Genomic DNA, 55,337 nt, shown 5'->3' with positions numbered 1-55,337 from the left:
CGCGGGGGTCGGGCTGATGGCCGTCACGAGGATCAGCTTGCCGTCCGTCCGGCCTTCGAGGCCGCGGATGAAATCGAAGTCGACCTTGGCGATGTGCCGTCCATAGGGGTGCAGCGCGTCGGTGCCGATGCCGAGGCGCGAGGCCACGTCCTGGATCGGCTTCAACCGCGCCGCGCGGGCAATCTCGAGATCGCTGGCCATGCTCACATCCCCCCGGTCGCCGTGCATCGGTCCTGCCGGCTGCCTAGGGCTACTGTGGCCGCGGATCAAGGATTTCGGTCAAATCGAAACGCCGTGTTCTGGCCTGAAAGCGTCAGCGGCACCGCGATCACCCCCGCATGCGATCGCCTTTCGGATCGAACAAGGGCGCCCTGATCGGCCGGGCGGCCCGGCGTTCGCCGATGATCTCGATCTCGAAGCCCTTCTCCAGGCCGGCGAGGTCCTTCGGGACATAGCCCATGGCCACCGAGGTCGCCGAGCCGTGGGCATAGCCGCCCGACGTGATCCAGCCGACGACCTTGCCGGCGTGCCAGATGGGCTCGTCGCCGATGGCGTCGGTGTCGACGGCATCGACCGCGAACGTGACCAGCCGCAACGTTCCGCCGGTCTCCTTCTCGGCGGCGGCAGCGGCGCGCCCGACGAAGTCGTTCTTCGTCAGGTCGACGAAGCGGCCGAGCCCGGCCTCGAACGGCCCGTAGATGGGGCGATACTCGCGCGCCCAGGTCCCGAAGTTCTTTTCGAGCCGCATCGCGTTCAGCGCGCGCAGGCCGAAGTGGCCGATGCCGAGGTCGCGGCCCGCGTCGAGGATCAGGTTGAGCAAGGTCCGCTGGTACTCGGGCTTCACCCAGATCTCGTAGCCGAGGTCGCCGGTGAAGGTGACGCGACCCACGATCGCCGGGACCGTTCCGAGATCCATCTCGCGGATCGCCATGAAGGGAAAGGCCGACGCCGATACGTCCGTGGCCGCAAGCCGCGCCAGCAGCTCGCGCGAGCGTGGCCCGGCGATGGAGAGGCCGACGAGATCGGGCCCCATGGCCCGGATGTCGACACCCTGCGCGGGCTTGTGCGCCTCGAACCAGCGCATGTGGTACTGCTCGGCCGGGCCCGAACCGACGATCAAAAATCGCTCTGGACCGAGCTTGGCGAGCGTGAAGTCGCCGATGAGCTTGCCGGCCTCGTTGAGCATCGGCGAAAGCACCATGCGCCCCTGCGCCGGCACCTTGTTGGCCAAGAGGTGCGAGAGCCAGGCCTCGGCCCCCTCCCCCGTGACCATGTACTTGGCGTAGCCGGACGTCTCCATGACCCCAACGCCCTCGCGAACCCGACGGCACTCCGCCGCGACATGCGGGAAGTCGGTCGAGCGCCGGAAGCTGAAGACCTCCGCGGCCTCGGCCCGGGAGGGGGCGAACCACAACGGGTATTCCTGGCCGAAGCTCTCGCCCATCACCGCGTGATCGGCGACGAGGCGGTCGTAGATCGGCGTGGTGCGCAGGGGGCGGCCCGCCGGCAGTTCCTCGTTGGGGAAGCGGATGCGGAAGCGGCGGGAGTAGTTCTCGCGCACCTTGGCGTTGGTGTAGCCGAGCGTCGCCCAGTCGCCGTAGCGGGCGACGTCCATGCCCCAGACGTCGAAGCCGGGGTCGCCGTGCACCATCCAGTTGGACAGCGCGAGGCCGACACCGCCGCCCTGGCTGAAGCCCGCCATGACGCCGCACGCAACCCAGTAGTTGCGGAGCCCCCGGATGGGCCCGACCAGCGGGTTGCCGTCGGGCGCGAAGGTGAAGGGCCCGTTGATGATCTTGCGGATGCCGGCCCTCTCGAAGGCCGGGAAATGCTGGAAGCCGACCTCGAGCGAGGGCGCGATGCGGTCGAGGTCCGGCGGCAGAAGGTCCTGGCCGAAGTCCCATGGGGTGACCTTCTCGGACCACGGCTTGCAGGCGCGCTCATAGGTGCCCATGAGCATCCCGCCGCGCTCCTGGCGCATGTAGATCTCGCCTTCGAAGTCGAGGGCGGTGATGACCTCCTGGCCGGTCGACGCGTTGATCTCGGCGACTTCCGGCATGTCCTCGGTGAGGAGGTACATGTGCTCCATCGCGAGCACCGGGAGTTCGAGCCCCACCATGCGTCCGCATTCGCGGGCCCACAGGCCGCCGGCGTTGACGACGTGCTCGGCGTGGATGGTGCCCTGCTCGGTGACGACGTCCCAGGTGCCGTCCTGGCGCTGGCGCACGTCGAGGACACGGTTGCGCACGACGATCTCGGCCCCGTTCAGGCGGGCGGACTTCGCATAGGCATGCGTGGTGCCGTAGGGGTCGAGGTGGCCTTCCAGGGGATCGTACATGGCCCCGACGAAGCGGCTCTCGTCGATGAGCGGCATCCGGCGCTTGGCCTCGGCGGCCGAGATGATCTCGGTGTGCATGCCGAGATAGCGGCCCTTGGCATGGGCCATCTTGAGCCATTCCATGCGCTCGGGCGTGCCCGCCAGCATCACGCCGCCGGTGAGGTGGAGGCCGCAGGAGACGCCGGACTTCTCCTCGATCTCCCGGTAGAGCTCGACCGTGTACTGCTGCAGCTTGGCGACGTTGGGATCGCCGTTGAGCGTGTGGAAGCCGCCCGCGGCGTGCCAGGTGGAACCTGACGTCAGTTCGGCGCGCTCGACCAGCATCACGTCCGTCCAGCCGGCCTTGGTCAGGTGATAGAGCACCGAGCAGCCGACGACACCACCGCCGATCACCACGGCCTGGGCTTGGGTCTTCATGGGTCAACTCCGGGTTGGTGGGCGGCTGCGCGGCGATCGGCCATCATCGACGTGACCTGCTGGAGCTTGCCAGCCCCCTGTCGAATGCGCAAATATGTGGACATGACCAACGTCGGTGGAGCGTGACCTCAGGAAGATCAGGCAACGCCTCCAGCGGGAAGGCTGGATCGTTTTGCGGCAAGTTGGGCCACACACCGTCTATGCTCATCCGGCTGGTGGCCGCCACGTCATCGTGCCTCATGGTCGGGGTGACTTGCCCACCGGAACGGCCTTGGCCATCGCCATGCAGGCCGGATGGAACTGACAGCGCGAGCGGAGGCCCGGCATGAAGCACTACGTTGCGATCATCGAGAAAGAAGAAGGCACGCTGTTCGGCGTCCACTTCCCCGATTGTCCGGGCTGCGTGACCGCGGCCGAAACGGCAGATGCGGCGGTGACGCAGGCCGCCGAGGCGCTGCGTCTTTGGGCGGAGGTAGGACAGGAGGCCGGGGCCACGCCGTCGGGGCCGAGGCCTTTGCAGCAGGTTCTCGCCGACAAGGAGGTTGCGGTCTCCATCGCTCGGGGTGGAATTCCGTTCCTTGTGCCGCTCCTCGTCGATTCCGGGCGGCCCGCCCGTGCCAACATCTCCCTTGATCGCAACCTTCTCGACGCCATCGACAAAGCCGCCAAGGCGCGCGGCCTGACCCGCTCCGCCTTCCTGGCGTCGGCAGCCCGCGACAAGATCCTCGCCGAGGTCTGACACGGGTTCAGAAGTCCGTCGGCACGCCGCCCTCGGCCTTGCGGCGGGCGACGAAGGCTTCGAGCTCCTCGCGGATGGCAGGGTCGATCGGCGGGGGCTCGTAGGCGGCGAGGCGCTGCTTGTAGAGGCGGTTGGCGGTGTCGTAAGCGGTCGGCGAACCCGCTTCGCGCCAGGTCTCGTAGTTGCGCCAGTCCGAGATCATCGGGGCGAAGAAGGCGTTGCGGTAGCGGGACTGGGTGTGGGCGCAGCCGAAGAAGTGGCCGCCCGGACCGACTTCCCGCATGGCGTCGAGCGCCAGTTCTTCGGGATCGACCTTCACCGGGCGCAGGAAGTCGGTGACCATCGCCAGCAGGTCGGCGTCGAGAACCATCTTCTCGAAGGAGGCCTGCAGGCCGCCCTCCATCCAGCCGGCCCCGTGCATCAGCAGGTTCACGCCGCCCATGATCGCGCCCCAGAGCGAGAAGACGCTCTCGTAGGCCGCCTGGGCGTCCACCGTGTTCGCGGCATTGGTGTTGGACGAGCGGTAGGGCACGCCGTAGCGGCGGGCGAGCTGGCCGCCGAGCAGGCAGGCCTTCATGTATTCCGGCGTACCGAAGGCGGGCGCCCCCGACTTCATGTCCACGTTGGAGGTGAACCCGCCATAGATGAAGGGCGCCCCGGGCCGGACGATCTGGGTGAAGGCGAGCCCCGCCACCGCCTCGGCGTTCTGCTGGGTGACGGCGCCCGCCACCGTCACGGGCGCCATGGCACCGGCCAGCGTGAACGGCGTCACGCAGGTGACCTGGTTCGCGCGCGCCATCTGGATGATGCCTTCCAGCATCGGCGTGTCGAGGCGCAGCGGCGATGACGTGTTGATGATGGTGAAGACCGACGGTTCGCGCTCGAGCGTCTCGCGGTCGATGCCGCGCGCGATGCGCACGAGTTCGAGCCCGTCGAGATTGCGCTCGCGGCCCAACGAGTAGGCGTGGATGGGCTTGTCCGACAGCGTCAGCATGTCGAACAGCGCGTCGAGGTGGCGCACCGAGGCATGCACGTCGGCGGGCTCGACCGGATAGCCGGCCCAGAAGTGGATCGATTCGAACGTGTGCCCCAGCCGAATCAGGTTCTGGTAGTCGGCCCTGTTGCCGGGACGACGGCCCCCGTCGCGGTCGGCGACGTTGGGCGCGCTGGCCACGGAACCGAACGCCACCGCATTCCCGCCGATCTCCAGGGATCGGGCGGAGTTGCGCGCATGGAGGGTGAAGTTCTTGGGCGCCAGCCCGATCTGGGCCTCGACCAGTTGCCGGGGCAGGCGCACCCGCTCGGAGCCTGGATCGACGTCCGCACCCGCTTCCTTGAGGATCCGGCGCGCCTCGTCGTGCAGGAAATCCATCCCGATTTCCTCCAGCACGACGAGGGAAGCCTGGTGGATCGCCTCGAGCTGGTCTTCGGATACTGCGGGGACCGGCGCGAAGGGCAGGCGCGGCTGCTGCCACGGCTGCGCCGGCGCCGCGCCCTCGCTGCGCCCTCCCCGCCGTCCCCGCCGACCTCGTGCCTCGACCGTCGCGTCCGTCATGGTTTTCCGCCGTTCCGGGTCGTGCGCGAGGCCGAACCCACCGCTGTCTCGGCAGGCAGTGTCGATGATGGCCCGGGGCCCGATTGCCCTGAAGGCGACCTCGGCTGGCCCAGCTTCGACCCGTGCCTCGACGCCGCACAAAGCGTTTGCCAAACAGGGATTGGAAACCGGACCTGAACGCTTTTGCCCTATGTCGCAATCCTAGAAACCGGTGTCTTGAACGCGACACCCATTCGGGGCAAACCCAAGCAAGCTTTCTTTCAAGGCCGCCGCGGCGGCCCGACGCGGAGACGAATGCATGGCCGACGGTGATCTCGACCTCAGCACGCTCTCGGACGACGAACTCGTCGAGCAGATGCACGACGACCTCTACGATGGCCTCAAGGAGGAGATCGAGGAGGGCGTGCGGATCCTGCTGTCACGCGAATGGACGCCCTACGACGTCCTGACGCAGGCGCTCGTGGAGGGCATGCGCATCGTCGGCGAGGATTTCCGCGACGGCATCCTGTTCGTGCCCGAAGTCCTGATGTCGGCCAACGCCATGAAGGCGGGCATGGGCATCCTGCGGCCGCTGCTGGCCGAGACCGGCGCGCCGAAGATCGGCAAGATGATCATCGGCACTGTGAAGGGCGACATCCACGACATCGGCAAGAACCTCGTCTGCATGATGATGGAAGGCGCCGGCTTCGAGGTCGTCGACCTCGGCATCAACAACCCGGTCGAGAACTATCTCGAGGCGATCGAGAAGCACCAGCCCGACATCGTCGGCATGTCGGCGCTGCTCACCACGACCATGCCCTACATGAAGGTCGTCATCGACACCCTGAAGGAAAAGGGCATGCGCAACGACTATGTCGTGCTCGTCGGTGGCGCGCCGCTCAACGAGACCTTCGCCGACGCGATCGGAGCCGATGCCTATTGCCGCGACGCGGCGGTGGCGGTGGAAACGGCCAAGAAGTTCATGGCGCGCCGCCAGGGCGCAGTCCAGGCGCGCTGAGGACGTCGGGGGCAGCGATGGCGCGCGCATCCGCTCCGGTGGCGCCCCCTCGCACCCTGGTCATCGCCTGCGGCGCGCTGGCGCGGGAGATCCTCGCCGTCATCGAGGCGAACCGCCTCGATCATCTCTCGGTGACCTGCCTGCCCGCGAGCCTGCACAACCGGCCCGAGAGGATTCCCGGCGCCGTCCGCCGGAAGGTCCGGGCCGGGCGAAAGCACTTCGACGCGATCGTCTGCCTCTACGGCGACTGCGGGACCGGCGGCGAGCTGGACCGGATGCTTGCCGAGGAAGGCGTCGAGCGCATCGACGGGCCACACTGCTACGCCTTCTACGCGGGCCTCGACACGTTCGAGGCGCTCGCCGAGGAGGAGATCGGCACCTTCTACCTGACGGACTATCTGGTCCGGCACTTCGACAGGCTGGTGTGGAAGGGCCTCGGGCTCGACCGGCATCCGGACCTGCGCGACGCCTATTTCGGGCACTACGTCCGCGTCCTCTACCTGGCCCAGACCGACGATCCCGCCCTCGACCAGAAGGCCAGCCATGCCGCCGAGCGGCTCGGGCTCGCCTATGCGCGGCGCTCGACAGGACTCTTGGGCCTGTCGGACTGGGCGCGGACGATCGCCCCCTCATCCCCCGGAGCACTGCATGGCTAGCCTGACGACCCTCTACTGGCGGGACATTCCCGCCCAGGTCATCGCCAAGGCCGGGAGGACGACAGCCAAGCGCGAGCTGCCGCTGCGATTCACGGAAGCGATCGACATGGCCGCCATGCGCTCGGGCGCAGCCGGGACCGACGACTACCTTTCGGCCTGGCGCCGGGGCGAGCCGCAGCCCTGCGGCGACGACCTGGAGGGGGAGGTCGCCGCTGCGGCGGCCCGTCTCGAAGCCGAGTACGACCAGGACCGCCTCAAGATCCTCATCGCCAACAAGGGCTTCGCCGCCCCCTGACGGACCTCCGGGCCATGCTGACCCCTGCCGCCTTCGAGCCCCGTGGCAAGCTCCCGCCCCGTGACGGTTCCTCACGCCTGCGCTTCTGGTCGGTACGCCATGCGCGCGGGCTGGAAAGGCTCTACGCCGCGTTCGAGCGCGTCTTGCGGGCCGTGGCTCCCTTGGCCCGCAAGATCGGGCTCGAACGGCTGGAGCGACCGGTCGCCGCGGTCGAGGCCACGGTGAAGGGCGCCCTGTTCGACTGCCGCATGTGCGGCCAGTGCGCCCTCTCCTCCACGGGCCTCTCCTGCCCGATGAACTGTCCGAAGAACCTGCGCAACGGTCCCTGCGGGGGCGTGCGCCAGGACGGACACTGCGAGGTCTACCCGCAGATGCCCTGCGTGTGGGTGCAGGCCTGGGAAGGCAGCCAGCGCATGAAGGGCGGCGAGGCCATCCGTACCGTGCAGCCGCCGATCGACCACCGGCTGAAGGGACGCTCCTCCTGGCTTTCCGTCGTCGCGCAGGCGGCTCCGGCCCCGGAGGCGAAGCCATGAGCCGTCCGCATCCAGACGACATCGGAGCGGAACCGCATGCTCCCCTGCCTCCGCTGCCGGGGCACAGTTCGCGGGGACGGCTGGAGCGGGTCCTGCGGCGTGGCGAATTCGCCGTCACCGCCGAACTCAACCCGCCCGACTCGGCCGACCCGGAAGACGTGTACAAGCGCGCGTCGATCTTCGAGGGGTGGGTCGACGGCATCAACGCGACCGACGGCTCCGGCGCGCACTGCCACATGTCGAGCGTAGCGATCTGCGCCCTGCTCACGCGGGTCGGCCACTCGCCCGTCATGCAGATCAGCTGCCGCGACTACAACCGCATCGCCATCCAGGGCAACGTGCTCGGTGCCGCGGCGCTCGGCGTGTGCAACGTGCTGTGCCTGACGGGCGACGGCGTCCAGTGCGGCGACCATCCCGAGGCCAAGCCCGTCTTCGACCTCGATTCCACATCGCTCCTGCAGACGATCCGCACGATGCGGGACGAGCGCAGGTTCCTCTCGGGCCGCAAGATCACCACGTCCCCCGACGTGTTCCTGGGCGCGGCGGAAAACCCGTTCGCTCCGCCGTACGACTTCCGCCCGCTCCGGCTGGCCAAGAAGGTCGAGGCCGGCGCGCAGTTCTGCCAGACGCAGTACTGCTTCGACGTCCCCCTGCTCGAACGCTTCATGGGCGCGGTGCGCGACATGGGCCTCGACAAGCGCTGCTTCATCATGGTCGGCGTGGGCCCCCTCGCCTCGGCCCGCACGGCGAAGTGGATGCGGGCGAATGTCGCGGGCGTGCACATTCCCGACGCGATCATCTCCCGGCTGGAAGGCGCCAAGGACCAGAAGGCCGAGGGCAAGCGGATCTGCATCGAGCTGATCCAGCAGATCCGCGAGATCCGCGGCGTGGCCGGCGTCCACGTGATGGCCTACAGGCAGGAAGAGTACGTGTCCGAGATCGTTCACGAGTCGGGCGCCCTCGCGGGCCGCACGCCCTGGCGTCGCGAATTCCAGCCGAGCTTCGAATCCGTCGAGACCTTGAGCGCGGGCTGACGTGCCCTACCCTTCAGGTTGACAAAACGTACGATCCGTTTTTCAAACCGAACAACGCCGGATCCGCCGGCCCGGAGGACATCATGACCGAAACAGTGCTCACATCCGAGAAGCGGAAGGTCGTCATCGGTTTCGAGCACCGGTTCGTGATGATCGGCGAGCGGATCAATCCCACGGGCCGCAAGCTGCTTGCCGCCGAGATGGCCGCCGGCGACTACAGCCGCGTCATCGCCGACGCCGTGGCGCAGGTCGAGGCCGGCGCGCAGATGCTCGACGTCAACGCCGGCATCCCGCTCGTCGACGAGCCGAAGATCCTCGCCGAATGCGTCAAGCTGGTGCAGGACGTCGTCCCCGTCCCGCTGTCGATCGACAGCTCGATCGTCGCCGCGCTGGAAGCCGGGCTCGCCGTCTACAAGGGCAAGCCGCTGGTCAACTCGGTGACCGGCGAGGAAGAGCGGCTCGAGCAGGTGCTGCCGCTCGTGAAGAAGTACAACGCCGCCGTGGTGGCCATCTCGAACGACGAGACGGGCATCTCGGAAGATCCGGACGTGCGCTACGCCGTGGCCAAGAAGATCGTCGAGCGCGCCGCCGACTACGGCATCCCGCGCGAGGACATCGTCGTCGATCCCCTCGTCATGCCGGTCGGCGCCATCAACGACGCCGGGCGACAGCTCATCCGCCTGCTGCGGCGCCTGCGCGAGGAACTGAAGGTCAACACGACCTGCGGCGCCTCCAACTTCTCGTTCGGCCTGCCGAACCGGCGTGGCCTCAACGCGGCCTTCCTGCCCATGATGATCGGCGCCGGCATGACCTCGGCGATCATGAACCCGCTCCACAACGAAGACATCCAGGCGATCCTGGGCGCCGACGTGGTGATGGGCAACGATCCGAACTGCGGTGCCTGGATCCGCAAGTTCCGCGAGCCTGCGCCCGAGGGTGCCGGCGAGGGCGCTGGCCGCCGCGGCGGCCGCGAGAATCGCCGCCGTCGGGAACAGGCCTGAGAGCCCGGGGCACCGTCGCTTGAGCACTCCCGCCGATCATCTCGTCGTCTTCACGCCGTCGGGCAAGCGCGGTCGCTTCGCCGAGGGCACGAGCGTGCTCGAGGCCGCGCGCAAGCTCGGCGTCGATCTCGATTCGGTGTGCGGCGGACGCGGGATCTGCGGTCGCTGCAAGATCGACGTCGCCGAGGGCTCCTTCTCCAAGCACGGCATCGAGAGCCGGGCCGATCACGTGACCGCCTGGAACGCGGTCGAGACACGCTACACGGGCAAGCGGGGCGACTTCGCGCCGGGGCGCCGGCTGGGCTGCCAGGCCAAGCTCTGCGGCGACGTGGTCGTCGACGTTCCGGCCGAGTCGCAGGTCCACCGGCAGGTGGTGCGCAAGCGCGCCGAAGCCCATCCCATCGAGATCGATCCCGTCGTAAGGCTCTGCTACGTCGAGGTGGCCGAGCCCGACATGCACGACCCGTCGTCGGACTTCCGGCGGCTGCAGGATGCGCTGGCGGCGCAGTGGAACCTGCCCGGCGTCACGGCCGACCTTCCCGTCCTGGCCGGACTCCAGAAGGCCCTGAGGGCTGGAGGCTGGAAGGTGACCGCCGCCGTGCGGCAAGGCTCGCGCCTCGTGGCCGTGTGGCCGGACCTGCGCGAGGTCGCCTACGGCATCGCGGTCGACATCGGCTCGACGACCATCGCCGCCCATCTCACCAACCTCGTCACCGGGGAGGTCGTGGCCTCCTCCGGCGTCATGAACCCGCAGATCCGGTTCGGCGAGGACCTGATGAGCCGGGTCTCCTACATCATGATGAACCCCGGCGGTGACCGCGAGCTGACGAGCTCCGTGCGCGAGGCGCTGGACGGCCTCGTCGGTGCGGTCACGGGCGAGGCCGGGATCGCCCGCGAGGACGTGGTCGAGGTGACCATCGTCGGCAACCCGATCATGCACCATCTGGTGCTGGGGCTGGACCCGGTCGAGCTGGGCGGAGCGCCCTTCGCGCTCACCATCGACGCCTCCTACGAGGCACCGGCCCGGGACCTCGGCCTGCGCATCGCTCCCGGCGGCTTCGTCTACGCGCTGCCCTGCATCGCGGGCCATGTCGGAGCCGACACCGCGGGCGTGGTGCTCTCGGAAGGTCCCTACCTCAAGGACGAGCTGACCCTGCTCGTGGACGTCGGCACCAACGCCGAAATCGTGCTCGGCAATCGCGAACGCATGCTGGCCTGCTCCTCGCCGACGGGGCCGGCCTTCGAGGGAGCGCAGATTTCGTGCGGCCAGCGGGCCGCGCCCGGCGCGATCGAACGCATCCGCATCGACCGCGACACGCTGGAGCCGCGCTACAAGGTCGTCGGCTGCGACCTGTGGTCGGACGAGGCGGGCTTCGACGAGGCCACCGCCGCGACCGGCGTCACCGGCATCTGCGGCTCGGGCATCATCGAGATCATCGCGGAGATGTACCTGGCCGGCGTGATCACCCAGGACGGTGTCGTCGACGGCGGCCTGGCATCGCGGACGCCCCGCATCGAGGCGAACGGGCGGACCTTCTCCTACCTGATCCGGGACGGCGAGCCGCGGCTCGCGATCACCCAGAACGACGTGCGGGCGATCCAGCTCGCCAAGGCCGCCCTCTATGCCGGCGTGAAGCTGCTGATGGATCGCTACGGCGTCGAACGGGTGGAGCGCATCACACTTGCCGGCGCCTTCGGCAGCCACATCGACGTCACCTACGCCATGGTGCTGGGGCTCATCCCCGATTGCGACCTGGTCAAGGTCGCATCGGCCGGCAATGCGGCGGGAACCGGTGCGCGAATCGCCCTCCTCAACGCGCGGTCCCGCGCCGAGATCGAGGACGTGGTCCGCCGGATCGAGAAGATCGAGACGGCCCTCGAGCCGGCATTCCAGGCCCATTTCGTCAACGCCATGGCCATCCCCAACAAGGTGGACGTGTTCTCCGAGCTCGGGAAGGTCGTCGTCCTGCCGGCCCCGCGCGAGGCCGACGGGCCGGGCGAAGGCGGACGTCGCCGTCGGCGTCGCGAAGGCTGACGCGAAATTCACAGCCAAAATCCGTCGTGAGGTCGATTGCCGCATGACTGACGTGGGCCGGTCCCATTTCAGCCACGGACCGGACGATCGTTGGGGGCAGCACGGTCTTGGCGCTGGCATCGCGGAAGAGTTGCCACAAGCTGCAACCTCCCCGTTGGTGACGCGTTAAGCCCGGGTTCAACTCACAATGGCGCCGCCGTTGAGCCCATGCTTGATGGCTGGTGCAAATTCTCCAAGGGAGTGTCGAATGGTCTCCGATCTGATGCGGACGCTCGAATTGAGCCTCGACCAGGCCAGCAACCGCGTGGCCTTCGTGGTGACGGAAGTTCCGCAGACCGAAGACCACCTCATGAGCTTCCTCGATGGCGCCATCGCGGCTGCGTCCAGGCATCGCACCCCGCTGGTCGAGATCCAGCTGAGCATGGATCGGTTCACCAGCTTCGGGGACACCTACTGGCACGTTCCCGTCACCGACAGCGGCAAGCCGGACGTCGTGCGCCTGGTCTTCGAACCCGCGCCCGCGATGGCCGCGGCGTGACCTGCATCGATTGAGAAAGCGTAACTTGGAAGAACGATCGAACCGCCTACCATCGCCTTGTCACGACGAGTGGCGATTGCTTCAACTTCCCCAAACCCCGCTTCGGCGGGGTTTTCTTTTTTGAACGGGTTGGCGTGCGCTGGCTGGCCCGACCCGGCTCGACGGTCTAAGCATGAACGCGGCGGTTCTAGCCGCCCTGCAACGGACCGTCATCATGCGCCACGCCCTCGCCCGGTTGATTCTCGCGATCCTGCTCGGCTTCACGCTTCAGGTCGCCAGCGTGCCGAATGCCGGTGCGCAGTCACCGCCGGCGGGTCTGTCCCAGGCCGACTTCGACAAGCTGGTGGATGCGATCAGCAAGTCCGTCGTCGAACGCCTGAAGCAGGAGGGGGCTGTGGGAACCGCGCCGGCCAAGGCCCCGGCGCCTGCGCCCGCGAACGCGGCGGAAGGCGACACGACCCGCGAAGCGGCGCGCTTCATCCAGCACGGCCAGGAGGTGGTGCTCGCGCTGCCCGCCTTCTTCCGCGAGGTGGCGCGCATTCCCGGTGAGCTGATGCGCGACGGCCGTGGCCTCGCCGCGTTCGCCATCCTGCTGGCCATCGCCTCCGCCATCGCCGTCCTGGCCGAGGCGGCCGTGCGCCGCGCCACCTCGCGCTGGCGCGAGGCGCTGGCGGCGAAGGCCGGGCCAGAGGCGGGACCGCCGGCGCTGGCCCGCCTGCTCGGCCTCGCCCTCATCGATGCCGCGGCGCTCGGGGCGGTCTGGCTCGTGAGCTATGGTGCGGTGGGAGCGTGGTTCTCCGGCAGCGACCTGCAATCCCGCCTCGCCGCCGGCATCCTCACGAGCGTCGTGTCCTGGCGGCTCTATCTCTTCGCCTTCCGGGTCGTGCTGCGGCCCGAACTGCCCGGCGCGCGCCTGGCCGCCATGGACGATGCCGGGGCGAAGCTCGCCTTCTCGCGGCTGTCGGCGGCGGTCATCGCCGTGCTGGCCGTCCGGGTCGTTCTGCGGCTCCTCATCGCCATCAAGAGCCCGTCGGAGGCGATCTCGGCGGGCCAGCTGATCGCCAACGTGATCATCCTGGTGTTCTTCGTGGGCGGCGCACGGGCTGCGGCCGGCCCGGTCGCGGGCTGGCTCTCCTCGCTCGCGCGCCCCGGCAGCGTGGCGGCCGCCATCGGGCGCCGCTGGCTGCTGGTGGCAATTCCGTTCTTCTGCGTGCTCGTCGCCGCCCAGGTCTACGGCGCGATCTCGCTGCGGTTCAGCATCCCCGCCGCCATGCTCTTCACCCTCAACACGGTGATGGGGCTTCTGCTGTTCGAGACGCTGCTCGGTGCCGTGTCCAGCCGGCTGGGCGGCGTCAGGGCCGAGCAGCCGGGCCGCCCCGCCGAGCCCCGCTTCGCCGACATGCTGGCCCGATGCCTGCGGGTGGCGGTCATCATCGGGGCGGTGGCGAGCGTGGCGCAACGCTGGATCGTCGATGTCGTGGGCCTCGTCGACGAGAGCCGCTGGAACGCGATGGCGATCGGATCGCTGCGCGCGGGCGGGACGCTCTTCGTCGCCTATGTCGCCTGGGAGCTCGTCCGCTTCTTCACGGACCGCTTCGTCGCCCGCAACGGCGCTGGCGGCCACCACGACGAGGATGCGACGCCGACCACGGCCACGCGCATGGCGACCATGATGCCGCTGCTGCGCATCGCGCTCGTCATCGTCATCTCGGTGCTCGCGGTGCTGATCGTGCTCTCCGAGCTCGGGGTGAACGTCACGCCGCTCCTGGCCGGTGCGTCCGTCTTCGGCCTCGCCATATCCTTCGGCAGCCAGACGCTGGTGCGCGACATCGTGTCGGGCGTGTTCTACCTCGCCGACGACGCCTTCCGCGTCGGCGAGTACATCGACTGCGGCAAGGCCAAGGGCACGGTCGAGGGCTTCACGCTGCGGTCCATCAAGCTGCGCCACCAGAACGGCCAGGTGCACACGATCCCCTTCGGCCAGCTGGGACAGATCACGAATTTCAGCCGCGACTGGACGACGGTGAAGTTCAACCTGCGCTTCGCCAAGGACACCGACGTCGAGAAGCTGCGCAAGGCGGTCAAGAAGATCGGCCAGGAGATGCTCGAGGACGCGGAGTTGCAGCCCGAGATCATCGAGCCCCTGAAGATGCAGGGCGTCGCCGACATCGCCGACAACGCCCTCGTGGTGCGCTTCAAGTTCACGGTGCGCCCGGGCAAGCCCACCTTCGTCCAGCGCGACGCCATCAAGCGCCTCATCCGCCTGCTCCCCGGCCAGGGCTTCGCCTTTGCCAACGCGATGGTGGCCGTGCAGACCATGGGCGGTCCGGCCGATCCCGCGGCCGCCGCCGCCGCGGCCGCCCAGAGCACGATCGCTGCGCAGGCCCAGGCGGAAGCCGCGGCCGCGGCGGCGCGATAGCGCCCGCCGAGGTCCGCACCCCGGCCTCCTCATCCCTCGACCCGGCCGCCGCGCGGCCGGCTCGGGGTGAGGAGGTATGGAGGCGCTGGAGGCTCAGGACTCCGCCGCCACCCCGAAATAGCGCCGCCGGGCGCGGTCGTAGCCGCCCGCCGTCTGCGGCTTCACGAAGAGCAGAACGATGGCCGGCGCCCGGGCGCGAACGGCGTCTTCGATGGAGGTCACCGCGGCCTCGATCTCCGGCGCCCGCAAGCCGTCGTCGAACTCGAGGCTCACCGAGGCGATGATCTGGTCCGGCGCGACATGGGTCGTCAGCACGCCGTTGGCCGAGACGACACCGGGCTCCCGGCGGGCCGTCTCGAGGATCAGCTCCACCACGTGCGCATCGGCCGGCTCGCCGATGAGCAATCCCTTGGTCTCCCGCGCCAGCAGGAGCGCGGTGACCGCGAGGAGACCGCCGATGGCGAGCGAACCGATGCCGTCGAACTCGGGCCGCTGCCACCACTGGCCGGCCGCGGTGGCGGCGAGCGCGATCAGGAGGCCGATCACCGCGGCACTGTCCTCCATGAGCACGGTGAAGGTCGCCGGGTCCTTGCTGCGGCGAATGGCCGACAGTAGCGAGCGCTCGGGATTGATCGAGCGGAACTGCTTCCAGGCCACCCACCAGGACGCTCCCTCGAACAGCAGGGACAGAGCCAGGACCGCATAGGCCACGTTGGGGGCCTCGATGGGTTCGGGCTCGCGCAGGTGGACGATGCCCTCGTAGATCGACACCCCCGCCCCCAGCGCGAAGACGAGCAGGGCGACGACGAAGCTCCAGAAGTAGATCTCGCGCCCATAGCCGAGAGGGTGGCGGGTGTCCGGCCGCCGCGCCGCGCGGTGCAGCCCGTAGAGCAGCAGGATTTCGTTGAACGTGTCGACGAGCGAGTGCACGGCCTCGCTGAGCATCGACGAGCTGCCCGTCCAGAAGGCGGCCACGCCCTTGGTGGCGGCGACCGCGAGATTTCCGAACAGGGCGGCATAGACCGCCGACCCTGCCGCATGGGATTGCGCCATCGAGGGGACCTCCGTCCCTCGAACGGCGCCGGACGCTCCCGCGTTCCGTTCAGCCCTTCACGGCGCCGGCGGTGAGGCCGCGCACGAGCGCGCGCTGGACGAGGGCGAAGAGCACCATCACCGGGACGATCGAGATGATGCCGCCGGCCGCCAGCGAGCCCCAGGGCAGCTGGAACTCGCCCACCATCAACTGCAATCCCACCGGCCAGGTGCGCGACCCCGTGCTCGTCGTCAGCATCAGGGCGAACAGGAACTCGTTCCAGGCGCCGATGGCGATGAAGACCGCGGTGGCGACGAGGCCGCCCAGCACGAGCGGCAGCACGACGCGGACCATGGCGCCGAGGCGGCTGGCGCCATCGATGCGGGCTGCGTCCTCGAGGTCGTTCGGCACGCTCTCGAAGAAGCCTTTCATCATCCAGATGAACACGGGCAGCAGGAAGGTCGTGTAGGCGAGCGCCAGCCCGAAGCGGCTGTCGAGGAGCCCCAGCCCCCGCATCAGGATGAAGAGCGGGATGATGATCATCACCGCCGGGAACATGCGGATGACGAGGTAGAACATCATCAGCTCGCGCCGGCCGAGGAAGCGGTAGCGCGCCACCGCGTAGGAGGCGAGCGTGCCGATGACCGTGCAGATGGCGACGGTGATGAGCGTCACCACCGAACTGTTCAGGATGAGCGTCGGGAAGTTCGACCGGGTCCAGATGGCGACGTAATTCTCGAAGGTGACGCGTCGCGGGATGTAGGTCAGCGTCGCGGTGACGATGTCCTCCTCCGGCTTCAGCGAGATGAGGAAGGCCCACACGATCGGGAAGACCGCGAAGATCACGAGCACCGCGACGGCGACCATCGCCAGCGCGTCCCCGATTTTCCGGCTTCGTTGGGTTCCGGCCATCGGCATGGTCAGTCCCTCATCACGTTGGACAGGCGGACATAGAGGTAGGAGAAGGCCATCAGGAGCAGGAAGAGCACCACGGCGACGGCACTGCCGGAGCCGAAGTTGAACTCCTTGTTGACCTTCAGGAAGGCGTGCAGGGACAGGACCAGCGTCGAGCGCCCCGGGCCGCCGCCGGTCAGGATCAGGATGATGTCGGGCGAGTTGACCAGGCTGATGACGCGCAGCACCACCGACGCGACGATGATCGCCTTCAGCTGGGGCAGCGTGACGTACCAGAACTGCTTCACCGGACCGGCGCCGTCGATGGCGGCGGCTTCGTAATAGTCGCTGGGGATGGCTTTCAGGCCGGCCAGCAGCAGCAGGGCGAAGAACGGGAAGCCGTGCCAGATCTCCACCACCAGGGCGGCGGCCAGCGCCAGGTCGGGATCGGCGAACCACGCCTTGTACTGGGAGAGGATGCCGACCTTCACCAGCATGTCGTTGATGACGCCGAGGCGCGGGTCGAGCATCAGCGCCCACATGTGCCCGGCCACGACGTTGGGCAGGAACCACGGCAGCAGCAGCAGGACGGACGCGGCCCGGAAGCCTGGCAGGTCCTTGTTGAGGAGCAGGGCGGCGGCGAGGCCGAGGCCCAGTTCGCCGACGACGGCGCCGACGGTCCACACCACGGTGTTGCGCAGCGACAGCCAGAACACCGGGTCGTCGGCCATCGCGTAGTAGTGCTTCAGGCCGACGAAGCCGGTCCCGAGGTCGAGGCGGTTGAGCCGCATCTCGCGGAAGCTGAGCCCGATGCCCCACAGCGTCGGATAGAGCACGACGGCGAGGATCAGCACCAGGCTCGGCACCAGGAGCCAGTAGGCCCAGAAGCGCGTCTCCGAGAGATCGCCGAGGCCCGGCAGCCTCCGTCGCCGGGATGGACCGGTGACCGCCTTGCCTGCGAGTCCCCCTGTGGCGTCCATGCTCAGACCGACTCGATCGCGGTGCGCTCGACCCAGGCCCAGTCGATGTCGTGGCCGACACCCGGTTCGTCGCTGACCGTGAGGATGCCCTCCTTGATCGCCAGCTTGCCGAGTGTCTTCAGGTCGGCGATCTGCTCGGCATTGATGACGAGCTGCTCGTAGTAGTCGTTGATGCGGATGGCGGCGCAGAGCTGCGCGTTGGCGAGCCCCATGCCGTGCACCTGGCACCGCATGCCGTGGCTGTCGGAGAGATGCGCGATCTTCATCGAGCCGGTGAAGCCGCCCTTGTAGTTGGTGTTGACGCGCGTCATGTCGAGCGCGCCCATCTGGATCCAGGTCGCCATGTTCCAGTGGCAGCCGTCGGAGGTCTCGGCGGCCAGGACGGGGATGTCGAGCGCGTCGCAAAGCTTGCGGTAGGAGTTCAGCTCGAACTCGCGCATCGGCTCCTCGTACCAGAGGAAGCCGCACTCCTCGAGCACGCGCCCGAACCACATCGAGGTGACGTAGTCCCAGCCGGCCGATCCGTCGAACATCAGGTCGGCGTCGGGGCCGGTCCACTTGCGCAGGTTGCGCGAGAGCTTCGCGTCCTCCTTGGCGTCGCCCCAGGCGTGGAGCTTGAAGGCGGTGAAGCCCTCGTCCATGCTCTGTTTGATGTAGCGCTCGTACTCGTCCATCGTGTCCCAGGTGACGGTGGACGCGTAGGCCGGCACCTTGTTGGAGTTGCCACCGAGCAGCTGCCAGAGCGGCATTCCGGCCTTCTTCGATTTGATGTCCCAGGCGAGCTGATCGACGAGCCCGAGGTGGGTCATCATCATCTCGTCGATGCGGTCGAGTTCCCAGATCAGGTGCCAGAGCCGCTCGGTGGCCAGCGGGTCGGCGCCGATCAGGCTCTTCAGGCGGTTGTCCGTGAGCTGCATGAGGCCGCGGGCGTAGCGCGCAGAGCCCTCGATCTCAATGCCGCCGACGATGCCCTCGTCGGTCTCCATGCGCATGACGGCGGTGACCGGTGTGCGCCCCGGCCTGAACGCGTCGTGCGAGCCCATCAGGCCGTTGCGCCAGCGGTAGCGGTGCTTCGGGGGCGTGGTCTCGAGGACGAAGCAGCGAATGTCGGTGATGCGCATGGGTTTCTCCGTGGCGGGGAGATCCTGCGTCCTTCGACACGGCTGCTGCGCAGCCTGCTCAGGATGAGGACCGTTGTGTGTGTGCAGCGCTCAAAAAGGTCCTCATCCTGAGCAGGCGCCGGAGGCGCCGTGTCGAAGGATGCGGGACCTGTCGGCGGCTACGATGCCTTCTGCGGGGCCTTGGGCGCGAGCCTGGTCCCGCCCCACGAGGCCGCATGGCGGGCCATGTCGGCGGGGAGGAATTCGCCGGACGCGCCTCCCTCCAGGTCGAAGTTGTGCCAACGGTCCTCGCCGCGGGCGAGCATGGCCTTGTCACGCACGCCGCCGGCCTGCTTCACGTGGGCGCCGACGTAGCGGATCGCGAAGCCGATGCGGCGGTGGTTGGACCGGTTGGGTTCGGAGTTGTGGGCGATGTCGACGTGATGCAGCGACATCTCGCCGGGCTTCAGGACCACGTCCACGACCTTGTCGAGATCGACGTCGACGGCGATCTCCTGGCCGCGGGAGAGCAGGTTGTCCTGCGCCCAGGTTTCCTTGTGGGCCATGATGCCGCCCTTGTGGGTGCCGGGCACCACGCGCATGCACCCGCTCTCGACGGTCGAGGGCGAGAGCGCCACCCACGCGGTGACGATGTCGGAGGGTTCCAGGCCCCAGTAGGTCGCGTCCTGGTGCCAGCTCACATAGGCGTCGGACTTCGGCTCCTTCAGGAAGAAGTTCGCGCCCCACACGAGGATGTTGGGACCGATGACGCCCTCGACGGCATCGAGGATTCGCGGGTGCTTGCACAGGTCGGTGAGCAGCTTCGAGACGTAGTAGCTCTTGTGCAGCAGGAGCCCCTTGCGCAGGTCCGGGGACAAGGCGTCGATGCCCTCCACGGCCTTCAGGAAGGTCGCGATCTCGGCGTCGTCGAGCACCCTGAAGGGGAACAGCACGCCGTTGTCCTTGTAGGCCTGGATCTGGGCCGCGCTCAGGGAAGTCGCCATCGTTCGTCTCCTCGTGCCGGGGGCAAGGCGGGGCGGCCGGAGCCGCCCCGGCGTGTCGTCACCTCAGGGCGGCTTCGAGGCCCTTCATCATGGCATCCACCGCCTGTTCGGCGGTCTGGCGGCCCACCAGCACCTTCTGGAACTCCGGCAGAACCACCGTCTCGGACCAGCCGGCCACGCCCACGAAGGTCGGCGGCAGCTTGCCGAAGGTGGTCGTCTCGACCGCCGCGGCGTAGAGCGGATTCTTCTGGATGCGCTCGTCGGAGGCGACCTTGGGCGAAGACGGGAAGTAACCGGTCTCCTCGAGGAAGGCGATCGCCGGCTCGGGCTCGGCCCAGTAGGAGATCCAGTTCATCGCCGCGTCGACCTTGGCCGGGTTGGCGATGCCGTTGAACAGGTAGGTGAGGCGCGCCGAGCGGCCGCCGGGGCCGGCCGGCATGGGCAGCGTGCCGAACTGCTCGGGCTTCAGCGCCGCCTGGATCTCGGTGAGGGATCCCGTGTGGTGCCAGACCATGGCCGTCTGGCCGGTCTTGAAGGCCTCCATGATCTGCCGGTAGCTGTCGTTGGGCGCGCTCGCCGGCACCACCTTGTGCTTGGTCAGGAGTTCGGCGTACCAGGCGACCGCCTCGGTGGCCTTCTTCTTGTCGATGGCCATCTTGCCGTCGACGACGATCGGCGAGCCCCAGGCCTCGATCATGTCGATGACGTACTTGAAGCCGCCGGCGCCGCCGCGCAGCGAGAAGCCGAAGCGGTTCTTGGACGGATCGGTCACCTTCAGCGCCGCCTCCTGGAACTCCGCCATGGTCTTGGGCGGGGCGATCCCCTTCTCCGCGAACCAGTCCTTCCGGTAGTACATCCAGTCGACGAAGGTGAAGGCGGGGATGCCGTAGATCTTGCCGCCCACCGTGGAGCCGGCCCAGGCCTGGGCGGGATATTCCGCGTAGCGCGACCACTTCTTGATGCGGTCCGAGAGGTCGACGAGCGCCCCCATGGCGACCAGGTCGGAGGCGCGCTCGGCCACGACCATGCAGGTGTCGGGCTTGGAGTTGGCGACCACCGCGGCCGTCATCTTGGACATGTACTCGGGGTTCGGGATGTTCTCCTGGGTGACGGCGATGCCGGGGTTCTTCTGCTTGAAGGCGGCCATCACCCGCTCGAGACCCTTGAATTCGGTCGTCGAGGTGAAGTGGTGCCAGTAGTTGAGGCTGGCGTTCTGGGCGAAGGCGGACCGCGGCATTCCGGTCAGGAACGGCGTGGCAGCAAGGCCCCCGAGGACCTGTCGGCGATCAAGGCGCATGGCGTTTCTCCCCTCTCGTGCGGGCTCGCGCCTTCGTGGGCGCGGCCGGTCTGGTTCAGTCACGGGCTCAGGCGGATGGGCGATGAAGCAGGCGGCGGCGGCAGGTCGTCCGCGCCCTGGATTTCGGGGCAGGCATGGACCCTGCGGGCCTCCTCGCTGAGGACGAGGCCGTGGCCCGGCCGCTCGGGCGCAACGGCGTAGCCGTCCTTCATCAGGACTGGCTCCTCGACGAGGTGGTTGTAGTTCTGGAAGCTGTACTCGATCCAGTGCGCCTCCGGCAGCGCGGCGGCCATGTGGATGCCCAGTTCCAGCATGGTGTTGCCCAGGCTCACCTGGATGCCATGCTCGGCCGCGAGCCAGCCTGCCCGCATCACGTCCGAGGGCGTGCCGTGGACATTGAGGATGTCGACCCCGCGTGCCTCGATCAGGCGGCGCTTGCCGCGCAGGTCGAGATACTCGCCCGAGTTCACGTGGACCCAGGGCGCGCCCTCGCGCACCTCGCGCAGTCCGTCGTAGTCGTCGCGGATGACCGGGTCCTCGGCCCACAGGATGTCGAAGCCCGCCCGCCGATACGTGTCGAGGCGGCGGATCGCCTCGCGGGGCGACCAGGCCTCGTTGGAATCGATCATCACCGGCCCGACGTCCCCGACGGCGTCCTTCAGGAGCCTGAGCCGGTGCAGATCCCACTCGACGTCGGGATGGCCGACCTTGATCTTGAAGCCGCGATGGCCCTGGGCCGCCGCCTGCGTGAACAGCTCGACGTAGTGCTTGTCGCTCAGGTGGTAGTCCAACCCGCTGGCATAGGATCGGACCTTGGGATCGGTGCCGCCGAGCAGCCGGTAGAGCGGCAATCCCGCCTGCTGCGCGGCGAGGTCCCAGCAAGCCTGGTTGATGGCCTCCTCGAAGGGCAGCGCCATGCGCCGGGCATTGCCGCCGCGCGGGCGCGAGATCTTGTGGATCAGGCCCGCCGGCGGCTGGCCCTCGAGCCCCGGCCAGGCTTCCTCGCGGAACACGCGCTCGATCTCGGCCAGGTTCGGCAGCGGGTGGAAAAGGCTGAGGCCGAAGCCCAGCCCGGTCTTGCCGCCGGCGTGCAGCTCGAGCGTGAAATTGTGCGCGAAGGCGATATGGACCTGGCTGTCGCCGATGACCCGGTCGCGCCTGTACTGGAACCGCGTGAGGCGATAGCCCTCGATCCGCATCCCGTCGTCTCCCCTGGTGCGCTCTGCCGCGGCTTTGCGCTCTGCTTTTGCTTGGCGCCCTGTTTTTCAGTGGCGCAATCTGATAGATCAGTTGGGATGAAAGATAGATCACATATGCTGGCACTCGCAAGCGCCAATCCTGCCGAGCCGAACTCGGCCGATGTCGGCGGGGGCAGTCTCAGCGACCTAGCGCGCGACCGCTTCATGCAGGCGCTGTTCGACCGGCGCCTGGAGCCGGGCGCCTTCGTCTCGCAGCAGGATCTGGTGCGGCTCCTTGGAGTGCCGGTCGGTCCGCTACGCGACGCGCTGCGCGTCCTGCAGACCGAGGGCTGGCTGACGATCCACGCCCGCTCCGGCATCGAGCTGCGCAAGCCGGACTTCACGCTGGTGCGCAACTCCTACCAGCTGCGGCTCATCCTCGAGCGGGCGGCCATCCGCACCTTCGCCGAGATCGCCTCGGTCGAGCGGATGCAGGAGATCGAGGAGCAGCACCATGCCGCGATCGATCGCGTGCGCGGCAAGGAGCTCACGGTGGACGCGGCGCGCGATCTCGAGGAGATGGATTTCGGCTTCCACATCACCGTGGTCAGCATGCTCGACAATCCGCTCGCCGAGACGGCCTACAAGCAGGCGCAGCGCTTCGTGCAACTGGTGCGGCTCGATCGCGAGTTCCGGCTGTCGTCGCCGATCGTGATCCGCACCATGAACGAGCACCTCGACATCCTGAGGGCCTGCCGCCAGCGCGATCCGCAGGCGGCGGAGGCGGCGCTCGAAGTGCATTTCGCCCGGGCCATGCAGCGGGCCATCGGCTTCTTCTGAGCATTCCGTTTCGGCCGGAGCAGCCGTGCCGCCCGCGCGGTTGACGGACATGGTCACCGTCCCCGATGGTGCGCGGGCCGCTTCGCGCGGAGACATCCGGGACGTTCAGCATGACAGACACGACTGCCGATTTCCTGGGCCGCCTCACCGCCGCCCTGCCCTCCGGCACGGTCGTTCCCGGCGCCGAGGCCCCCGAGCGCTACTGGCACGACTGGAGCGGACTCGCCCCCGTGCGGCCTCTCGCCGTCGTGCTGCCCCGGGAGACCGAGCACGTCGCGGCCACGCTGCGCCTGTGCCACGAGGCGGGCATCGCGGCCGTGCCGCAGGGCGGCCTCACGGGTCTTGCCGGTGGTGCCCATCCGATTGCCGGCTGCGTCGTGCTCAACCTCGAACGCATGAATGGCGTCGAGGAGGTGGACCCCGTGATGGCGACGATCACGGTCAAGGCCGGCACGCCGCTCGCCACGGTGCAGGCCGCGGCGGAAGAGGCCGGCTTCGCCTTCATGCTCGACCTCGGCGCGCGTGGCTCCTGCGCCATCGGCGGCAACATCTCCACCAATGCCGGCGGCAATCGCGTCATCCGCTACGGCATGGCCCGCGAGCACGTGCTGGGGCTGGAGTTCGTGCTGGCCGACGGCACCGTCGTCCGCTCGCTCAACAAGATGCTCAAGAACAATGCCGGCTACGACCTCAAGCAGATGCTGATTGGCTCCGAGGGCACGCTCGGCGTGATCACGCGCGCCGTGCTGCGTCTCCAGGCCAAGCCGACCACCGTGTCCACGGCCCTGTGCCGCGTGGCCGACTACCCCGCCGTGCTCGCCCTGCTCACCGGCGCGCGCAAGCGGCTGGGGCCCTCGCTCACCGCCTTCGAGGTGATGTGGCCGAGCTTCTACGAGACGATGTATGGCGGGCTGCCGCAGTTGCGCCGGCCCTTCGGGACGGCGGGCGACATCCACGTCATCCTCGAGGCGAGCGGCTTCGATCCCGGGCGGGACGCGGAGCGCTTCGAGGAGTGTCTCGCCGCGCTCGTGGAGGACGGCGTGCTGATCGACGTGATCGTCGCCGGCTCGGAGCGCGAGACCAAGGAGATCTGGGCGGTGCGCGAGAGCGTGTCGGAGTATGGCCGCGTGCTGGGCCGGATCATCGCCTTCGACATCGGCCTGCCGACCACCACGATCGGAGACTTCGTCGAGCGCGCCATCGCCGCTCTCACCGCGCGCTGGCCCGACGTGCGGGCCCTCACCTACGGCCACATCGGCGACAGCAACCTGCACCTCGTCGTCAACGTCCCCTCGGCGGGCCAGCACCAGCCCGAGCACGAGGTGGACGACCTCGTCTACGACATGGCGGGGGCCGCGGGGGGCACCATTTCGGCGGAGCACGGCATCGGGACCGTGAAGAAGCCTTACCTCAACCGCAGCCGGACCCCCGCGGAGCTCGCCACGATGCGGCGGCTGAAGCAGGCGCTCGACCCGAAAGGCATCCTCAACCCCGGAAAGGTGGTGTGAGGGCGGAATAAATCCGTCTCCGCGGTGTTGGCCACCGCGAGCGAAAGCCCCTGGCGCCGCTCGCAAAAAGGTGAACGGAGGGACAGCTTGGCAGTTGTTGCCCAAGCCCTAGGTTTGCCGAGGTTGTAAAGCCCACACCCAGAGGGGGAAAAGCCATGTCCATCACTCGTCGCACCGTCCTGGCCGGCACCGCAGCCGCCGCCGGGGCAGCCCTCGCGGGCCCCGCCCTGGCCAAGGCGCCCATGTCGGGCCAGCAGAACGCGGGCTTCCATCGCTTCAAGATCGGATCGTTCGAGGTCATCGCCCTCCATGACGGCGTCGCCGTGCGCGACATGCCGAAGGGCTTCGTTCGCAACGCCTCGGACGCCGACGTCTCGGCCGCCTTCGCGGAGCTCGGCCTGCCGGCCGACAAGCTGACCATCACCTTCACCGCCCTCGCCGTGAACACGGGCGACAAGGTCGTGCTGTTCGACGCCGGCAACGGCGGAGCTGGCGGGCCGGTCGGCAACGTCGCCAAGAACCTCGCCGCCGCCGGCATCCAGCCGGGCGACGTCGACGTCCACGCCTTCAGCCACTTCCACGGCGACCATATCGGCGGCGTGAAGGCTGCGGACGGCAAGCTCGTGTTCCCCAACGCCGAGATCGTCGTTCCGGACGCCGAGTGGGCGTTCTGGATGGACGACGCCAAGATGAACAACGCGCCCGAGGCGATGAAGGGCGGCTTCCAGCTGGTGCGCAAGCAGTTCGCCGACATGGCCGGCAAGGTCCGCCGCCAGAGCTGGGAGAAGGAAGTCGTTCCGGGGATCACCGCGATCCAGGCCGACGGCCACACCCCGGGCCACACGGCCTACCTGATCTCGTCGGGCAACCAGCAGATGATGTTCGTGGCCGACATCACCAACCACCCGGGCATCTTCGCCCGCCGCCCCGAGTGGCAGGCGATCTTCGACATGGATCCGCAGCGCGCGATCGACACCCGCAAGCGCCTGCTCGACCGCGCCGCGGCCGACAAGATCCGGCTGTCGTTCTACCATGCCCCGTTCCCCGCCACGGGCTTCGTGGTGAAGGACGGCGCGGGCTACGACTTCCAGCAGGCCCTCTGGCAGAACACGCTCTGAGCCGAGGCTCACGAGCCGACACGCTCGATGCCCGCCGGGGTCACCCCGGCGGGCTTTTTCGTTCCAGGCGCGCGGCTCTCCCTTTCAGTCCCGCGTCAGGCGGCCGCCGCGATGGGCCATCTGCATGTCGTTGTCGTAGGTGTTGGGAGCCCTCTTGCCCGGAAGGTTGGCGTCGAGCACGAGCGACTGGACCGTGCCGAGCGAGGTCTGCACCTCCATCAGCGGCTGGTCCGCCCGCAGCTGCCACATGCGATAGACCGACTGGCCGGTCTTGCCGTCCTGGACCGCGTCGAAGCCGCAGCCCACGGCAGGCTGGTCCCCCTCGCCGCGCAGCATCAGCAGGCGCGGCTTGTCGAAGCGGTAGCAATGGCCTTCGTAGGAATAGCCGTAGGCCACGACGATGGAGCAGTCCGCCGGACCCAGGGCCTGGGCCGGTTTCCTGGAGGCGGCCTCGCTCCACAGTTCCAGGCGAAGGACCGTGCGCTCGGACGCCGCGACGGTGCTCGCCGAGGCCTTGACCTCGCCGTAGGGAGCCGCAGTGGTGTTGAGCTTGACCCCGTAGATCGTCACGCCGTCGGGCATGAAGGTCGGCGGGGTCTGCGGAGCCGGAATGTCGCTGCTGTCGGTCATGGGTGTCCTCCTCGGTCGATGGTTCAGATGATCTGGCGCCAGGCGAAGCAATCCTCGATCTGGGCGACATAGGTGCGGGCGCGGCCGCGCGATGCCGCCTCGAGGAAAGCCTCCGCGGCGGTGGCGAAATCGAGGGTGTCGGGGTCGAGCCGGGGCCAGGACCCCAGCAGGGCTTCGCCAATCACGTCGCGGGCCTCGGCCAGCGCGCCCTTCAGGCCGAAATGGCGCAGGGCATAGTCGCCGCTGTCCCCGCCCAAGGCCCCACGGATGTCGGCGTCCGACAGCTCCCGCCGGAGATCCCGGAACGCGCGCGGATCGATGCCGGACAGCCCGCGCTCATAGGCCAGCGTCTGGTGGATCTCCACCAGCGCGTCGAACAGCGCTCCCGCGAAGGGCTTGGACCGGTCATGCACCTCGGAGCCGACGTCGGAGAGCTTCAGGCTGTTGCTGAAGGAGCGGATCCGGCGTTCGTCGCTGATCTCGGCGAAGCGGTCGAGTTCGTTGTGAACGAGCAGGTTGCCGCGCGTTCGCCTGAGGATCCGATCCATGGCGGTGTCGAACTGCAGCAGCCCGAGGAGCGCGACCATGTCGGCCGCCGCCTCGTGGTAGGCGAAGAAGTCAGGGCCCGCCTTTCCGCGCGGCGTGCCGGCGATCCCCATCAGGATGAGGTGGCCCGTCTCGTGCGCGATCGCATCGAAGTTGAGGGCATGCGGAAACGGGCGGCCGGTCTCCGCAGTCTCGCCCATCTCCAGGAAGCCGAAGCCGGAATGCGCGTTCTCCCATCCGGGGATCACGGGCACGATCTCCAGCCGATCGTAGGTGGGCTCGAAGAACCACGGCACGGGGCGGCCCAGCCAGGACTCGCAGACGTCGAGGACGCGGCGGACGCAGGCATAGACATGGGCGGCGAGGAAATCCTCGCTGGCGGGATCGAGATGGTCGAAATGGCCGTCTGGACCGGGTTCGACCGGCGGCAGGCGCGGGCCGCGCAGCGGCGGCAGGTCGGGATACCGGTAGGGACGCTTGGCCCGCGTCGGAGACGCCACGTACATGCGGCGATCCTGGGGCCCGGCCCGGACCTCGCCCGGCGCCACGGACAGCCAGACGACCTCCGGACGCTCGTAGCCCGGCACGAAAGGCGGCTGGGGAAAAACGAGGAAACGGGTCCCCAGCCGTGCACCCGCACGCGCAGCAGACTTCGGTTCCGCGGTGTCGGACATCCGGCGCACCCCCTCGCCCGAATGCAACCTATGCGGGAGTCTGGGCGCTGATCAACTGGAGACCGCGATCGCGCATCGCGTCCCACAGGCCGGCGGCATCGAGATCGGCGGCCCAGGCTTCCGTGAGCCGGAAGGGCGGCGGGGGGCAGAGCGGCGCGGGGGCGCCGCCCGTCGCCAGCAGGCGCAACGCGGCGCGGGCGTCGTCGCTCTTGCGCGACACGGCGCCGGTGGCCAGCCATGCGGCGAGCCGGTCGATATCCGCCCGCGCCAGGCGATGGCGCGCCTCGTCCAGGATCCTGTCGTAGGTGCGGTCGACGAAGGGGAGCGCGCGGGCCACCGACACCAGGTCACGGCACACCTGCGGGTCGAGGACACCGGCGCGGCGGGCCCGCGCCAGGGAGGCGCGCACGTCGATGAGCGCGTCGGACAGCGCCGCCGAGCCCAATTCCTGGGGCGCCATCGCAACCGCCACCTCGTCGTCGTCGGCCAGCGTCGTCGCGCGGTACCAGCGGAAACAGAAGCCGATGCCCACCATGCCACAGGCTTCGAGTTCTGCGGCCCGCAGCGCCCCCATGCTGGCCGCGCCATAGACCTTCACGCCGGTGGCCAGCGCGAACAGGATCTCCTTGTGGCGCACCGCGGGACGACGCGCGAAGACGCCGTCGATCAGCAGGATGGCCCGGGGAGGCCCGTCGAGCACGGCCCTCGCCACGTCGCCGGTCGCGGCCGGCGGACGATAGTCGGCCGCCAGGATCGAGCGGGCCTCGTCCAGCGGCAGCGAGGGTCCCAGGAACACGACCACGTCAGACGCCATACCGGCCCTCGCGCGGATCGGTGTGCAGGGGCGGCGCCACGACGCGCACCACCGCCAGGGGCAGCTCCGGGACGTCGGCCAGAGGCACCGCCATGACCCGGCGGGCACCCAGGAGGCGCAAGGCCTGCAGGCTGGCGGAGAGCCGGTCGCCCTCGGGCATCGGTGCCTCGACGGGCACGGGGACGCTCCCGGAGGCGAGCGTCAGGCGCCAGCGCGCGAGCTGCTCGCGATCGACGCCCGGAGCATAGCGGTCGGACGTCAGATCCTCGCGGGCGGCGGCGATGGCCGTGAGGCGCGCCTGGCAGGCCTCGAGCACCGCCCGCATGAGCGCGCCACCCTCCGTCAGGTCGCAGCCAAACCCCTCCGCGGGCAGCGGGGCGAATTCGTCACCCCGGCCGTCTTCCATGACGTGGCACCAGTAGACGGGCAGGGGAGCCGGCACGCGCCAGGCGCCGACCACGAGCCCCGCCTCGTGCAGGCGGTGCACCAAACCGGTCACGGGCGCCGCTGCCGTGGCGATGTCGACCTGGTGCCGGTCGAAGAAATGCGGCCTGCGACGGGCCCGCCACAGGGCCTCGCGCTCCACGCATTCGAGCGCGGCATGGGTGGCGGCGTGATGCCAGGTGGGGCCCGCGCCGAGCCCGGTGGTGGTGCGCACGAAACAGGACGGATGCGGCGACGGCAACGTGTAGACGGTGTCGACGAGGGCCAGCGGAACGGCACCCGCACGGCCGTCCAAGAGGTCGACAGCCTGGATCCAGCGCGTGCCGGCGGGCGGTCCATCGTCGGGCCACAGGGAGGACCAGGTCTCGATCTCGTCGTCCGCCGGAGCGCGAGGTGGACCGGCACGGTCCGGCGCGCGTTCGGCGGCCCAGGTCTCGATGGCTTCGAGCACGGCTGACAAGGCCGCTTGCGTGGAGTCGGTGCCCTTGCCCTGGGTGACGGCATTGGAAAGCGCGAGCGGCCTGACGGCCTGGACGACCGGCAGGCCGATGCGCCCGAGCCGCGTGACGGAGCCGACCCGCGTGATGCCGAAGGCGGCGCGTCGGCGCAGGAGGCTCGCCAGGAGCGCCTGGGGACCGGGGGGCGCCCGGTCGTCGGCCTGCCCTTCGGCGAGACGTCGCAGCGCCTGCAGCGCGACGACCTCGTCAATCATCGGCGGAGCCGGCCTCCAGCGCCGCCAGGTCGGCCTCGGCGCGGCGCACCAGCGCGATCGCGCCCTGCTCGCGCGCCGTGTCGCGGGCCCGCACGAGATCGAGCCGGACCATCTCGCCGGGTTGCCCGAGCGCGCGCGCCAGCGAGGCGCGGGTGCGGTAGAGTTCGGCGAGCCAGAACAGCTGGCCGACCGCCTGACTCTTGGCGATGGCGTCTTCCATCAGCCGCATTGCCTCGGCATGCCGGCCCGTCCGGGCGAGGATGGCGGCCCGCATGTCCGAATAGATCGGCAGGTTTTCCTCCGTGCCGATCCTGCGCTGCAGGTCGTAGCCCTCCTGGAAGCGGCGCATGCCCCGCTCGGGATCGTGCGCCATCGCCTCCGCCCAGCCCCCGAACAGGAGCGCCTTGGCGCGGCCGCCGGGCATGGCGTGCTCCGCGGCGATGGCCTCCATCCGGTTGGCGAAGTGCAGCACCGCGGCATGGTCCTCGCGATAGCGGTTGAGCACGACCGCGTAGTCGAGAGCGTGGAACAGGCTGCCGACGTGGTCGATCGTCTCGCCCCAGGCCAGGCAATCGGCGATGGCGGCCTCCGATCCGTCCGGATCGTCCAGGAACCACAGCGACAAGGCCCTCTCGCCCAGCCCGCACACGCGCGCATCGTGCCCGCCATAGCGCGCACGGTTGCGGTCGGCCCGGCCCGGGTCGTACAGCGCCAGCCCGCGGTCGACGCAATCCAGACAGAAGTCGTGCCGTCCGCCGTGGAACGAGGTGGCCCAGGCACAGTGCAGCGACTGGAGGCGCACCTCCTCGTCGTTCACGCCTTCCATGTCGTCCAGCAGGATGCGCGAGCGCACCTGCTGGGTGGCGAAGTCGGGCGCCGTGAACCACCAGCCCCAATAGAGGGCGAAGTGCTCCTTCTGCAGCGCGTCGCCGCGCCCCCGGCACAGTTCCACGGCCGCCTCGTAGACGCCACGCGTCTGCGGCGAACCGCGGCCGTGCAGCGCGGCCGCGACGACACCCCGCAGTTCGAGAACCTGCAGGAGCCGGCCCGCGCGGTCGTCGTCCTTCGGCAAGGCCTCGAGCTGCTGCTCGGCGAGCGCCAGCAGGCGGTCGGCCTCGGTCATGGCGCAGCGGATGACGCAGGCTTCCGCGGCGCGCGTCGCGTAGCGCGCGGCGGCGTCGGCGAGGCCGGCCTCGACGCCGTGCCACGCCGCCACGTCATCGGGGATGCCGTGCGTGCCGCCGTCTCCGATCAGGGACACGATGCGGGCGTGGATCTGCCGGCGATCGGCCTTCAGCAGGCTGGCATAGGCCGCCTCCTGCAGCAGGGCGTGGCGAAACCGCAGCACCGAGGCTCCGGCGTCGCCGGGCTGCAGGACGCCATGGCCGAGGAGCGTCGCCACCTCGCCGCCCAGCCGCTCGTCGTCGGCCGTGCGGTCGAACAGGCGCGCCAAAGTCTCGATGCCGAACTCGCGCCCCAGCGCGCTGGCGATCTGGGCCGTCCGCCTGGCCGGCCCGAGGTCGGCGAGGTGAGCCGCCACGAGGTCGTTGAGCGACACGATGCCGCTTTCGCGCCAGAGGGCCTGCCATTGCGCCGCGTCGGCCGGCGCGTCGCCCAGGCGCTGGCGCATGAAGGCCAGCAGTTCCTCGGCATAGAGCGGCAGTCCGTCGCTCTTGGCATGGGCGAAGGCGGCGATTCCCGCGGGCGAGTCGGGCCACACGGACGCCACCAGGTCCGGCATGGCCGCGGGCGCGAGCCCGCCAAGGCGCAGCACGTCGACCCCCGGCGCCTCGCGCAGGTCCGCTTCGGCCGCGTGACGCTGCGTGAGCACCAGGAGCACGGGCGCGTCGGCGACCCTGTCGATGAGCTGCCGCACGAGCTCGAGCGTGAGGCTGTCGGCCCAGTGGAGATCCTCGACGACGAGGAGGCCAGGCCCGCTGCCCGGCACGAGCAGGGCGGCGCTGGCCTTGATGACACGGGTCCGGAACTTGGCGCCGCTCAGGTCTCCGGTCAGCAGGTCGGTGGCGCTGCGCTCTCCGCCGGTCCCGGCGAAGGCGGCGAGCGCGTCGAGATCCTCCGTCGGGGGCGTGAGCCCCGCACCGCGCAGCCGGCGGGCGAAGCCTTCGCCGTCCAGGCCCGTCAGTTCGCCGACCTCCGAGCGCAGCATGTCGACGAGCGGATGGAGAGGCTGGTTCTCGCCGTGGGGCTGGCACTGCAGCATCTGGATGCGCGCGCCCTGCACCTTCCTGCGCAGCTCCGCCACCAGGCGCGACTTGCCGATGCCGGCGTCGCCGCTGATGACCAGTGTCCCTCCGCGACCCTTCAGCGTCGCGTCCCACGCCGCTTCCAGGCGGGCCAGTTCGGCCTCTCGCCCTGCGAGGGGAGCCTCCGGACGCCGGAACGTGGCGAAGCGATCGAGAACGGGTCGGGCCGCCAGCGGGCGCCATGCCCGCACGGCCGCGGGGAAGCCCTTGAGAATGCGATGCCCGGCGGGTTCGTAGTCGAAGGCGGCCTTGGTCAAGGCATAGGTTTCGTCGGAGACGAGCACGCTGGCGGGATCCGCCTCGCCCTGCAGCCGCGAGGCGAGGACGATCGCCGTCCCGACGAGATCGCCGCTGTCGCGCAGCACCACCACCGTTCCCGTGGCGACACCGACGCGCACCTGCAGGGCCGTGGCGAGGCCCGGGGCCTGGCTCCATTCCGACACGATGGCCAGGGCCGCGTTCACGGCCCGCTCGGCGGCGTCCTCCGCCGGCCGGGGATAGCCGAAATAGCTGCTGCCGCCGTCGCCCACCGTGCGCTCGACGGATCCGCCGTGGCGGCGGACGATCTCCGCGATCCGCCCGTGCAGGGCCCCCATGAGGCGCGCGAAATCCTCCGGATCGGAGCCGAGGAGGTGCTCCGTCGAGCCGACCACGTCGTAAAACAGGGCCGTCAGCTGGCGGCGCTCACCGCCCAGCTCGAAGTTATGCGACGCTCTGCCCCCGAAACCGATGGTCATGCTCGCAATGGTAGCATGGTCGCGAGCCCTACACGCAACGAGGCAATCGACCCGGGCCATGCCCCAGGGGCTGTCCGGAGCCGCGTGCCAAGCGGTGCCGGAGCCCTGCGGACCGGCACCGCGCCGACGCCCCGCGGGCGCCGCGACACGGTCAGTGCCCCTCGTGCAGATGGTCCTGGCGCGTGTCGCGATACTGTCGAAGGCTCAGCCGGACGCGGGAGAGCGCCGCCTCGAGCTCCTCGGCGTCGATGTCGGGTACGGGCAGGTCGGTGCTGACGTGACACATCAGGCACCGCTCGCCGAGTGCGCGGCAGATCACCAGCGACAGTTCGTCGAGAGCCTCGACGAGGTTCTGGGCCGGTGACGGGATGAGTTCGTGCTTGGACATTTTCTGTCTCCCCTCTTCTCGAGTGAAGCCAGATTGCCCGCTTCTTCAGGAGCTTGATGTTAGGAAACACACACGGTCGACGGCCCGTCCGGCAGCGGTTCAGGCGGCGGACGGGCCCTCCGTCGCAACCAGCAGGACGGACGCCTGAGCCTCCAGCGCCACGGCATCGGGAACCCTGCCGAACCGCGCCACGTCGCCTGGCCGGCGCGTCACCCCCATGACCACGAGCGTCGCCGACGACGCCGCGCCGAGCACCACGTCGATCGGCTCTCCCCGGCGCACGAACCGGGTGGTGAGCCGCACGTCGAGAGCTTCGGCCATGGCGGTGGCCTCGCGCAAAACCGCGAGGTCGGGCCGGCGCCCGATCGAGAAGCCGCGCAGCAGACCCCGGCGGCGCCCGTCGTTGACATGGACCGCCGTGATCTCGGCGCGGGCGGCGCGCGCGAGCAGCAGCGCCACCTCCAGGCCGCGGCGGGACGAGGGTGTTCCGTTGACGGGAACCAGGATCCGGCCGGGCCCCGAATCGGGGCGCCGCAGGGCCTCTCCCCGCACGAACGCCAGCGCCACCGGGCCGTCGAAGGCCTTCAGGGTCTCGTCGAGGCGGGCGTCGCCGTCGTCTTCGCCCGCAGCCGCCAGAAGCAGGTCGTAGCCGCGCCGGGCCTCCTCCGCGACGGCGGCGGCGGGCGTGCCGGCCACCGCGCGGGTCGTGACGTCTACGTCACGCCGCGCGAGGTCGTCGCCGGCCGTGCTCCGGCCCTCGTCAGCGCCCGTGCGGACGACCGACTGGGCGGCGGCGGCTTCCGAGCCGTCGTCCGTGGCCTGGACCAGCGTCGTCACCGGGATCCCGAGCGGCCCGGCGAGAAGCCCCGCCAGGCGCGAGACGAACCGCCCGCCCGCCGCCGGATCCGACAGGACCAGCAACCGTTCGAAGGCTCCCACGAAGCTCTGGCTCTCGTAGGCCTCGCGCTCGAGGCGCTGCTTCTCCTCGGGCCGCAGCGGCAGGCGCCGCAAGGCCCACCGCAGCGAGGGCGGCATGGCCAGCGTGGTGATCACCGCCATCGCGACGATCATCGTGTAAAGGGTCTGCGACAGCACGCCCATCGACAGCCCGATGGAGGCCACCACCACCTCGGTGGACCCGCGCGCATTCATGCCGCAGGCCAGCGCCGTGCTTTCACGCGTCGTCAGCCCCCCGAGCGCCCCGCCGACGAAGGCGCCGGCGAACTTGCCGACGCTGGCAATGAGCACGAGGGCGACGCTGACGGCCAGGAGATGGGGGTCGGCCAGCACCGTGAGGTCCGTGCCGAGCCCCGACAGGCCGAAGAACACGGGCATGAACAGGGCCGCGGTGAGACCGCGGAGCTGCTCCTCGATCTTGCGTGTCAGGATCGGCGATTCGCCCACGAGCACACCGGCGACGAAGGCGCCGAGCACGGTGTGGAGGCCGAGGGCGTCGGTGATCAGCGCCAGCGTTCCCATGATCACGAGGACGACCGACACCACCGGGAGCTCGCCCACGAAGTGATCGTTGGTGAGCCGGATGGCGGTGGCGACGATGCGCCGTCCGATGGTCAGCGAGACGCCGAGGAAGAGGACCGCTCCGGCGATGCTGCGCACGATCGGCCAGGCCTCGAGCACGCCCGTGCTGGCGATGCCGAAGGTCAGCGCGATGATGATCCAGCCGATGGTGTCGTCGATGATGGCGGAGGCCAGGATGACCTGGCCGACGTTGCGCCGCGAGAAGTCCATCTGGCGCACGACGATGGCGACGATCTTCACCGAGGAGATCGACAGCGCGGTGCCCAGGAAAAGCGCGGTGATCAGGCGCCGCTCCGGATCGGCGATCATCGAGTCGGGCAGGAGTTCGCCGAGCGCGACGCCGCAGGCGAAGGGCAGCGCGATGCCACTGATCGACACCGTGGCGGCGGCGCGCCGTACGCGGTTTACCAGCACCAGGTCGGTTTCCATGCCGGCCAGCAGGAGCAGGATGAGCACGCCGACCTGCGCCACGGCGTCGATCATGCTTTTCTGCGTCGGCGACGACGGAAACAGCGCGTGCTGCCACTCGGGTGCCAGCAGACCGAAGAGCGACGGGCCGAGCATGATGCCGGCCAGGAGCTGGCCCATGACTGCGGGTTGCCCGATCCGCTCCATGAACTCGCCCATCAGCCGCCCCGCGACGATCAGCACGAGGATCTGCGCCAGGAAGAGCACTTCGGATGGGCCGCCGGCGGCCTGTGCCGCCGCGGCCGCGGTCGGCACGAGAAGACAGGCCGCCAGCGCTGCCGCGCGGCCCGTGGGACGAAGAAGGGATGTGGATGTCATCGAGCCGTGCGGACTGCCCCCAGAGGTCCTTCAACGGCCGCGCTGCTCCGCTCGTTCCAGCCCGTCTTCACCGGGTCGCGGCACCAGCCCCGACGCAGGACGAATGATGAGTGACGAATGTTGACTTTCGTCAGCGCTCATCTCACAGTCGTGCCACTCGCTGCCTGAGAGGTTGCCATGCCCCTGACTCTTGCGACCGGCGCCCGCGCCGGCGTCGTAGCTCTTTTGTCCGTGCTCGTGGCCGCCTGTCAGCCGGCGACCCCGGCAGCCCCGCCCGCGGCGCAGCTGAGACCGGTCTACGTCGCCACCGTGCGTGGCGAGCGGCCCGATGAGGCGCGCAACTTCGTCGCGGTGATCCGCCCGCGCATCGAGATCGACCAGGGGTTCCGCGTCCCGGGCAAGGTGGCCCGACGGCTGGTGGACGTCGGCCAGACGGTCGCGGCCGGGCAGCCGCTGGCCCTGCTGGACGACACCGACCTGACCCTGCAGCGCGAGCAGGCCGAGGCGGACCTGCGCTCCGTCGGCGCCAGCCTCGCGCAGGCGGAGGCCGAGGAGCAGCGCATTCTGTCCCTGCGCCGGCAGGGCTGGTCGACGGACTCGACCTACGAGCGCCAGAAGGCGGCGGCCGACGACCTTCGCGCCCGACTGGACCGGGCCGAGCGTGCCGTGGCCCTGGCCCGCAACGCGTCGGCCTACGCCACGCTCAAGGCCGACGCGGAGGGTGTCGTCACGGCGACCCTGGTCGAGCCCGGGCAGGTCGTGAGCGCGGGGCAGACCGCGATCCGCATCGCCCGGTCGGGCGAACGCGAAGCGGTGGTCGCCGTGCCCGAATCCTTCGTGGCGTCGATCGGCGACGCGGAGTCCAGCCTGGCGCTCTGGTCGGCCCCCGACCGGCGCTACCGGGCGATGCTGCGCGAACTGTCGCCGGTCGCCGATGCGGCGACGCGCACCTACACGGCGCGCTTCTCGCTGCCCGAGGCCGACGATGCGGTGAAGCTCGGCATGACCGCGACGCTCGCCTCGGCGCCGCCGCGGTCGACGGCCGCCCTGCGCCTGCCCCTCTCGGCGCTCTTCAACCAGGGCAACGGTCCCTCGGTGTGGACCGTGGACCAGCAGGGTCTGGTGACACTGCGGCCGGTCGAGGTGACCCGCTACGAAGCGCGCGAGGTCGTTGTGAAAAGCGGCGTGGCGGAGGGCGAGCAGGTCGTCGCGCTCGGCGTCCACAAGCTCGAGCCGGGCCAGAAGGTCCGTGTCGTCAGCCAGTTGGGCCTGTGAGGGGGAGCCACGTCATGCGCGCGTTCAATCTCTCGGCCTGGGCCGTTCGTCACCCGACGCTGGTGCTCTTCTTCATCCTCGCGCTGGCGGTCGGCGGGACCTTGTCCTACCTGCGTCTCGGCCGTTCGGAGGACCCCTCGTTCACCATCAAGGTGGCCGTCGTCACCGCGGCCTGGCCGGGCGCGACCGCGACGGAGATGCAGGAGCAGGTGGCCGATCCCATCGAGAAGAAGCTCCAGGAACTGCCCTACTTCGACAAGGTCGAGACCTATGCGAAGCCGGGCTTCACGGCCATGCAGGTCGTCTTCCGGGACAACACCCCGCCGGCGCAGGTGCCCTATCTCTTCTACGTCCTGCGCAAGAAGATCACCGACCTGCGCCCGCAGCTTCCCGCCGGCCTCGTCGGCCCCTCGATCAACGACGAGTACGGCGACGTCGATTCGCTGCTCTACATGGTCACCGCGGAGGGCGCCGATCCGGCGCAGCTCAAGGCCGTGGCCGAGGCGCTGCGGCAGGACCTGCTGCGCGTGCCCGACGTCGTGAAGGTGAACCTCTACGGCACCCAGGACGAGAAGATCTTCGTCGAGTTCAGCCACGCCAAGCTCGCCACGCTCGGCATCGAGCCGCGCCAGCTCTTCGATGCCTTGACCCGGCAGAACGCGGTGGCCTCGGCCGGCGTGGTCCAGACCGACGCGCAGCGCATCGCGCTTCGCGTGAGCGGCGCCTATGACGGCGTGCGCGCCGTGGCCGACACGCCGATCGAGGCCGGCGGCAAGGTGTTCCGCGTCGGCGACGTGGCGTCCGTGAGCAAGGGCTTCGTCGATCCCCCCTCCTACCTCGTCCGCCAGGAAGGCCGGACGGCCGTTGGTGTCGGCGTCGTGATGGCCCGCGGCGGCAACCTGCTCACGCTCGGCAAGCACCTCGACGAGACGCTGGCCACCTTCGAGAGCCGCGCCCCGCAGGGCATCGAGATCGCCCGCGTCGCCGACCAGCCCGCGGTGGTGGACCATGCCGTGGGCGAGTTCGCGCGGTCCTTTGTGGAGGCGCTCGGGATCGTGCTCGTGGTGAGCTTCATCTCGCTCGGCCTGCGCACCGGGATCGTGGTGGCCCTGTCGGTGCCGCTCGTGCTGGCGGCCGTGTTCATGGTGATGAACGTCATCGGCCTCGATTTGCACCGCATCACGCTCGGCGCCCTCATCATCGCGCTCGGCCTGCTCGTCGACGACGCCATCATCGCGGTGGAGATGATGGTGGTGAAGATGGAGCAGGGCGTCGACCGGATGAAGGCCGCCTCCTTCGCCTGGGAGTCGACCGCCTTCCCCATGCTGACCGGGACGCTGGTGACGGCGGCCGGCTTCCTGCCGGTGGGCTTCGCGGCCTCCTCGGTCGGCGAATACGCCGGCGGCATCTTCACCGTGGTGGCGATCGCCCTGGTCGCATCCTGGATCGTGGCGGTGGTGTTCACGCCCTATCTCGGGGTGAAGCTGCTTCCCGACTTCGCCAGGCACGGCAAGGCCCATGCGAACCCGCACGCGGTGTATGAGACGCGGCCATACCGGGCCCTGCGGGCGGTGATCGCATGGTGCGTCCGGCGCCGGGTCGTGGTGGTGCTGGCCACGGTGGCCGTCACCGCGGGCTCGATCGTCGGCTTCGGCCGCGTGCAGCAGCAGTTCTTTCCGCTGTCGGAACGCCCGGAACTGTTCTTCCAGATGCGGCTGCCGGAGGGGTCCTCGATCCAGTCGACGCTCGCGGCCGTGCGTGAGGCGGAGGGCATCGTCTCCGGCGACAAGGACATCGCCACGTGGACGTCCTATGTCGGCCAGGGCTCGCCGCGCTTCTGGCTGGGACTGAACCCGCAGCTGCCGAACGAGGCCTTCGCCGAGATCGTGATCGTGGCCCGCGACGTCGAGGCGCGCGAGCGCGTGAAGGCGAAGATCGAGGGACGGCTCGCGGACGGCGCGCTGTCCCAGGCCCGCGTCCGCGTGGACCGCTTCAACTTCGGTCCCCCCGTCGGATTCCCGGTGCAGTTCCGGGTGGTCGGAGCCGACCCCAAGACCGTGCGCGACATCGCCTTCAAGGTCCGGGACGTCGTGAAGGGCGACCCGGCCGTCGTCGACCCGAACCTGAACTGGAACGAACAGACGCCGAGCGTGCGGCTGGTGCTCGACCAGGATCGCGCCCGCCTGCTCGGGCTCGACCCCACCAGCGTGGCGCAGACCCTCGACACGCTGATCGGCGGCGTCCCCGTCACCACCGTCCGCGACCGGACCGAGCGGGTCGACGTGGTGGCGCGCGCCGTGAAGGAGGAACGCGTCGACCTCGGGCGCATCGGGGACCTGACCGTGGTCACCCGCAACGGCACGCCCATCCCGCTGTCGCAGGTGGCGCGCATCGAGTACTCCCACGAGGAGCCGATCCTGTGGCGGCGCAACCGCGACATGGCGATCACCGTGCGCGCCGACGTGGTGGACGGTGTGCAGCCGCCGGACGTGAGCACCCGCCTGTGGAGCCGCCTGGCCGACCTGCGGGCGTCGGTTCCGCCCGGCTACCGGATCGACATGGGCGGGGCGATCGAGGAGAGCGCCAAGGGCAACGCCTCCCTGGCGGCCGTCTTCCCGGTCATGATCCTGGCGATGGCGACGATCCTGATGCTGCAGTTGCAGAGCTTCTCGCGCCTGCTGCTGGTCATCCTGACGGCGCCGTTGGGCATCGTCGGGGCCTCGCTCGCCCTCAACCTCACCAACAAGCCGTTCGGGTTCGTGGCCCTGCTCGGCCTCATCGCGCTCGCCGGGATGATCATGCGCAACACGGTCATCCTGGTGGACCAGATCGAGCACGACGTGGCCGACGGCCTGTCGCGCGGCGAGGCGATCGTGGAGGCCACGGTGCGGCGGGCGAGACCGGTCGTCCTGACCGCGCTGGCGGCCATCCTCGCCATGATCCCGCTGTCGACCTCCGCCTTCTGGGGGCCCATGGCAATCACGATCATGGGAGGCCTGTTCGTTGCGACCTTCCTGACCCTGCTCTTCCTGCCGGCCCTCTATGCGCTCTGGTTCCGCCGGTCGCTCGGGGTGCCAGCGCAGGCGGCGCCGCCGGCGGCCTCCCTCTCGCCGGCGGCGTCCGACCGCGCCCCTCCGGCGATGCCGCCACTTCTGGCTGCCGAATAGTGAGCACACCCGTTGACGCAACCGGCGGTTTCTTCGATATGACGTTCATGCTCGACAACCGCGACACGGACACGCGCTGCCGCATCGTCGCCCAGGCGGAGGCCTTCTTCCGCCAGATCGGCTACACCAAGACGACGGTGGCAGACATCGCCAAGGCTCTGAAGATGAGCCCGGCAAACGTGTATCGCTTCTTCGATAGCAAGAAGGCGATCAACGAGGCCGTCGCCGAGGTGATGATGCGCGGCGTCGAGGAGGCGGCCGAGGCCATCGCGGCCTCGCAGGCCTCCCCGCCCGAGAAGGTCCGCCGCTTCGTGGAGACGGTGAGCCGCATGAATGCGGAGCGCTACGTCGAGGACCGCCGCATGCACGAGATGGTCGAGGCCGCGCTCGACGAGAGCTGGTCGATCGTCGAGGCCCACCTCGAGCGCCTGCACGCCATCCTCACCCGCATCATCGGCGAGGGCATGGCGCGTGGCGACTTCGACGTGGGAGACGCTGCCGTCGCCGCTGGATGCGTGCAGGCCGGCATGCTGAAGTTCTGCCATCCCCGGCACATCATGGACTGCCAGGGCATGGCCTTCGGCGCCCAGATGGACGGCATGATCCAGTTCATGCTGCGCGGGCTGGGCTGGCGCGGCCGCTGACGGCGTCCCGCGGTTTTCGCAGACTGGCCTAGGCCTGCAGCGCGGCGCTGATCTGCCAGGCCGTATCGATCGTGGCCGTCTTCAGCGCCTCGACCCGCCCGGCTTCGGTCCCCAGAATGAAGGGCAGGCTCAGGGCGGCGGCCACCTTGCCACCCCTGTCCCAGACCGGCGCGGCGAAGGCGAAGATACTGGGAGCGCTCTCGCCGCGGTCCTGCGCCCATCCCACCCGGCGGATCCGGCTGGCCTCGGCCAGCAGGCGCTTGGGTTCGGTGATCGTGCGCGAGGTGAACACGTTCAAGGGGCGGGACAGCCAGAGCTCCTGCTGCTCGCGCGGCGCATGGGCGAACAGCAGCTTGCCCGCCGCGCCCGCATGGATGGGCATGCGCTGGCCGACCGTGACCGTCAGGGCATAGTCGCGCTTGCCCTGCGCCACCGCCACCACCAGGACGCCCTCCGCATCGAGCACCGAGAGCTTGACGCTGTTGCCGAGATCCGAGGCGACCTTGTCGAGAAAGGGCTGGGCCACGTCCGCGATCGCCGCGTCGCCCTCATCGACGGCCTGCGCCGCCAGCGACACGAGGCGCCGCCCCAGCCAGTACCCTCCCCCGCCGTCCCGGCGCACCATCGCGTGGACCTGCAGCGTGTTCACGATCCGGTAGACCGTCGTCCGCGGCAGCCCGAGCGCCGCCGTGAGGACGGTGATGGACGCGCCGGGTCGCTCCTCGAGCACCGCGAGCAGATCCATCATGCGGTCGATGACGGGAATGGTGTGGCGGCTGCCGGCCTCGCTGATGGGAGCGGCCAGCATGGTCGGGGCCTGCAACGTTGACATGCGCTCGACAGCGTCCATACAATGCAAATGTGAACGACAACAGTTCATATTTGGAATGCGTCTCCAAGGCAAGGGCCGCGGCAGCGCTTTCCGGGGAGGAGCCCATGCTGACCGTCGCCTCGATCGCGCACGTCGCGATCCGCGTGAAGAACGTCGACGCGATCCTCGACTTCTACGTGAACAAGCTCGGCTTCCAGGAGATGATGCGGCTCGACCGCGACGGGAAGCTGTGGCTGCTCTACCTGCGCATCACCGACACGCAGTATCTCGAAGTGTTCCCCGAAGGCGTGGGCGAGCGCGCCGCCGAACGCGAGGTGGTGGGTTTCAACCACCTGTGCCTGGAGGTCGCCGACATCGACCGGTCCCTGCGGGAGCTGGAGGCGGCGGGCGTCCCCCTCATCCGTGGCAAGGCCATGGGCGCCGACGGCAACTGGCAGGCCTGGATCGAGGATCCCGAGGGTCATCGCATCGAGCTGATGCAGATGATGCCCGACTGCCTGCAGGCCAAGGCCATCGCCCGCATGAGGGCCGGCGGCTGAGGTTTGACACGGCCAGCCGTCGCGACCGATAGTATTCGGAAAAGAACAATAAGAGTTCAAATGTGAACTCGAAGGGGAGAAGCCGGGGATGCGCGTCGGCCTGACGCTGAGCGGACCCAACCTGAGCGAGGACGGCGCCCGCTTCGCCGCCCAGCTCGGCGTGTCCGACGTCGTCATCCATTTCAACGACTACTCGGCCGGCGCCGACGCCGCGCCCTATCTCGACGGTGGGCAGGTCGGCCCGATCCTGCGGGACTGCCGTGGCACGCCCGCCTGGGACTACGACTTCATGCGGCGGGCCGTCGACATGCTCGCCCGGCACGGCTTGCGCGTGGCCGCGCTGGAGAACTTCTCGCCACTGCACTGGCACGACGTTCTCCTGGACGGCCCGCGCAAGCACGAGCAGATGGAAGGGCTCAAGCGCCTCGTCAGCGATGCCGGCCGCGCGGGGATCCCCGTGATCGGCTACAATTTCTCCCTTGCCGGCGTCTGGGGCTGGAAGCGCCGGCCGGTGGCGCGGGGCGGCGCCATGACCGTGGTGCTCGACCTCGACGAGGCCGAGCAGCAGTCCCCCATTCCCGACGGCATGGTCTGGAACATGCGCTACCGGGACGCCGACCCCGGCGCGGCCCCGCTGCAGGTGGCCGAGACGGAGCTCTGGGACCGCTGCGCGTGGTTCCTGCGCGAGCTCGTGCCCGTGGCCGAGGAGGCCGGCGTGCGGCTCGCGGCCCATCCCGACGACCCGCCGGTCGACCGGCTCAGGGGGACGGCGCGCCTGGTCAACCGCCACGCCAAGTACGACCGGCTGCTGTCGCTCGCCGACAGCCCGTCGAACGCGCTCGAGTTCTGCGTCGGGTCGCTGCAGGAAATGCCGGACGGCGACATCTACGAGACGACGCGCCGGTTCGCGCGGCGCCAGGCCATCGCCTATGTCCATTTCCGCAACGTGAAGGGACGCGTGCCCCACTACGCGGAAGCCTTCGTGGACGACGGCGACGTCGACATGAGCCGGATCGTGCGGATCCTGCACGAGGAAGGCTTCGGCGGCGTCCTGGTACCCGACCACGTTCCCGACCTCGCCTGCTCCGCGCCCTGGCACGCGGGGCACGCCTACACGGTCGGCTACATGAAGGCGCTGATCGGCCTCGCCGACCGGCTGCCTGCCTCCGCGTCCCCCATCACGCCTACCGACGGGAGGGAGGGCTCGCGCCCGACCACCTGACGGCCCCACGCCAACTTGGCCGGCCGCCACAGAAGCCGGCACCAGGAGGAAACGATGACAAGGATGAAACCGCTGAAGCTCGCCGCGCTCTTCGCGCTCTCGCTGCTCTCGTCAGCCGCCTCCTACGGCACGGCCAGCGCCGGCGAGGTGGTCTGGTGGGCGCCGAACTGGGGCGAGGCCCGCGCCAAGGAACTCGCCAAGAAGTTCATGGACGCCAATCCCGGCATCACCATCAAGATGGAGGTGACGGTTTCCAACGGCCTGCCCGAGCGCGTGCTCACCGCGCTGCGGTCCGGCTCGGCGCCCGACGTGATCGAGGTCCAGCACGGCTGGGTCAACGGCTACGCCCAGGGTGACATGATCATCCCGCTGGACGACGTCATCCAGGACAAGGCGGACTACGTGAAGGCCGCCACCGACTACGTCTCCTGGAACGACAAGCTGTGGGGCATTCCCTACCGCATCGAGACCCACGGCATCATCTTCAACAAGGACCACTTCAAGGAGGCCGGGCTCGATCCCGACAAGCCGCCGAAGACGTGGGACGAGCTGACCGCCGCCGCCAAGGCGATGACCAAGAGCGGACGCTACGGCTTCGGCATCACCGGTGGCGGCGAGGTCGGCAACACGATCTTCCGCTCGCTGCCCTTCATCTGGATGAACGGCGGCGACATCATCTCCGCCGACATGAAGACGGCGCTGGTCAACAAGGCCGAGGCGGTGAAGGCGGTCGAGTTCTACACCGGCTTCTACAAGCAGGGCCTCGCCCCGAAGTCGACGCTGGAGAACGACGGCCTGTCGCTGCGCCGGCTGTTCATCGCCGGCCAGGTGTCGGCCTACCAGTCGGGCCAGTTCGACCTGCCGGCCATCCTGCAGGAGAACAGCAAGCTCAACATCGGCGCCTTCACGATCCCCGCCCCTGCCGGCAAGCAGACCGCGGCGATCCTGGGCGGCTGGAGCTACGTGATCCCGAAGGCCGCCAAGAACCAGGCCGAGGCCAAGAAGTTCGTGCAGTTCCTGAACACGACCGAGAACCAGGGCTTCTACACGGACACCTTCCCGGCCCGGAACTCGTCGCTGAAGCTCGCCCGCTTCAACGACCCCATGCTGAAGCCCTTCGCCGAGATGCTGCCCTACGGCCGCCCGGTCCCGATCCACAAGAACTGGGTCAAGATCGTCCAGGCCTACTTCGACGGCATCCAGCGCATCCTGCTCGGCGACCAGACCGCGCAGAAGTCGATGGACCAGGCCGCCGAGGAAATCCAGGCGCTGCTGAAGTGAGGCTGCGGGAGCCGCGCCCAGGCGCGGCTCCCTTTTCGTCTTCCGATCCCGACACCGATACGCCGGCGCGCGCGCCGGCCTGCGGAGCGCCATCGTGCGACCCAATCCCGGCCTGCTCTTCGTCCTGCCGGCCCTGATCGTGCTGTTCATGCTGATCGCCTATCCGGTCGCCTATACCGGGATCCTCAGCGTGACCAACGAGCAGGGCCAGTTCACGGGGCTCCAGAACTTCGCAGACGTGCTGCGCCCGCGGGTGACCACGCAGGCGCTGTGGAACACGCTGTGGTGGGTGGGAGGCTCCATCGTCTTCCAGGTGCTGCTCGGCGTGGCGACCGCCGTGCTGCTCAACCAGACCTTCCCCGGCCGGGCCATCATCCGCTCCGTGGCCCTGATCCCGTGGATCATTCCCGGCATCGTCGCGGCCACCACCTGGGCCTGGATGTTCCACACCGAGTTCGGGATCATCAACTACATGCTGACCGGCGTCGGCGTGCTGCCCGAGCCCATTGGCTGGCTGACCGGCGGCCAGACCGTGATGCCCGCGATGATCGCCATCAACGTGTGGAAGCTCTTTCCCTTCGTCGCGATCATGGTGCTGGCCGGCCTGCAGGCGATCCCGCAGGAGCTCTACGAGGCGGCGCGCGTCGACGGCGCCAACTACTGGGAAGAGGTGCGGCACGTGATGCTGCCGCAGATCAGGCCGGTGATCGTGGCCGTGACGCTGCTGCTGGTGATCTGGGGCCTCAACGCCATCACCATCATCTACGCCATCACCCGCGGCGGCCCCGCCAACCGCACGCTGATCACGCCGATCCAGATCTTCCGGCTCGCCTTCGAGAACGTCGAGTTCAACCAGGCGGCCGCCCTCAGCGTGATGTTCTTCGGCGTCGTGATGCTGATCGTGCTCGTCTACATCAAGGCGCTGGCCAACCAGCCGGGAGACAACCAGTGACCGCCGCTCCCGCCACGGCCCCCTCCCCCCGCGGCCTGCGACGTCCGGGCCTGGGCTTGCCGCTCATCCTCGTGGGCTGCGCCGCGCTGATGTTCGTCTGCCTGTTCCCGTTCCTGTGGATGGGGCTCTCCTCCATCAAGCAGCTGCAGGAGCTCTACACGATCCCGCCGCGCTGGTGGCCGGACCACCCGACGCTGGCCAACTACTACAAGGTGCTCTTCCAGAGCCGCATCCCCCGCTACTTCCTGAACTCGATCATCATCTCCGTCGGCTCGACGGGCCTCGCCCTGATCCTGGCCATCTTCGCCGCCAACGGCTTCGCGCGCTTCCGCTTCAAGGGCCGCTCGTTCCTGCAGGCCTGCATCCTCGTGGGGCAGCTGCTGCCGACCGCCGCCATCATCGTGCCGCTGTTCATCACGCTGCGGGTGCTGGGCCTGGTGAACACCTACTGGGGCCTGATCCTCGTCTACATGATCATCACGCTGCCGCTCAGCGTGTGGATGCTGACGAGCTACTTCAAGGCGATCCCGATCGAGCTCGAGGAAGCCGCCATCATCGACGGTGCCAGCCGCGTGGGCATCCTCTTCCGCATCACGCTGCCGCTGTCGCTGCCGGGCATCGTCGCGGTGCTGGTCTATGCCTTCATCACCACCTGGAACGAGTTCGTCTTCGCGCTGTGCTTCGCCACGGACAGTTCCGTGAAGACGCTGCCGATCGGGCTCGCCGAGTTCTCCACCGAGTTCAACACGGACTGGGGCGCGGTGATGGCCGCCTCGATGGTGATGACTGTCCCGATCGCGCTCGTGTTCCTCGTCTTCCAGAAACTCTTCGTCGGCGGACTGACCGCTGGCGCCACCAAGGGATGAGATCGACAATGACTCACACCATTCCGCCGCTCGGCCTGGGCACCTACGGCCGGACGGGCGATGCCGGAACCGCGGCAATCCTCGACGCGCTCGAGATCGGCTACCGGCACCTCGACACCGCCCAGAACTACGACACCGAGCGGCAGGTCGGCGAGGCGGTGCGGCGCAGCGGCCTGAAGCGCGACGAGGTCTTCGTCACGACGAAGGTGGGCGACCAGCGCATGGACAAGGCGCAGTTCATGCCCAGCGTGGAGCGCAGCCTGGAGCAGATCGGGCTCGGCCCCGTCGACCTGCTGCTGATCCACTGGCCGAGCAAGAACGACGCGATCCCCTTCGAGGACTACATGACCTCGCTCGCCGAGGCCCGGCAGCGCGGGTTCGCGCGGCTGATCGGCGTGTCGAACTTCACCATCGACCACCTCGAGCGGACAGACCGTCTTCTCGGGAAGGGTGCCATCGCCACCAACCAGGTGGAGCTGCATCCCTATCTCCAGTCACCCAGGCTCGTCGCCCACGCGCGTTCGATGGGCCTGCCGCTCACGGCCTACCAGCCGATCGCCAAGGGCGAGTGCGCCAGAGACCCGCTGCTGGGACGGATCGGCGAGACCCATGGCGTCACGGCCGCGGCGGTCGCGCTCGCCTTCCTGATGGCGGAGGGGCACATTGTGATCCCGGCGTCGAGCAGCAAGGCCAACCTGGCGGCCAATTTCGCCGCCCGCTCGGTGACGCTCACCGACGCGGAGAAGGCGTCCATCCGGACGCTGGACCGAGGCTTCCGCCGCATCAACCCCGACAAGGCGCCCCGCTGGGACGACTGATCCGGTTGCCTGATCCCGCCGATCGAGAACTTGCCATGACCCACACGCCCGACATCATCCGACCCGACCGCCATCTCGTCGAAGCGCTGCGCGCCATCGGCACCGCCACGATCTCCGGCGAGATGCGCAACATGGGCATTCGCAACGCGGCCATCACCGGGCCGCGTCCCTACACGCCCGGCAAGGTCGCGGCGGGGCCGGCCCTCACGCTGCAGTTCATGCCAATGCGCGAGGACATGTTCGGCGCCGCCGAGTACGACGACCCCGAGAAGCAGTTGCACAGGCACGTGCTCTACCACGCGCGGAAAGGCGACATGGTCGTCATCGACGCGCGCGGCGACATGGACAGCGGCATCTTCGGCGAGATGATGCTCACCTACTTCCACGGGCTCGGCGGCGAAGGGGTGGTGATCGACGGCTGCATCCGCGACGCGGGCAAGGCCAAGGAGCTCGGGGTTGGCCTGTGGATCAAGGGCACCACGCCCAACTTCCATGCGCAGACCAACATCTTCCCCTTCGCCGTGAACGTGCCCGTGGCCTGCAGCAACACGTTCGTGTGCCCCGGCGACATCATCGTCGCCGACGACGACGGAGCCGTCGTGGTGCCTGTGGCGATGGCCGAGAAGGTGATCGAGGTTGCCAGCAAGCATGCCGAGTGGGAGGAGTTCTCCCGCATTCGCCTGTCGGAAGGCGGGGACCTGCGCAAGTACTATCCCCTGCGCGCCGACGCCGAGGCGGAATACCTCGCCTGGAAGGCGAAGGGCGGCTGAGGGCCGCGGCCGGTCGCCTCAGCCGGCGCCGAACAGGCTGCCCGCCCGGGACAGCGCGTAGGCGAACGCGACGATCAGGCCCAACGCGGCCAGGTTGGCCGCGACGACGGCGAAGACGCGGTGGCTGCGCTCCATCGGGGGCTCCTGCGCATGGTGAAGGCTCTTGCGCATGGTGACGATCGCTGACCGCGACACTGTGCGGCATGGGCTGAACCGTGCATGAACGTGACTTGCGCCCGCTGTCGTGACCTGTTGCGATGACGTCCCGCGAGCATGGAAGGCTGGACCGCGATGAACCGTCGGGGTGTTCTCTGGGCGGCCGGTGTCGCGGCCCTGGTGGGCTCTGCCGGCGCCTTCGCGTCCGGCGGTCGCGCGATGCTGGGCCGGCTGACCGGTGACACCGGGCGACATAGGGTCTGGAACCACGCCATGGCGGCCGGAGCGCGCGACGTGACCTGGCCGGACCTGATGCCGGACTCGGGCGCCGGGCCCAGCGTGCGGCGGCTCGACGGGTCGGCGCCGACCGGCCTGATCCAGCACGGCGAGGTCACGGTCGTGACGGGCGGCGCGATGCCGGACAAGCCCGGGCTCGACCGCGGCGAACTGGTCCGCAGGCTCGGCGGAACGCGATCAGCGGACGGCCAGCGTCGGCGGCGCTCCGACACGCTGGGCGGCCTCGGCAATCTCCGGGAGCTTCAACCGCCCGGAGGCAGCAGCCGGTCCGATCTCGACGGACAGGTGCTGCGCCTGGCCGGGTTCGTGCTCGCACTTCAGTTCGAGGACCGGGTGCTGACGGACTTCCTGCTCGTGCCCTATGTGGGAGCATGCAGCCACGTGCCGCCGCCTCCGGCCAACCAGATCGTCTTCGTCTCGGGGGCGCGCGGCATGGACGTCAGCGACGGCCAGTTCTCGCCGGTGCGCGTCACGGGGCTCATCGAGACCGCCGAGACCGATACGGAGTTCGCCGTGGCGGGATACCGGATGCTCGACCCGGTGATCGAGCGAGTCGGCGGGGCCTGAAGCCCCGTCCTGCCCCCGCTGCCGTGGCTGATCTGCGCCCGCTTCTGTGACGTTTCGCACAAGTGTAGGACACGTGTGCGAATTCGCACGAAAATAGAGTGACTTGGATCCCGCTCGCGCCGCTCCGTGTGCGTTTCGGAACATTGACCTTGTCCTGCGTCGGGCATGCTGTTCCCATCAACAAAAGGGGAGCGGCCATGACCGTTCAAAGAACAATACATGTTTCTCCGGCCGAAGATCTTGTCGAGGCCCTGGAAGAACTGTCTTTGCAGATCTGGGTCGCGCAGACGAACGGCGAGACCTGGGATCCGGTGGACGCACCGGCGGGCACGCCGGTCGACGAATGCTTCGAGCGGCTTCGGGTGGCGATCACCGCCTTCCGTCGCCACCGCGAACGCAACGGCACGGACGTCACCGAATGACTGGCGCGGTTCGGCCCGGCTCAGTGCAGCAGCAGGAAGGCCGCGACGTCGCGGGCCTGGGCTTCGTCGATGCCGGTCCTCGGCATGGCGGAGCCGGGCACGAAGCGAGGCGGGTCGACGATGAAGCGCACCAGGCTGTCCGGACTGTTGGGCAGGACGCCACCGACCCAGGATCGGCGGGCGACACGTTCGAGCAGCGGACCCTGGCGTCCCTCGGCGCCCGGGACCCCCGCGATCGCGTGGCACGCCGCGCAGCCGAAGGCGTGGAGGACGACCTGAGCCCGATCCGGGTTGCCGCCCGTCAGGGCCATCACGCGGTCTCGCTCCTGCAGCCTCGCGGCCCACGCTCGCCAGGCCCATCCGCCTGCGCCCGCGAGGGCGAGCAGGAGCAGGACCAGCGCGATCGGCGCGGCGCGCCCCGGAGCGATCGACGTCGTCCCGGGCACGGCATCGGGCGTCGGCTCGGGCGGCCGCGCCCCAGCCGGGCCACGTCGACGCAAGAGCCACCACCCTGCGCCGAGGACCACCGCCGCCAGGCCGGCCACGGTCGCCCAGGACCTCTTCGTCCTATGCCCCGATCGGCGCATCGGTCACCTTCCGCGCACGGCCACCCGATGCCGTGATCCATCGCGCCGCGAGCCCGAGCGCCGCGGCCACGTAGACAAGTGCCGCGGGGACGCCCATCACCAATCCGCCGAGTTGCTGATCCTCGAGGGGCGAGAGGCCGAACGCCGCCGCCGCCTGCGCCGGCATGGCGTACCAGGCCTGCGGGGCGAGCGTCAGCAGGATGGCGAGGAAGCCCATGTGCAGGCTCGTGACGAACAGCCAGAAGACGCCTGCGCCGGCGGCGCCCGGGTTCCGGCGCGGGTTCTCCCAACCCGCGGCGAGGCTGCGCCAGAACAGGATGGCCGTGACGAAGAAAGCCATGTGCTGCGCCGCATGCCACGCGGGCGAGACGAGAGCGCGGTCGAACAGTTGCGGGACGTGCCAGAGCCAGAGGGCGGCGCCGTGCAGCAGCGTCGCGATCGAGGGCCGCGTGGCGAAGACCCACACCGATGCCGCGGGGCCGGGGCGTCCCAGGCGCCCGACGGTGCGGCGCAGGCCGGACGGCAGGCTCCACAGCATGGCCTGCACGGGGCGCCCGAGCACCAGGAAGGGCGGAGCGGCCGCCATGATGAGTTCGTGCTCGGTCATGTGGGCCAGGAACAGGCGGTCCGACAGGGCGGCGAGAGGCGAGAGCAGTGCGAGCGCCAGGATCGACCATCCTGCGGCGAACAGCACGACCTGCCCGACCGTCACGCCCCGGCCGACGCCGGCGCGGCGCCACAGACGCAGGGTGCCCCCCGCATAGGCGGCGCCGGCCAGCAGCACGAGAGCGGTGGCCACGGGATCGTCGAACCAGTGGCTGCCCTGGGCATGGACGGTGCCCTCGCCCACGCCATGGGCCATGGCGGCCGTGCAAGCGGCCAAGACACCGCAGGCCACGACCACGGCCCTCATCGCTCGCACCCGGACAGGACGAGCCCGGCCCCCAGTTGGCTCAGGATCGCCAGCAGGAACAGAACGCCTGCCCCCAGGCCGAGCAGCGCCAGGAAGAGCCCCGGCTGGCCGTCCGGGCCCTGCCTGAAGCGTGCGAGGCCGCCCGCACGACGCAGCACCGCCCACGACCCGACGAGGCCGGCGAGGGTCGCTGCCGCCAGCAGCGCGGAGGCGAGCGCCGGCCAGCGCGTGGCGGTGGCGCAGGCCACGGGCACGAGGCTCAGCCCGGCCTGCGTGCTGGCCGCCCAGGCGGCGGCGCCGACGCCCAGGCCGACCCAGCCGAAGCGGTGATGCCGCCGGCCCTGTTCGGCCGGCCGGGCCTCCTTGCGGGCGAGCCCTTCGTCGGGCCTGAGATGGGGCGCCTTCACCATCGCGGCACCCAGTAGACGAGCCCGTAGATCGGGATCCAGGCCGCCACGACGAAGGACCAGTAGAAGGCATTGTCGCTGACGTCGCTGTAGCGCTTGCCGCGGCCATGCTTGGTGAACATCAGGGCCGTGAGGACGGCGGTGTCGCCCACGTCCGTGATCAGATGCGTGGCATGCAGCCCGAGCAGCAGCCATTGGCAGGAGCCATAGGCATTCTGGTCCCAGCGCACGTTCAGGGCGTTGAACTCCCACAGGCGCAGGCCGATCGTGGCCAGGCCGACCACGGTCATGACCACCAGCCACAGGCGCGTGCCGGAGAGGTCTCCGTCGCGGGCCGCCTTGTCCGCGCTGCGGTTGAACCACAGGCTCGCCAGGAGCACGCCGGTGAGCAGCGTTCCAGGCAGGAGATCCGGCGGTGCGGCGTCCATCGGCCAGTGCGGATTGACGTGCTTGAGGTAGAGGGTCAGGCCGACCGCCAGGACGAAGCCCATGCCTTCGATGGCCACGAAACCGAGCGTGCCCCACCAGATCGGGCTTCGGTTGTCGAAGCCGAACGGCGGCAGGCCAGAGAGGTCGACGGCCAGGCGCGTCTTCATTCCTCGTCCTCGTGCGACGACTTGGGCCAGAACCAGCCGAGCAGGGCGGCCCCCACCAGGGCGCCGCCCCACAGCGCGGCGTAGGGGCTGAAAATGGACGCGACGAATGCGATCGACAGCGCGATGGCCGAGATCAGCGGCCAGATGGAGGAGCCCGGCACGACCTCCCGCAGGTCCGGCCGCGCCTCGACGAGCGTGCTGACGAGGATCTCGCGTTCGTCGACCGCCAGCCCGTGCGCCACGGGCAGGCTCTCGCGCTCCTTCCAGAGCGGTTCATGGTGGGTGACGATCGGGATCCGGGCGAAGTTGTAGGCCGGCGGGGGCGAAGGAAGCGCCCATTCCAGCGTGCCGGCGTTCCAGGGATTGGACGGCGCCCGCACGCCGCGCCGCAGGCTCCACAGCGCGTTGACGAAGAACAGCCCGAAGCTCGCCGCCAGCATCACGGACCCGATGCTGGAGACCATGTTGAGCGGGCCCCAGCCGCTGTCCGACGGATAGGTGTAGACGCGCCGGGGCATGCCCATCAGGCCCAGGACGTGCATGACGAAGAAGGTGAGGTTGAACCCCACGAAGGCCAGCCAGAAATTCCAGCGGCCCAGGCGCTCGCTCATCATCCGGCCGGTGAACTTGGGGTACCAGAAGTAGAAGGCGCCGAGGAGCGGGAACACCGCGCCACCGATCAGGACGTAGTGGAAGTGCGCCACCACGAAGTAGGTGTCATGCACCTGCAGATCGAGCGGCACGGAGGCCACCATAACCCCCGTCATGCCGCCCATGACGAAGATCACCAGGAACCCCATCACGAAGAGCATGGGGGTGGCCATGGCCGGGCGCCGGCCCCACAGCGTCGCGATCCAGCAGAAGATCTGGATGCCGCTCGGCACCGCGATGAGCATGCTGGAGGCCGTGAAGAAACTCGCGCCGAGCTGCGGGAGGCCGGTGGCGAACATGTGGTGGACCCACAGGCCGAACGACAGGAACGCCGTGGCGACCAGAGCCAGCACCAGCGGCAGGTAGCCGAAGGCCGGCCTCTGCGCGAAGGCCACGACGATCGACGACACGAAGCCGGTGGCCGGCAGGAAGATGATGTAAACCTCGGGATGGCCGAAGAACCAGAACAGGTGCTGCCACAGGAGCTGGTCGCCGCCCGCCTCGTGGTTGAAGAACTGGGTGCTCACCAGCCTGTCGAGGATGAGCATCGTCGAGGCCAGCATGACGGCCGGCATGGCGAAGATCACGACGAAGGACGTGACGAGCATCGCCCACACGGCCAGGGGAATGCGGTCGAGCGTCATGCCGGGCGCGCGGTGCTTGAACACCGTGACGATGACCGACACCGCGACGGCGAGTGAGGACACCTCGGTGAAGGTGATCATCTGCGCCCAGATGTCGGACCGTTTTCCCGGCGAGAACTGCGGTCCCGAGAGCGGCGTGTAGGCGAACCACCCGACGTCGGGTGCGGCGTTCAGCAGGAACGCGATCCAGAGCATCAGCCCGCCGAACAGGTAGACCCAGAAACTGAAGGCCGCCAGGCGCGGAAAGGCGATGCAGCGTGCGCCGACCATCAGGGGCACGAGGTAGACACCGAACGCCTGCATCACCGGCACGGCGAACAGGAACATCATCGTCGTGCCGTGCATCGTGAAGATCTGGTTGTAGAGATCCGGCCCGATCAGGCCGGCGTCCGGGCGCGCCAGTTGCGCCCGCATCGCCATGGCCGCCGATCCGGCCAGCGCCAGGAACACCATCGCCGTGACGAAGTAGCGCCAGCCGACCTCCTTGTGGTCGACGCTCGAGAGCCAGCCCACGAGGCCGGCGGGCCGCCCCCAGGTTCGCGCGAGCCGGCGGTCGAGCTCGGCGTCCGGGAGGTCGGTGTCGCGCTGGGTTCGCGTCTCGCCGCTCGCCTCGCGGGCCGCCGCCCGCTCGACGGGCACGGGGGACGCGCCGGGATGGACCGCCTCGCTCACAGCAGCGACTCCAGGTAGGCGACCATGGAGTCGAGCTCCGGGCCGGTCAGGGGTGTCGGCGGCATGGCGACTCCGGGCTTCACGCCGTGGGGGTCAGAGACCCAGGCGGCGAGCGCGCCGCGCGTCATGGGCAGGGTGCCGGCGCCGAGCGTCCGGCGGCTGGCGAGATGGGTGAGGTCGGGACCGAGTTGCCCCTGCGCCGGGGTGCCGCGAACCGCGTGGCACATCACGCAGGGCTTCGCCAGGAAGGCGTCATGGCCGGACCGGCGATCCGGGGCGTCGGGGGCGGCCGCCGGCGCACGCTGCGCCACGAGCCATCGGTCGAACGCCTCGGGCGCCTGCGCCACGAACAGCATGCCCATGTGGGCGTGCTGCAGCCCGCAGAATTCGGCGCAGCGGCCCTCGTAGGTTCCCTCCTTCGCCACGACGAGGCGCTTCACGTTCTGGCGGCCGGGGATGAGGTCGATCTTGCCCATCAGGCTCGGCACCCACGCGCTGTGGATGACGTCGCTCGCCTCGAGCTTCAGCAGGACCGGCCGGCCGACCGGGACGTGGATCTCGTTGGCCGTCCGGACCACGCGGGACGGGCTGTCGCCCTCGTACTGGACGTCCCACCACCACTGGTGGCCGGTGATCTTGATGACAAGGCCCTCCTCCGGCGCGGAGAAGAGGCGCGCCTGCGCCGCGTAGCTGAGGCCCGTCAGGCCCAGCACGACGAGCAGGGTGGCGGCCACCAGGACACCGACGACCGCGGTGCGTCGGGTCTCGCCCGCGGGGGCCAGCACGAGCGGATCGCGCGGCCCCTCGTGCCGTCGGTACACGGCGACGACGCTCACGACCGCCACCGCCAGCCAGATGAGGCCCAGGAGGCCCGTGAAGGTCCAGATCAGGGAGGCGACCCGCTCGGCCTCGGGTGAGTGTGGATCGAGGGCGGCGGGCTTGTCCTGGCAGGCGGTGAGCAGGACGGGAATGGCCAGCAGCACGCCGAGGATCGGGGCGCTCCGGCGCACGGCGGGGCGCCGCCGCTCCCCAGGAGCCGGCCGCGCCACGGCCGTCCTCCGCGAGATGGCCGAAGGCGTCGCGAGGCGCAGGGTCACTGTGCGTTCTCCCGCATCGTTGCGGGGAGATAACCACCATGGCGCGCCGGACGTTCCGCCCACGGGACTGTCCCCTCGACCGCGGACAAAGGACGCGCTAGAGCAGGCCGCGAGACGGTGGCTCCCGGCTTTCTTTGGAAAGCGCGCGACCACCAAGACCTTCAGGGCACGGCGCATTTCCCTGGAAGCGCGGCGGGCCCGTGTCGTCCTGCGTCAAGCCCGCCCGTGCACCGGAGATCGCGATGAGCCGCCTCGTCTATGTCCTCAACGGCCCCAACCTGAACCTGCTGGGGAAGCGCCAGCCGCACATCTACGGACATGACACGATGGAGGACGTCGAGGCCGACTGCCGCAAGGTGGCCAAAGCCCACGGCCTCGAGATCCGCTACCACCAGTCCAACCGTGAATACGAGCTCATCGACTGGATCCACGAGGCGCGCGAGACCGCCGGCGGCATCGTCATCAACGCCGGCGCCTTCACGCACACCTCGGTGGCGATCCTCGACGCGCTCAATGCCTTCGACGGCATCGTCATGGAGGTGCACATCTCGAACGTGCACAAGCGCGAGAGCTTCCGTCACCACTCCTACATCTCGCTGCGGGCGGAAGGGGTGATCGTCGGCTGCGGCATCCAGGGCTACGGCCTGGCGCTCCAGCGCATCGCGGCCCTTCTGGACGCCAAGAAGGGGTGAGACAGGCCAGATCGGGCTCGGCATCCTTCAAGCCCCCATCTCCCTCATGCTGAGAGGGTGGGAATCATTCGGCTGTCCAGCTTGCCTCACTCTCTCCGCGTCATGGCCGGGCTTGGCCCGGCCACCCACGACTTGAGAATGCCTCCGGCAAAGTCGTGGGTCCCCGGGCCAAGTGTAAATACCGGAGACATCCCTGACACATGTTCGGGGACATCCCTGACAGTCTT

Annotated in this window: 52 protein-coding genes (1 of these 52 running past the window's edge); 27 read left to right on the top strand and 25 right to left on the bottom strand. The window is 69.3% G+C overall.

The window, feature by feature from the left end; all coding sequences use genetic code 11:
• Both Q0Q47_RS21030 and Q0Q47_RS21025 read right to left on the bottom strand, forming a co-directional pair.
• On the bottom strand, window positions 1-201 hold the start of the coding sequence (locus Q0Q47_RS21030; protein ID WP_293864261.1) for a formate--tetrahydrofolate ligase. 1,485 nt of this gene lie to the left of the window's left edge; only the first 201 of its 1,686 coding nucleotides appear in the window; the start codon lies at window positions 199-201; its stop codon lies off the left edge, out of view.
• Between the two features lie 127 nt (window positions 202-328).
• Window positions 329-2,755: an FAD-dependent oxidoreductase gene (locus Q0Q47_RS21025; RefSeq protein WP_293864258.1), complete on the bottom strand. Its 2,427-nt coding sequence runs from the start codon at window positions 2,753-2,755 to the stop codon at window positions 329-331.
• 115 nt (window positions 2,756-2,870) lie between these two features.
• Between Q0Q47_RS21025 and Q0Q47_RS21020 the strand changes: the two genes are divergently transcribed.
• Together Q0Q47_RS21020 and Q0Q47_RS21015 are read left to right on the top strand one after the other, a co-directional pair.
• The gene (locus Q0Q47_RS21020) at window positions 2,871-3,059 is read left to right on the top strand and encodes a type II toxin-antitoxin system HicA family toxin (protein WP_293864255.1); all 189 of its coding nucleotides are present in this window, start codon (window positions 2,871-2,873) and stop codon (window positions 3,057-3,059) included.
• A gap of 21 nt (window positions 3,060-3,080) precedes the next feature.
• Complete coding sequence (locus tag Q0Q47_RS21015; protein WP_293864252.1) at window positions 3,081-3,494, top strand: type II toxin-antitoxin system HicB family antitoxin; 414 nt, start codon at window positions 3,081-3,083, stop codon at window positions 3,492-3,494.
• Between the two features lie 7 nt (window positions 3,495-3,501).
• Here Q0Q47_RS21015 and Q0Q47_RS21010 read toward each other — a convergent pair whose 3' ends face one another.
• Window positions 3,502-5,049, bottom strand: coding sequence for a trimethylamine methyltransferase family protein (locus Q0Q47_RS21010; RefSeq protein ID WP_293864249.1), 1,548 nt, complete (start codon window positions 5,047-5,049; stop codon window positions 3,502-3,504).
• A gap of 298 nt (window positions 5,050-5,347) precedes the next feature.
• Here Q0Q47_RS21010 and Q0Q47_RS21005 point away from each other — a divergent pair, with 298 nt between their 5' ends.
• From Q0Q47_RS21005 to Q0Q47_RS20965, 9 genes are all read left to right on the top strand, one after another.
• Entirely contained in the window at window positions 5,348-6,046 is a 699-nt protein-coding gene (locus Q0Q47_RS21005; RefSeq protein ID WP_293864246.1) for a B12-binding domain-containing protein, read from the top strand.
• Window positions 6,047-6,063: 17 nt separating this feature from the next.
• Window positions 6,064-6,702: a DUF1638 domain-containing protein gene (locus tag Q0Q47_RS21000; RefSeq protein ID WP_293864243.1), complete on the top strand. Its 639-nt coding sequence runs from the start codon at window positions 6,064-6,066 to the stop codon at window positions 6,700-6,702.
• Window positions 6,695-6,997 (top strand): virulence factor, encoded by a 303-nt coding sequence (locus tag Q0Q47_RS20995; RefSeq protein WP_293864240.1) that lies wholly within the window; start codon window positions 6,695-6,697, stop codon window positions 6,995-6,997. The genes Q0Q47_RS21000 and Q0Q47_RS20995 overlap by 8 nt, the downstream gene beginning before the upstream one ends.
• Before the next feature lie 14 nt (window positions 6,998-7,011).
• The gene (locus Q0Q47_RS20990; RefSeq protein ID WP_293864237.1) at window positions 7,012-7,530 is read left to right on the top strand and encodes a methylenetetrahydrofolate reductase C-terminal domain-containing protein; all 519 of its coding nucleotides are present in this window, start codon (window positions 7,012-7,014) and stop codon (window positions 7,528-7,530) included.
• On the top strand, window positions 7,527-8,564 hold the full coding sequence (locus Q0Q47_RS20985; RefSeq protein ID WP_293864234.1) for a methylenetetrahydrofolate reductase: 1,038 nt from the start codon (window positions 7,527-7,529) through the stop codon (window positions 8,562-8,564). Before Q0Q47_RS20990 ends, Q0Q47_RS20985 begins: the two co-directional genes overlap by 4 nt.
• A gap of 83 nt (window positions 8,565-8,647) precedes the next feature.
• Window positions 8,648-9,565, top strand: coding sequence for a dihydropteroate synthase (locus Q0Q47_RS20980; RefSeq protein WP_293864231.1), 918 nt, complete (start codon window positions 8,648-8,650; stop codon window positions 9,563-9,565).
• Window positions 9,566-9,584: 19 nt separating this feature from the next.
• Entirely contained in the window at window positions 9,585-11,600 is a 2,016-nt protein-coding gene (locus Q0Q47_RS20975; protein ID WP_293864228.1) for an ASKHA domain-containing protein, read from the top strand.
• 247 nt (window positions 11,601-11,847) lie between these two features.
• Complete coding sequence (locus tag Q0Q47_RS20970; RefSeq protein WP_293864225.1) at window positions 11,848-12,138, top strand: hypothetical protein; 291 nt, start codon at window positions 11,848-11,850, stop codon at window positions 12,136-12,138.
• A 214-nt stretch (window positions 12,139-12,352) separates the two neighbouring features.
• Window positions 12,353-14,557, top strand: coding sequence for a mechanosensitive ion channel domain-containing protein (locus tag Q0Q47_RS20965; protein ID WP_293864222.1), 2,205 nt, complete (start codon window positions 12,353-12,355; stop codon window positions 14,555-14,557).
• A 93-nt stretch (window positions 14,558-14,650) separates the two neighbouring features.
• On the opposite strand, the gene Q0Q47_RS20960 is transcribed toward Q0Q47_RS20965, so the two are convergent.
• The 7 genes from Q0Q47_RS20960 to Q0Q47_RS20930 all read right to left on the bottom strand — a co-directional run bounded on the left by Q0Q47_RS20960 (window position 14,651) and on the right by Q0Q47_RS20930 (window position 22,064).
• Complete coding sequence (locus tag Q0Q47_RS20960; RefSeq protein WP_293864219.1) at window positions 14,651-15,610, bottom strand: cation diffusion facilitator family transporter; 960 nt, start codon at window positions 15,608-15,610, stop codon at window positions 14,651-14,653.
• Between the two features lie 49 nt (window positions 15,611-15,659).
• Window positions 15,660-16,457: a carbohydrate ABC transporter permease gene (locus tag Q0Q47_RS20955; protein ID WP_293864216.1), complete on the bottom strand. Its 798-nt coding sequence runs from the start codon at window positions 16,455-16,457 to the stop codon at window positions 15,660-15,662.
• Window positions 16,458-16,510: 53 nt separating this feature from the next.
• Entirely contained in the window at window positions 16,511-17,464 is a 954-nt protein-coding gene (locus Q0Q47_RS20950; RefSeq protein ID WP_293864213.1) for a carbohydrate ABC transporter permease, read from the bottom strand.
• A gap of 2 nt (window positions 17,465-17,466) precedes the next feature.
• Window positions 17,467-18,585 carry an enolase C-terminal domain-like protein gene (locus tag Q0Q47_RS20945; protein WP_293864210.1) on the bottom strand — a complete coding sequence of 373 codons (1,119 nt, stop codon included), beginning with the start codon at window positions 18,583-18,585 and terminating at the stop codon, window positions 17,467-17,469.
• 158 nt (window positions 18,586-18,743) lie between these two features.
• A complete protein-coding gene (locus tag Q0Q47_RS20940; RefSeq protein WP_293864207.1) occupies window positions 18,744-19,568 on the bottom strand; it encodes a phytanoyl-CoA dioxygenase family protein in 825 nt (274 codons plus the stop codon).
• Window positions 19,569-19,626: 58 nt separating this feature from the next.
• Window positions 19,627-20,865, bottom strand: a complete 1,239-nt coding sequence (locus tag Q0Q47_RS20935; RefSeq protein WP_293864204.1) for a sugar ABC transporter substrate-binding protein — start codon at window positions 20,863-20,865, stop codon at window positions 19,627-19,629.
• Window positions 20,866-20,924: 59 nt separating this feature from the next.
• Window positions 20,925-22,064, bottom strand: coding sequence for a mandelate racemase/muconate lactonizing enzyme family protein (locus Q0Q47_RS20930; protein ID WP_293864201.1), 1,140 nt, complete (start codon window positions 22,062-22,064; stop codon window positions 20,925-20,927).
• 114 nt (window positions 22,065-22,178) lie between these two features.
• Between Q0Q47_RS20930 and Q0Q47_RS20925 the strand changes: the two genes are divergently transcribed.
• The 3 genes from Q0Q47_RS20925 to Q0Q47_RS20915 all read left to right on the top strand — a co-directional run bounded on the left by Q0Q47_RS20925 (window position 22,179) and on the right by Q0Q47_RS20915 (window position 25,509).
• Window positions 22,179-22,883: a GntR family transcriptional regulator gene (locus Q0Q47_RS20925; RefSeq protein ID WP_293864198.1), complete on the top strand. Its 705-nt coding sequence runs from the start codon at window positions 22,179-22,181 to the stop codon at window positions 22,881-22,883.
• A gap of 110 nt (window positions 22,884-22,993) precedes the next feature.
• Complete coding sequence (locus Q0Q47_RS20920) at window positions 22,994-24,391, top strand: FAD-binding oxidoreductase (RefSeq protein ID WP_293864195.1); 1,398 nt, start codon at window positions 22,994-22,996, stop codon at window positions 24,389-24,391.
• Between the two features lie 155 nt (window positions 24,392-24,546).
• Complete coding sequence (locus Q0Q47_RS20915; RefSeq protein ID WP_293864192.1) at window positions 24,547-25,509, top strand: MBL fold metallo-hydrolase; 963 nt, start codon at window positions 24,547-24,549, stop codon at window positions 25,507-25,509.
• Window positions 25,510-25,593: 84 nt separating this feature from the next.
• Here Q0Q47_RS20915 and Q0Q47_RS20910 read toward each other — a convergent pair whose 3' ends face one another.
• From Q0Q47_RS20910 to Q0Q47_RS20880, 7 genes are all read right to left on the bottom strand, one after another.
• Window positions 25,594-26,139: a hypothetical protein gene (locus Q0Q47_RS20910; RefSeq protein WP_293864189.1), complete on the bottom strand. Its 546-nt coding sequence runs from the start codon at window positions 26,137-26,139 to the stop codon at window positions 25,594-25,596.
• Between the two features lie 23 nt (window positions 26,140-26,162).
• Window positions 26,163-27,359 (bottom strand): hypothetical protein, encoded by a 1,197-nt coding sequence (locus Q0Q47_RS20905; RefSeq protein WP_293864186.1) that lies wholly within the window; start codon window positions 27,357-27,359, stop codon window positions 26,163-26,165.
• 28 nt (window positions 27,360-27,387) lie between these two features.
• Complete coding sequence (locus Q0Q47_RS20900; protein WP_293864183.1) at window positions 27,388-28,173, bottom strand: TfuA-like protein; 786 nt, start codon at window positions 28,171-28,173, stop codon at window positions 27,388-27,390.
• The gene (locus tag Q0Q47_RS20895; RefSeq protein ID WP_293864180.1) at window positions 28,163-29,329 is read right to left on the bottom strand and encodes a YcaO-like family protein; all 1,167 of its coding nucleotides are present in this window, start codon (window positions 29,327-29,329) and stop codon (window positions 28,163-28,165) included. Before Q0Q47_RS20895 ends, Q0Q47_RS20900 begins: the two co-directional genes overlap by 11 nt.
• Window positions 29,322-32,330, bottom strand: a complete 3,009-nt coding sequence (locus tag Q0Q47_RS20890; protein ID WP_293864177.1) for an AAA family ATPase — start codon at window positions 32,328-32,330, stop codon at window positions 29,322-29,324. The genes Q0Q47_RS20895 and Q0Q47_RS20890 overlap by 8 nt, the downstream gene beginning before the upstream one ends.
• 151 nt (window positions 32,331-32,481) lie before the next feature.
• On the bottom strand, window positions 32,482-32,718 hold the full coding sequence (locus tag Q0Q47_RS20885; RefSeq protein WP_293864174.1) for a hypothetical protein: 237 nt from the start codon (window positions 32,716-32,718) through the stop codon (window positions 32,482-32,484).
• Between the two features lie 99 nt (window positions 32,719-32,817).
• Window positions 32,818-35,043, bottom strand: a complete 2,226-nt coding sequence (locus Q0Q47_RS20880) for a cation:proton antiporter (protein WP_293864171.1) — start codon at window positions 35,041-35,043, stop codon at window positions 32,818-32,820.
• Window positions 35,044-35,220: 177 nt separating this feature from the next.
• On the opposite strand from Q0Q47_RS20880, the gene Q0Q47_RS20875 reads away from it, so the two are divergent.
• Genes Q0Q47_RS20875 through Q0Q47_RS20865 form a run of 3 tightly spaced genes read left to right on the top strand, consistent with a single transcriptional unit; the run spans window position 35,221 to window position 40,129 of the window.
• The gene (locus Q0Q47_RS20875) at window positions 35,221-36,318 is read left to right on the top strand and encodes an efflux RND transporter periplasmic adaptor subunit (RefSeq protein WP_293864168.1); all 1,098 of its coding nucleotides are present in this window, start codon (window positions 35,221-35,223) and stop codon (window positions 36,316-36,318) included.
• A 14-nt stretch (window positions 36,319-36,332) separates the two neighbouring features.
• On the top strand, window positions 36,333-39,485 hold the full coding sequence (locus tag Q0Q47_RS20870) for an efflux RND transporter permease subunit (protein WP_293864165.1): 3,153 nt from the start codon (window positions 36,333-36,335) through the stop codon (window positions 39,483-39,485).
• Between the two features lie 47 nt (window positions 39,486-39,532).
• Entirely contained in the window at window positions 39,533-40,129 is a 597-nt protein-coding gene (locus tag Q0Q47_RS20865; RefSeq protein ID WP_293864162.1) for a TetR/AcrR family transcriptional regulator, read from the top strand.
• Between the two features lie 28 nt (window positions 40,130-40,157).
• Here the strand turns inward: Q0Q47_RS20865 and Q0Q47_RS20860 are convergent, their stop codons facing one another.
• The gene (locus tag Q0Q47_RS20860) at window positions 40,158-40,961 is read right to left on the bottom strand and encodes an IclR family transcriptional regulator (protein WP_293864159.1); all 804 of its coding nucleotides are present in this window, start codon (window positions 40,959-40,961) and stop codon (window positions 40,158-40,160) included.
• 104 nt (window positions 40,962-41,065) lie between these two features.
• Between Q0Q47_RS20860 and Q0Q47_RS20855 the strand changes: the two genes are divergently transcribed.
• The 7 genes from Q0Q47_RS20855 to Q0Q47_RS20825 all read left to right on the top strand — a co-directional run bounded on the left by Q0Q47_RS20855 (window position 41,066) and on the right by Q0Q47_RS20825 (window position 47,409).
• The gene (locus Q0Q47_RS20855; RefSeq protein WP_293864156.1) at window positions 41,066-41,500 is read left to right on the top strand and encodes a VOC family protein; all 435 of its coding nucleotides are present in this window, start codon (window positions 41,066-41,068) and stop codon (window positions 41,498-41,500) included.
• 88 nt (window positions 41,501-41,588) lie between these two features.
• Window positions 41,589-42,722: a mannonate dehydratase gene (locus tag Q0Q47_RS20850; protein ID WP_293864153.1), complete on the top strand. Its 1,134-nt coding sequence runs from the start codon at window positions 41,589-41,591 to the stop codon at window positions 42,720-42,722.
• A gap of 54 nt (window positions 42,723-42,776) precedes the next feature.
• Window positions 42,777-44,003, top strand: coding sequence for a sugar ABC transporter substrate-binding protein (locus Q0Q47_RS20845; RefSeq protein ID WP_293864150.1), 1,227 nt, complete (start codon window positions 42,777-42,779; stop codon window positions 44,001-44,003).
• A 94-nt stretch (window positions 44,004-44,097) separates the two neighbouring features.
• A complete protein-coding gene (locus Q0Q47_RS20840) occupies window positions 44,098-44,955 on the top strand; it encodes a carbohydrate ABC transporter permease (RefSeq protein WP_293864147.1) in 858 nt (285 codons plus the stop codon).
• On the top strand, window positions 44,952-45,821 hold the full coding sequence (locus Q0Q47_RS20835; protein ID WP_293864144.1) for a carbohydrate ABC transporter permease: 870 nt from the start codon (window positions 44,952-44,954) through the stop codon (window positions 45,819-45,821). The genes Q0Q47_RS20840 and Q0Q47_RS20835 overlap by 4 nt, the downstream gene beginning before the upstream one ends.
• An 8-nt stretch (window positions 45,822-45,829) precedes the next feature.
• The gene (locus Q0Q47_RS20830; RefSeq protein WP_293864141.1) at window positions 45,830-46,639 is read left to right on the top strand and encodes an aldo/keto reductase; all 810 of its coding nucleotides are present in this window, start codon (window positions 45,830-45,832) and stop codon (window positions 46,637-46,639) included.
• Window positions 46,640-46,674: 35 nt separating this feature from the next.
• Entirely contained in the window at window positions 46,675-47,409 is a 735-nt protein-coding gene (locus Q0Q47_RS20825) for a ribonuclease activity regulator RraA (protein WP_293864139.1), read from the top strand.
• An 18-nt stretch (window positions 47,410-47,427) separates the two neighbouring features.
• Here Q0Q47_RS20825 and Q0Q47_RS20820 read toward each other — a convergent pair whose 3' ends face one another.
• Window positions 47,428-47,580, bottom strand: a complete 153-nt coding sequence (locus tag Q0Q47_RS20820; RefSeq protein ID WP_293864137.1) for a hypothetical protein — start codon at window positions 47,578-47,580, stop codon at window positions 47,428-47,430.
• A 120-nt stretch (window positions 47,581-47,700) separates the two neighbouring features.
• Between Q0Q47_RS20820 and Q0Q47_RS20815 the strand changes: the two genes are divergently transcribed.
• The gene (locus tag Q0Q47_RS20815; protein WP_293864134.1) at window positions 47,701-48,429 is read left to right on the top strand and encodes a DUF3299 domain-containing protein; all 729 of its coding nucleotides are present in this window, start codon (window positions 47,701-47,703) and stop codon (window positions 48,427-48,429) included.
• Between the two features lie 197 nt (window positions 48,430-48,626).
• Entirely contained in the window at window positions 48,627-48,851 is a 225-nt protein-coding gene (locus tag Q0Q47_RS20810; RefSeq protein ID WP_293864131.1) for a hypothetical protein, read from the top strand.
• Window positions 48,852-48,871: 20 nt separating this feature from the next.
• On the opposite strand, the gene Q0Q47_RS20805 is transcribed toward Q0Q47_RS20810, so the two are convergent.
• The 6 genes from Q0Q47_RS20805 to Q0Q47_RS20780 all read right to left on the bottom strand — a co-directional run bounded on the left by Q0Q47_RS20805 (window position 48,872) and on the right by Q0Q47_RS20780 (window position 54,331).
• Complete coding sequence (locus Q0Q47_RS20805; protein WP_293864128.1) at window positions 48,872-49,297, bottom strand: c-type cytochrome; 426 nt, start codon at window positions 49,295-49,297, stop codon at window positions 48,872-48,874.
• A gap of 121 nt (window positions 49,298-49,418) precedes the next feature.
• Window positions 49,419-50,300, bottom strand: a complete 882-nt coding sequence (locus Q0Q47_RS20800) for a cytochrome c oxidase assembly protein (RefSeq protein WP_293864125.1) — start codon at window positions 50,298-50,300, stop codon at window positions 49,419-49,421.
• A gap of 47 nt (window positions 50,301-50,347) precedes the next feature.
• Complete coding sequence (locus Q0Q47_RS20795; protein ID WP_293864122.1) at window positions 50,348-50,761, bottom strand: hypothetical protein; 414 nt, start codon at window positions 50,759-50,761, stop codon at window positions 50,348-50,350.
• Window positions 50,755-51,354: a cytochrome c oxidase subunit 3 gene (locus Q0Q47_RS20790; protein WP_293864119.1), complete on the bottom strand. Its 600-nt coding sequence runs from the start codon at window positions 51,352-51,354 to the stop codon at window positions 50,755-50,757. Before Q0Q47_RS20790 ends, Q0Q47_RS20795 begins: the two co-directional genes overlap by 7 nt.
• Complete coding sequence (gene ctaD, locus Q0Q47_RS20785; RefSeq protein ID WP_293864313.1) at window positions 51,351-53,288, bottom strand: cytochrome c oxidase subunit I; 1,938 nt, start codon at window positions 53,286-53,288, stop codon at window positions 51,351-51,353. The genes Q0Q47_RS20790 and ctaD overlap by 4 nt, the downstream gene beginning before the upstream one ends.
• Window positions 53,289-53,317: 29 nt before the next feature.
• Window positions 53,318-54,331, bottom strand: a complete 1,014-nt coding sequence (locus Q0Q47_RS20780; RefSeq protein ID WP_293864116.1) for a c-type cytochrome — start codon at window positions 54,329-54,331, stop codon at window positions 53,318-53,320.
• 329 nt (window positions 54,332-54,660) lie between these two features.
• On the opposite strand from Q0Q47_RS20780, the gene aroQ reads away from it, so the two are divergent.
• Window positions 54,661-55,110, top strand: a complete 450-nt coding sequence (gene aroQ / locus Q0Q47_RS20775) for a type II 3-dehydroquinate dehydratase (RefSeq protein ID WP_293864113.1) — start codon at window positions 54,661-54,663, stop codon at window positions 55,108-55,110.
• Window positions 55,111-55,337 lie beyond the last annotated feature (227 nt).

The sequence above is a fragment of the uncultured Alsobacter sp. genome (genome assembly GCF_945952055.1).
GTDB lineage: Bacteria > Pseudomonadota > Alphaproteobacteria > Rhizobiales > Beijerinckiaceae > Alsobacter.
Note: the sequence above shows the minus strand (reverse complement) of the source record. Positions and strands in the feature narration are given on the sequence as shown.

What these genes read in the sequence shown, in the direction of transcription:
- Q0Q47_RS21025 (WP_293864258.1), bottom strand. Translation starts at nt 2,755, where the DNA reads ATGAAGACCCAAGCCCAGGCCGTGGTGATCGGCGGTGGTGTCGTCGGC.
- Q0Q47_RS21015 (WP_293864252.1), top strand. Translation starts at nt 3,081, where the DNA reads ATGAAGCACTACGTTGCGATCATCGAGAAAGAAGAAGGCACGCTGTTC.
- Q0Q47_RS21010 (WP_293864249.1), bottom strand. Translation starts at nt 5,049, where the DNA reads ATGACGGACGCGACGGTCGAGGCACGAGGTCGGCGGGGACGGCGGGGA.
- Q0Q47_RS21005 (WP_293864246.1), top strand. Translation starts at nt 5,348, where the DNA reads ATGGCCGACGGTGATCTCGACCTCAGCACGCTCTCGGACGACGAACTC.
- Q0Q47_RS21000 (WP_293864243.1), top strand. Translation starts at nt 6,064, where the DNA reads ATGGCGCGCGCATCCGCTCCGGTGGCGCCCCCTCGCACCCTGGTCATC.
- Q0Q47_RS20995 (WP_293864240.1), top strand. Translation starts at nt 6,695, where the DNA reads ATGGCTAGCCTGACGACCCTCTACTGGCGGGACATTCCCGCCCAGGTC.
- Q0Q47_RS20990 (WP_293864237.1), top strand. Translation starts at nt 7,012, where the DNA reads ATGCTGACCCCTGCCGCCTTCGAGCCCCGTGGCAAGCTCCCGCCCCGT.
- Q0Q47_RS20985 (WP_293864234.1), top strand. Translation starts at nt 7,527, where the DNA reads ATGAGCCGTCCGCATCCAGACGACATCGGAGCGGAACCGCATGCTCCC.
- Q0Q47_RS20980 (WP_293864231.1), top strand. Translation starts at nt 8,648, where the DNA reads ATGACCGAAACAGTGCTCACATCCGAGAAGCGGAAGGTCGTCATCGGT.
- Q0Q47_RS20970 (WP_293864225.1), top strand. Translation starts at nt 11,848, where the DNA reads ATGGTCTCCGATCTGATGCGGACGCTCGAATTGAGCCTCGACCAGGCC.
- Q0Q47_RS20965 (WP_293864222.1), top strand. Translation starts at nt 12,353, where the DNA reads ATGCGCCACGCCCTCGCCCGGTTGATTCTCGCGATCCTGCTCGGCTTC.
- Q0Q47_RS20960 (WP_293864219.1), bottom strand. Translation starts at nt 15,610, where the DNA reads ATGGCGCAATCCCATGCGGCAGGGTCGGCGGTCTATGCCGCCCTGTTC.
- Q0Q47_RS20955 (WP_293864216.1), bottom strand. Translation starts at nt 16,457, where the DNA reads ATGGTCGCCGTCGCGGTGCTCGTGATCTTCGCGGTCTTCCCGATCGTG.
- Q0Q47_RS20950 (WP_293864213.1), bottom strand. Translation starts at nt 17,464, where the DNA reads ATGGACGCCACAGGGGGACTCGCAGGCAAGGCGGTCACCGGTCCATCC.
- Q0Q47_RS20945 (WP_293864210.1), bottom strand. Translation starts at nt 18,585, where the DNA reads ATGCGCATCACCGACATTCGCTGCTTCGTCCTCGAGACCACGCCCCCG.
- Q0Q47_RS20940 (WP_293864207.1), bottom strand. Translation starts at nt 19,568, where the DNA reads ATGGCGACTTCCCTGAGCGCGGCCCAGATCCAGGCCTACAAGGACAAC.
- Q0Q47_RS20935 (WP_293864204.1), bottom strand. Translation starts at nt 20,865, where the DNA reads ATGCGCCTTGATCGCCGACAGGTCCTCGGGGGCCTTGCTGCCACGCCG.
- Q0Q47_RS20930 (WP_293864201.1), bottom strand. Translation starts at nt 22,064, where the DNA reads ATGCGGATCGAGGGCTATCGCCTCACGCGGTTCCAGTACAGGCGCGAC.
- Q0Q47_RS20925 (WP_293864198.1), top strand. Translation starts at nt 22,179, where the DNA reads ATGCTGGCACTCGCAAGCGCCAATCCTGCCGAGCCGAACTCGGCCGAT.
- Q0Q47_RS20920 (WP_293864195.1), top strand. Translation starts at nt 22,994, where the DNA reads ATGACAGACACGACTGCCGATTTCCTGGGCCGCCTCACCGCCGCCCTG.
- Q0Q47_RS20915 (WP_293864192.1), top strand. Translation starts at nt 24,547, where the DNA reads ATGTCCATCACTCGTCGCACCGTCCTGGCCGGCACCGCAGCCGCCGCC.
- Q0Q47_RS20910 (WP_293864189.1), bottom strand. Translation starts at nt 26,139, where the DNA reads ATGACCGACAGCAGCGACATTCCGGCTCCGCAGACCCCGCCGACCTTC.
- Q0Q47_RS20905 (WP_293864186.1), bottom strand. Translation starts at nt 27,359, where the DNA reads ATGTCCGACACCGCGGAACCGAAGTCTGCTGCGCGTGCGGGTGCACGG.
- Q0Q47_RS20900 (WP_293864183.1), bottom strand. Translation starts at nt 28,173, where the DNA reads ATGGCGTCTGACGTGGTCGTGTTCCTGGGACCCTCGCTGCCGCTGGAC.
- Q0Q47_RS20895 (WP_293864180.1), bottom strand. Translation starts at nt 29,329, where the DNA reads ATGATTGACGAGGTCGTCGCGCTGCAGGCGCTGCGACGTCTCGCCGAA.
- Q0Q47_RS20890 (WP_293864177.1), bottom strand. Translation starts at nt 32,330, where the DNA reads ATGACCATCGGTTTCGGGGGCAGAGCGTCGCATAACTTCGAGCTGGGC.
- Q0Q47_RS20885 (WP_293864174.1), bottom strand. Translation starts at nt 32,718, where the DNA reads ATGTCCAAGCACGAACTCATCCCGTCACCGGCCCAGAACCTCGTCGAG.
- Q0Q47_RS20880 (WP_293864171.1), bottom strand. Translation starts at nt 35,043, where the DNA reads ATGACATCCACATCCCTTCTTCGTCCCACGGGCCGCGCGGCAGCGCTG.
- Q0Q47_RS20875 (WP_293864168.1), top strand. Translation starts at nt 35,221, where the DNA reads ATGCCCCTGACTCTTGCGACCGGCGCCCGCGCCGGCGTCGTAGCTCTT.
- Q0Q47_RS20870 (WP_293864165.1), top strand. Translation starts at nt 36,333, where the DNA reads ATGCGCGCGTTCAATCTCTCGGCCTGGGCCGTTCGTCACCCGACGCTG.
- Q0Q47_RS20865 (WP_293864162.1), top strand. Translation starts at nt 39,533, where the DNA reads ATGCTCGACAACCGCGACACGGACACGCGCTGCCGCATCGTCGCCCAG.
- Q0Q47_RS20860 (WP_293864159.1), bottom strand. Translation starts at nt 40,961, where the DNA reads ATGTCAACGTTGCAGGCCCCGACCATGCTGGCCGCTCCCATCAGCGAG.
- Q0Q47_RS20855 (WP_293864156.1), top strand. Translation starts at nt 41,066, where the DNA reads ATGCTGACCGTCGCCTCGATCGCGCACGTCGCGATCCGCGTGAAGAAC.
- Q0Q47_RS20850 (WP_293864153.1), top strand. Translation starts at nt 41,589, where the DNA reads ATGCGCGTCGGCCTGACGCTGAGCGGACCCAACCTGAGCGAGGACGGC.
- Q0Q47_RS20845 (WP_293864150.1), top strand. Translation starts at nt 42,777, where the DNA reads ATGACAAGGATGAAACCGCTGAAGCTCGCCGCGCTCTTCGCGCTCTCG.
- Q0Q47_RS20830 (WP_293864141.1), top strand. Translation starts at nt 45,830, where the DNA reads ATGACTCACACCATTCCGCCGCTCGGCCTGGGCACCTACGGCCGGACG.
- Q0Q47_RS20825 (WP_293864139.1), top strand. Translation starts at nt 46,675, where the DNA reads ATGACCCACACGCCCGACATCATCCGACCCGACCGCCATCTCGTCGAA.
- Q0Q47_RS20820 (WP_293864137.1), bottom strand. Translation starts at nt 47,580, where the DNA reads ATGCGCAAGAGCCTTCACCATGCGCAGGAGCCCCCGATGGAGCGCAGC.
- Q0Q47_RS20815 (WP_293864134.1), top strand. Translation starts at nt 47,701, where the DNA reads ATGAACCGTCGGGGTGTTCTCTGGGCGGCCGGTGTCGCGGCCCTGGTG.
- Q0Q47_RS20810 (WP_293864131.1), top strand. Translation starts at nt 48,627, where the DNA reads ATGACCGTTCAAAGAACAATACATGTTTCTCCGGCCGAAGATCTTGTC.
- Q0Q47_RS20800 (WP_293864125.1), bottom strand. Translation starts at nt 50,300, where the DNA reads ATGGCCCATGGCGTGGGCGAGGGCACCGTCCATGCCCAGGGCAGCCAC.
- Q0Q47_RS20795 (WP_293864122.1), bottom strand. Translation starts at nt 50,761, where the DNA reads ATGGTGAAGGCGCCCCATCTCAGGCCCGACGAAGGGCTCGCCCGCAAG.
- Q0Q47_RS20790 (WP_293864119.1), bottom strand. Translation starts at nt 51,354, where the DNA reads ATGAAGACGCGCCTGGCCGTCGACCTCTCTGGCCTGCCGCCGTTCGGC.
- aroQ (WP_293864113.1), top strand. Translation starts at nt 54,661, where the DNA reads ATGAGCCGCCTCGTCTATGTCCTCAACGGCCCCAACCTGAACCTGCTG.